64 protein-coding genes (1 of these 64 only partly in view) are annotated in these 57,333 nt (G+C 46.5%); 61 read left to right on the top strand and 3 right to left on the bottom strand.

Translation table 11 applies throughout. The annotated features are described in order from the left end of the window. The 12 genes from CYJ37_RS13065 to CYJ37_RS13010 all read left to right on the top strand — a co-directional run. On the top strand, positions 1-195 hold the 3' portion of the coding sequence (locus tag CYJ37_RS13065) for a helix-turn-helix domain-containing protein (RefSeq protein ID WP_009794806.1). 870 nt of this gene lie to the left of the window's left edge; only the last 195 of its 1,065 coding nucleotides appear in the window; its start codon lies beyond the left edge, outside the window; the stop codon is at positions 193-195. After that, positions 173-1,672 (top strand): RecQ family ATP-dependent DNA helicase, encoded by a 1,500-nt coding sequence (locus tag CYJ37_RS13060; RefSeq protein ID WP_101550202.1) that lies wholly within the window; start codon positions 173-175, stop codon positions 1,670-1,672. The genes CYJ37_RS13065 and CYJ37_RS13060 overlap by 23 nt, the downstream gene beginning before the upstream one ends. Before the next feature lie 9 nt (positions 1,673-1,681). Further along, a complete protein-coding gene (locus CYJ37_RS13055) occupies positions 1,682-2,308 on the top strand; it encodes a CPBP family intramembrane glutamic endopeptidase (protein ID WP_009794808.1) in 627 nt (208 codons plus the stop codon). Further along, positions 2,286-3,008, top strand: a complete 723-nt coding sequence (locus tag CYJ37_RS13050) for a LysM peptidoglycan-binding domain-containing protein (RefSeq protein ID WP_101550200.1) — start codon at positions 2,286-2,288, stop codon at positions 3,006-3,008. The genes CYJ37_RS13055 and CYJ37_RS13050 overlap by 23 nt, the downstream gene beginning before the upstream one ends. Positions 3,009-3,537: 529 nt before the next feature. Next, positions 3,538-3,996 (top strand): YpbF family protein, encoded by a 459-nt coding sequence (locus CYJ37_RS13045; protein WP_094767139.1) that lies wholly within the window; start codon positions 3,538-3,540, stop codon positions 3,994-3,996. 122 nt (positions 3,997-4,118) lie between these two features. Further along, entirely contained in the window at positions 4,119-4,751 is a 633-nt protein-coding gene (locus CYJ37_RS13040) for a CBS domain-containing protein (RefSeq protein ID WP_022544146.1), read from the top strand. Between the two features lie 57 nt (positions 4,752-4,808). Continuing rightward, entirely contained in the window at positions 4,809-5,186 is a 378-nt protein-coding gene (locus CYJ37_RS13035; RefSeq protein ID WP_022544145.1) for a hypothetical protein, read from the top strand. Between the two features lie 27 nt (positions 5,187-5,213). Further along, positions 5,214-5,996 carry a metallophosphoesterase gene (locus tag CYJ37_RS13030; protein ID WP_009794814.1) on the top strand — a complete coding sequence of 261 codons (783 nt, stop codon included), beginning with the start codon at positions 5,214-5,216 and terminating at the stop codon, positions 5,994-5,996. 100 nt (positions 5,997-6,096) lie between these two features. Beyond that, a complete protein-coding gene (locus CYJ37_RS13025) occupies positions 6,097-7,002 on the top strand; it encodes a MerR family transcriptional regulator (protein ID WP_022544144.1) in 906 nt (301 codons plus the stop codon). 137 nt (positions 7,003-7,139) lie between these two features. Next, on the top strand, positions 7,140-7,727 hold the full coding sequence (locus tag CYJ37_RS13020) for a genetic competence negative regulator (RefSeq protein WP_022544143.1): 588 nt from the start codon (positions 7,140-7,142) through the stop codon (positions 7,725-7,727). Positions 7,728-8,096: 369 nt separating this feature from the next. Beyond that, positions 8,097-9,374 carry a Glu/Leu/Phe/Val family dehydrogenase gene (locus CYJ37_RS13015; RefSeq protein WP_009794817.1) on the top strand — a complete coding sequence of 426 codons (1,278 nt, stop codon included), beginning with the start codon at positions 8,097-8,099 and terminating at the stop codon, positions 9,372-9,374. A 150-nt stretch (positions 9,375-9,524) separates the two neighbouring features. Continuing rightward, positions 9,525-10,496, top strand: a complete 972-nt coding sequence (locus CYJ37_RS13010; protein ID WP_009794818.1) for a YpdA family putative bacillithiol disulfide reductase — start codon at positions 9,525-9,527, stop codon at positions 10,494-10,496. A 36-nt stretch (positions 10,497-10,532) separates the two neighbouring features. Here CYJ37_RS13010 and CYJ37_RS13005 read toward each other — a convergent pair whose 3' ends face one another. Beyond that, the gene (locus CYJ37_RS13005) at positions 10,533-11,510 is read right to left on the bottom strand and encodes an asparaginase (protein ID WP_101550587.1); all 978 of its coding nucleotides are present in this window, start codon (positions 11,508-11,510) and stop codon (positions 10,533-10,535) included. A 171-nt stretch (positions 11,511-11,681) separates the two neighbouring features. Here CYJ37_RS13005 and prsW point away from each other — a divergent pair, with 171 nt between their 5' ends. From prsW to fni, 9 genes are all read left to right on the top strand, one after another. Next, entirely contained in the window at positions 11,682-12,371 is a 690-nt protein-coding gene (gene prsW, locus CYJ37_RS13000) for a glutamic-type intramembrane protease PrsW (protein WP_022544141.1), read from the top strand. Between the two features lie 240 nt (positions 12,372-12,611). After that, positions 12,612-13,469 carry a spore cortex-lytic enzyme gene (gene sleB / locus CYJ37_RS12995; RefSeq protein WP_101550198.1) on the top strand — a complete coding sequence of 286 codons (858 nt, stop codon included), beginning with the start codon at positions 12,612-12,614 and terminating at the stop codon, positions 13,467-13,469. A gap of 14 nt (positions 13,470-13,483) precedes the next feature. After that, complete coding sequence (gene ypeB / locus CYJ37_RS12990; RefSeq protein WP_009794822.1) at positions 13,484-14,833, top strand: germination protein YpeB; 1,350 nt, start codon at positions 13,484-13,486, stop codon at positions 14,831-14,833. 183 nt (positions 14,834-15,016) lie between these two features. Further along, positions 15,017-15,676, top strand: a complete 660-nt coding sequence (locus CYJ37_RS12985; protein WP_009794823.1) for a flagellar brake protein — start codon at positions 15,017-15,019, stop codon at positions 15,674-15,676. A gap of 62 nt (positions 15,677-15,738) precedes the next feature. After that, positions 15,739-15,918, top strand: coding sequence for a YpfB family protein (locus tag CYJ37_RS12980; protein WP_101550197.1), 180 nt, complete (start codon positions 15,739-15,741; stop codon positions 15,916-15,918). A 152-nt stretch (positions 15,919-16,070) separates the two neighbouring features. Continuing rightward, entirely contained in the window at positions 16,071-16,751 is a 681-nt protein-coding gene (gene cmk, locus CYJ37_RS12975; RefSeq protein WP_009794825.1) for a (d)CMP kinase, read from the top strand. Continuing rightward, the gene (locus tag CYJ37_RS12970) at positions 16,748-17,329 is read left to right on the top strand and encodes a lysophospholipid acyltransferase family protein (RefSeq protein ID WP_009794826.1); all 582 of its coding nucleotides are present in this window, start codon (positions 16,748-16,750) and stop codon (positions 17,327-17,329) included. Before cmk ends, CYJ37_RS12970 begins: the two co-directional genes overlap by 4 nt. Before the next feature lie 161 nt (positions 17,330-17,490). After that, positions 17,491-18,648: a 30S ribosomal protein S1 gene (gene rpsA / locus CYJ37_RS12965; RefSeq protein ID WP_170939398.1), complete on the top strand. Its 1,158-nt coding sequence runs from the start codon at positions 17,491-17,493 to the stop codon at positions 18,646-18,648. A 12-nt stretch (positions 18,649-18,660) separates the two neighbouring features. Further along, a complete protein-coding gene (gene fni / locus CYJ37_RS12960; protein WP_101550195.1) occupies positions 18,661-19,716 on the top strand; it encodes a type 2 isopentenyl-diphosphate Delta-isomerase in 1,056 nt (351 codons plus the stop codon). A 993-nt stretch (positions 19,717-20,709) separates the two neighbouring features. On the opposite strand, the gene CYJ37_RS12955 is transcribed toward fni, so the two are convergent. Next, on the bottom strand, positions 20,710-20,853 hold the full coding sequence (locus tag CYJ37_RS12955) for a YpzI family protein (protein ID WP_009794829.1): 144 nt from the start codon (positions 20,851-20,853) through the stop codon (positions 20,710-20,712). Positions 20,854-20,959: 106 nt separating this feature from the next. Between CYJ37_RS12955 and CYJ37_RS12950 the strand changes: the two genes are divergently transcribed. The 32 genes from CYJ37_RS12950 (at position 20,960) to CYJ37_RS12795 (ending at position 49,951) form a co-directional block, all read left to right on the top strand. After that, positions 20,960-21,568: a YphA family membrane protein gene (locus tag CYJ37_RS12950; RefSeq protein ID WP_101550193.1), complete on the top strand. Its 609-nt coding sequence runs from the start codon at positions 20,960-20,962 to the stop codon at positions 21,566-21,568. Further along, positions 21,565-22,455: a YIEGIA family protein gene (locus CYJ37_RS12945; RefSeq protein ID WP_009794831.1), complete on the top strand. Its 891-nt coding sequence runs from the start codon at positions 21,565-21,567 to the stop codon at positions 22,453-22,455. The genes CYJ37_RS12950 and CYJ37_RS12945 overlap by 4 nt, the downstream gene beginning before the upstream one ends. Further along, complete coding sequence (locus CYJ37_RS12940) at positions 22,445-22,630, top strand: capping complex subunit for YIEGIA (protein WP_009794832.1); 186 nt, start codon at positions 22,445-22,447, stop codon at positions 22,628-22,630. Before CYJ37_RS12945 ends, CYJ37_RS12940 begins: the two co-directional genes overlap by 11 nt. Positions 22,631-22,821: 191 nt before the next feature. Next, complete coding sequence (gene der / locus CYJ37_RS12935; RefSeq protein WP_009794834.1) at positions 22,822-24,132, top strand: ribosome biogenesis GTPase Der; 1,311 nt, start codon at positions 22,822-22,824, stop codon at positions 24,130-24,132. A gap of 15 nt (positions 24,133-24,147) precedes the next feature. Further along, positions 24,148-25,200, top strand: a complete 1,053-nt coding sequence (locus CYJ37_RS12930; RefSeq protein WP_094767145.1) for an NAD(P)H-dependent glycerol-3-phosphate dehydrogenase — start codon at positions 24,148-24,150, stop codon at positions 25,198-25,200. Between the two features lie 304 nt (positions 25,201-25,504). After that, the gene (locus CYJ37_RS12925; protein ID WP_009794837.1) at positions 25,505-25,708 is read left to right on the top strand and encodes a DUF2768 domain-containing protein; all 204 of its coding nucleotides are present in this window, start codon (positions 25,505-25,507) and stop codon (positions 25,706-25,708) included. Between the two features lie 30 nt (positions 25,709-25,738). Beyond that, entirely contained in the window at positions 25,739-26,452 is a 714-nt protein-coding gene (locus CYJ37_RS12920; protein WP_094767146.1) for a hypothetical protein, read from the top strand. 230 nt (positions 26,453-26,682) lie between these two features. After that, entirely contained in the window at positions 26,683-28,161 is a 1,479-nt protein-coding gene (gene spoIVA, locus CYJ37_RS12915) for a stage IV sporulation protein A (RefSeq protein WP_009794839.1), read from the top strand. A 1,010-nt stretch (positions 28,162-29,171) separates the two neighbouring features. After that, complete coding sequence (locus CYJ37_RS12910) at positions 29,172-29,444, top strand: HU family DNA-binding protein (protein ID WP_009794840.1); 273 nt, start codon at positions 29,172-29,174, stop codon at positions 29,442-29,444. Positions 29,445-29,683: 239 nt separating this feature from the next. Further along, positions 29,684-30,250: a GTP cyclohydrolase I FolE gene (gene folE / locus CYJ37_RS12905; protein WP_009794841.1), complete on the top strand. Its 567-nt coding sequence runs from the start codon at positions 29,684-29,686 to the stop codon at positions 30,248-30,250. A 73-nt stretch (positions 30,251-30,323) separates the two neighbouring features. Then, entirely contained in the window at positions 30,324-30,560 is a 237-nt protein-coding gene (gene mtrB / locus CYJ37_RS12900; RefSeq protein WP_022544139.1) for a trp RNA-binding attenuation protein MtrB, read from the top strand. A 252-nt stretch (positions 30,561-30,812) separates the two neighbouring features. Further along, the gene (locus tag CYJ37_RS12895) at positions 30,813-31,643 is read left to right on the top strand and encodes a heptaprenyl diphosphate synthase component 1 (RefSeq protein WP_035403033.1); all 831 of its coding nucleotides are present in this window, start codon (positions 30,813-30,815) and stop codon (positions 31,641-31,643) included. 5 nt (positions 31,644-31,648) lie between these two features. Continuing rightward, positions 31,649-32,353, top strand: coding sequence for a demethylmenaquinone methyltransferase (locus tag CYJ37_RS12890; protein ID WP_094767147.1), 705 nt, complete (start codon positions 31,649-31,651; stop codon positions 32,351-32,353). 128 nt (positions 32,354-32,481) lie between these two features. After that, entirely contained in the window at positions 32,482-33,444 is a 963-nt protein-coding gene (gene hepT, locus CYJ37_RS12885; RefSeq protein ID WP_094767148.1) for a heptaprenyl diphosphate synthase component II, read from the top strand. 92 nt (positions 33,445-33,536) lie between these two features. Then, on the top strand, positions 33,537-33,983 hold the full coding sequence (gene ndk / locus CYJ37_RS12880) for a nucleoside-diphosphate kinase (protein WP_094767149.1): 447 nt from the start codon (positions 33,537-33,539) through the stop codon (positions 33,981-33,983). A 138-nt stretch (positions 33,984-34,121) separates the two neighbouring features. Continuing rightward, on the top strand, positions 34,122-34,895 hold the full coding sequence (locus tag CYJ37_RS12875; RefSeq protein ID WP_101550191.1) for a CheR family methyltransferase: 774 nt from the start codon (positions 34,122-34,124) through the stop codon (positions 34,893-34,895). A gap of 259 nt (positions 34,896-35,154) precedes the next feature. Further along, positions 35,155-36,327, top strand: coding sequence for a chorismate synthase (gene aroC, locus CYJ37_RS12870; protein WP_101550190.1), 1,173 nt, complete (start codon positions 35,155-35,157; stop codon positions 36,325-36,327). Next, positions 36,327-37,418 carry a 3-dehydroquinate synthase gene (aroB, locus tag CYJ37_RS12865; RefSeq protein WP_101550188.1) on the top strand — a complete coding sequence of 364 codons (1,092 nt, stop codon included), beginning with the start codon at positions 36,327-36,329 and terminating at the stop codon, positions 37,416-37,418. Before aroC ends, aroB begins: the two co-directional genes overlap by 1 nt. Further along, a complete protein-coding gene (aroH, locus tag CYJ37_RS12860; RefSeq protein WP_101550186.1) occupies positions 37,415-37,780 on the top strand; it encodes a chorismate mutase in 366 nt (121 codons plus the stop codon). The genes aroB and aroH overlap by 4 nt, the downstream gene beginning before the upstream one ends. 102 nt (positions 37,781-37,882) lie before the next feature. Further along, positions 37,883-38,983: a histidinol-phosphate transaminase gene (gene hisC / locus CYJ37_RS12855; RefSeq protein WP_009794851.1), complete on the top strand. Its 1,101-nt coding sequence runs from the start codon at positions 37,883-37,885 to the stop codon at positions 38,981-38,983. Between the two features lie 67 nt (positions 38,984-39,050). Beyond that, on the top strand, positions 39,051-40,157 hold the full coding sequence (locus CYJ37_RS12850; RefSeq protein ID WP_101550185.1) for a prephenate dehydrogenase: 1,107 nt from the start codon (positions 39,051-39,053) through the stop codon (positions 40,155-40,157). Positions 40,158-40,184: 27 nt separating this feature from the next. After that, positions 40,185-41,474, top strand: a complete 1,290-nt coding sequence (gene aroA, locus CYJ37_RS12845; RefSeq protein WP_101550181.1) for a 3-phosphoshikimate 1-carboxyvinyltransferase — start codon at positions 40,185-40,187, stop codon at positions 41,472-41,474. Positions 41,475-41,711: 237 nt separating this feature from the next. Beyond that, positions 41,712-42,611 carry a hypothetical protein gene (locus CYJ37_RS12840; protein WP_101550180.1) on the top strand — a complete coding sequence of 300 codons (900 nt, stop codon included), beginning with the start codon at positions 41,712-41,714 and terminating at the stop codon, positions 42,609-42,611. Between the two features lie 125 nt (positions 42,612-42,736). Then, a complete protein-coding gene (locus tag CYJ37_RS12835) occupies positions 42,737-44,002 on the top strand; it encodes a tetratricopeptide repeat protein (RefSeq protein ID WP_022544137.1) in 1,266 nt (421 codons plus the stop codon). Between the two features lie 49 nt (positions 44,003-44,051). Next, on the top strand, positions 44,052-44,600 hold the full coding sequence (locus CYJ37_RS12830) for a ReoY family proteolytic degradation factor (RefSeq protein WP_035401136.1): 549 nt from the start codon (positions 44,052-44,054) through the stop codon (positions 44,598-44,600). A gap of 120 nt (positions 44,601-44,720) precedes the next feature. Then, the gene (locus tag CYJ37_RS12825; RefSeq protein ID WP_009791282.1) at positions 44,721-45,188 is read left to right on the top strand and encodes a YpiF family protein; all 468 of its coding nucleotides are present in this window, start codon (positions 44,721-44,723) and stop codon (positions 45,186-45,188) included. Positions 45,189-45,335: 147 nt separating this feature from the next. Further along, entirely contained in the window at positions 45,336-45,842 is a 507-nt protein-coding gene (locus tag CYJ37_RS12820) for a ubiquinol-cytochrome c reductase iron-sulfur subunit (RefSeq protein ID WP_022544136.1), read from the top strand. Between the two features lie 3 nt (positions 45,843-45,845). Further along, a complete protein-coding gene (qcrB, locus tag CYJ37_RS12815) occupies positions 45,846-46,520 on the top strand; it encodes a menaquinol-cytochrome c reductase cytochrome b subunit (RefSeq protein ID WP_009791280.1) in 675 nt (224 codons plus the stop codon). 44 nt (positions 46,521-46,564) lie between these two features. Then, a complete protein-coding gene (locus tag CYJ37_RS12810) occupies positions 46,565-47,332 on the top strand; it encodes a menaquinol-cytochrome c reductase cytochrome b/c subunit (RefSeq protein ID WP_009791279.1) in 768 nt (255 codons plus the stop codon). A gap of 244 nt (positions 47,333-47,576) precedes the next feature. Beyond that, on the top strand, positions 47,577-48,170 hold the full coding sequence (locus tag CYJ37_RS12805) for a DUF1405 domain-containing protein (RefSeq protein WP_009791278.1): 594 nt from the start codon (positions 47,577-47,579) through the stop codon (positions 48,168-48,170). 237 nt (positions 48,171-48,407) lie between these two features. Continuing rightward, positions 48,408-49,211 (top strand): sporulation protein YpjB, encoded by an 804-nt coding sequence (ypjB, locus tag CYJ37_RS12800; protein WP_022544135.1) that lies wholly within the window; start codon positions 48,408-48,410, stop codon positions 49,209-49,211. A gap of 62 nt (positions 49,212-49,273) precedes the next feature. Next, positions 49,274-49,951 (top strand): zinc metallopeptidase, encoded by a 678-nt coding sequence (locus tag CYJ37_RS12795; protein ID WP_094767156.1) that lies wholly within the window; start codon positions 49,274-49,276, stop codon positions 49,949-49,951. A 70-nt stretch (positions 49,952-50,021) separates the two neighbouring features. Here the strand turns inward: CYJ37_RS12795 and CYJ37_RS12790 are convergent, their stop codons facing one another. Further along, positions 50,022-50,927, bottom strand: a complete 906-nt coding sequence (locus tag CYJ37_RS12790; protein ID WP_009791274.1) for a YitT family protein — start codon at positions 50,925-50,927, stop codon at positions 50,022-50,024. 201 nt (positions 50,928-51,128) lie between these two features. Between CYJ37_RS12790 and CYJ37_RS12785 the strand changes: the two genes are divergently transcribed. The 8 genes from CYJ37_RS12785 to CYJ37_RS12745 all read left to right on the top strand — a co-directional run. Continuing rightward, a complete protein-coding gene (locus CYJ37_RS12785) occupies positions 51,129-51,464 on the top strand; it encodes a nucleotide pyrophosphohydrolase (RefSeq protein WP_022544132.1) in 336 nt (111 codons plus the stop codon). 11 nt (positions 51,465-51,475) lie between these two features. Beyond that, positions 51,476-52,276: a 4-hydroxy-tetrahydrodipicolinate reductase gene (gene dapB / locus CYJ37_RS12780; protein WP_101550178.1), complete on the top strand. Its 801-nt coding sequence runs from the start codon at positions 51,476-51,478 to the stop codon at positions 52,274-52,276. A gap of 14 nt (positions 52,277-52,290) precedes the next feature. Next, entirely contained in the window at positions 52,291-52,707 is a 417-nt protein-coding gene (gene mgsA / locus CYJ37_RS12775; protein WP_022544131.1) for a methylglyoxal synthase, read from the top strand. After that, entirely contained in the window at positions 52,704-53,420 is a 717-nt protein-coding gene (bshB1, locus tag CYJ37_RS12770; RefSeq protein WP_101550176.1) for a bacillithiol biosynthesis deacetylase BshB1, read from the top strand. Before mgsA ends, bshB1 begins: the two co-directional genes overlap by 4 nt. Continuing rightward, positions 53,417-54,553 (top strand): N-acetyl-alpha-D-glucosaminyl L-malate synthase BshA, encoded by a 1,137-nt coding sequence (gene bshA, locus CYJ37_RS12765; RefSeq protein WP_094767159.1) that lies wholly within the window; start codon positions 53,417-53,419, stop codon positions 54,551-54,553. The genes bshB1 and bshA overlap by 4 nt, the downstream gene beginning before the upstream one ends. Position 54,554: 1 nt before the next feature. Next, a complete protein-coding gene (locus tag CYJ37_RS12760; RefSeq protein WP_101550174.1) occupies positions 54,555-55,745 on the top strand; it encodes a CCA tRNA nucleotidyltransferase in 1,191 nt (396 codons plus the stop codon). Next, positions 55,730-56,713: a biotin--[acetyl-CoA-carboxylase] ligase gene (locus CYJ37_RS12755; protein ID WP_009791267.1), complete on the top strand. Its 984-nt coding sequence runs from the start codon at positions 55,730-55,732 to the stop codon at positions 56,711-56,713. Before CYJ37_RS12760 ends, CYJ37_RS12755 begins: the two co-directional genes overlap by 16 nt. Positions 56,714-56,995: 282 nt before the next feature. Beyond that, positions 56,996-57,333 (top strand): 3-methyl-2-oxobutanoate hydroxymethyltransferase (locus CYJ37_RS12745; protein ID WP_180827366.1); only part of this gene is annotated, 338 nt, incomplete at its 3' end.

Below are 57,333 nucleotides of genomic sequence, written 5' to 3'. Positions count from 1 at the left end.
GTAGAGCTGGCTCTGAATGTAGAGGGGTTCAGCATCGATCCCTATGTACAGGCCGAAAAGCAGGAACTTATCAGGAGTGCAGCCATGAATGCCGAGTCACGGCAGCTTAAGCATATCAGGCGGCTGGCAGGCGGTGCGGAGTATTTTGAAATAAGGCTGGTGATGGCCAAGTATGGCGACGGAAATGATGCTTGAAAAAGAGCTCCATAGATATTTCGGCTTCTCATCTTTTAGAAAAGGGCAAAGGGAGGCCATTTCCTCCATCCTGGATGGACGGCATACACTGGCAATGCTTCCGACCGGCACAGGGAAATCCATCTGCTACCAGCTGCCGGGCTATTTGCTTGAGGGCACTGTTCTCATCGTTTCGCCGCTCCTTTCCTTGATGCAGGACCAGGTAGAACAGATGAAGATGAACGGTGAAAAAAGGGTCGTTGCACTCAATTCATTTTTAAGCTTTGAGGAAAAGCGCTGGGCTTTTGACAGCCTTCAGAGCTTTAAATTCATCTTTATTTCTCCTGAAATGCTTAATACAGCTTCTGTGCTCAATATGATCAAGAAGCTGAGGATTGCATTATTTGTAGTAGATGAAGCCCATTGCATTTCACAGTGGGGCTATGATTTCAGGCCGGATTATCTTCGCCTTGGCGAAACTAGAAAACAGCTTGGCAGTCCGCTGACACTGGCACTGACAGCTACCGCGACACCCGAGACAGTAAATGATATCATTTCAAGGCTTGAGGTGGAAAGCTGTGAGCAGGTCATTTCTTCTGTGGACAGGCCCAATATCAGCCTGACTGTCGAGAAGCACAGCGGCTACCAGGCAAAGGCATCAAGGCTGCAGGAACTTGTTCAGCTGTTCAGCGGACCGGGGATTATATATTTTTCCAGCAAGAAAATGGCCGAACAGGCAGCTCTGTCTCTAAAAGAGAAATGCTCAAAAAAGGTGATGGCCTACCATGGCGGGATGGATCAGGAAAGCCGTATCCTGATCCAGCAGCAATTTGTAAACGGCCAGATTGACATTGTTTGTGCCACAAGTGCTTTCGGCATGGGGATCAACAAAAGCGATATCCGTTTTGTTGTCCACTTCCATATGCCTCTCCAGCTGGAGTCCTACCTGCAGGAAATCGGGCGGGCCGGAAGGGATGGCAAAGCAAGCGCCGCCGTCCTTCTTTGGGCGCCGGGTGATGAGCAGCTGCCCCTGCAGCTTGCTGAAGCTGAGCTTCCTTCTGAACACCAGGTTGATTACGTTTTCTCCTTGCTTAAAACGCAGGGGCTTGGCGCTTCAGAGCTGTCAGAGAATGAAAAAGAATTCCGCCTGCCTGCAGGGCTGACCGACATTCAGTGGCGGGTGCTGACCGAGCTTTCTGACAGGCTGCGGGATGAGGGAGCGGACAATCTTCCTGGCAGGATCAATGAGTTTCTCCGCAGAAGGGTCCTTATAAAAAACGGGCAAATTGCGGAAGTGGGCCGCTGGATCCATTCGAAATCATGCCGTAGGGAAAAAATCGCAGAATATTTTCAGGAAGGCAAAAAGCCTGAAAATCTTTCCTGCTGCGATATTTGCGGTCTGGATCTGGAAAAATATTTTGGACAGGCAGAGGAATCTTCCGGACTGGCCAGTGCTGGCTGGAAAGAACTCCTTGCCGGAATGCTAATCAATAAGTGAGCGATCATAATGAAAAAAAAGCATATGGAAATAATCAAGGAATTATCCGATAAAGACCTCTTGTTCCACTTGTATGCAACACAGCTGCTGCTTCTTGCGATATCCGCGATTCTTGGCTTTATATTATTTAATGATTTTTCTTCCTTTTTCGACTTGTTTTTTTGGGAAGATTTAAATATTTTATATATAGGGGCAGGTGCCGGAATTGCGGTTGTTCTGGCAGACCTGCTGTTGATGAAAATCGTTCCTGCTTCATACTATGATGATGGCGGCCTCAATGAACGGATATTCCGGAACCGGAACCCTTTGCATATTGCTGTCATTGCAGCTATTGTCGCTTTTTGTGAAGAGCTGCTGTTCAGGGGGGTCATTCAGACTCACTTCGGGCTGCTGGTTTCAAGCATTATCTTTGCAGCTGTCCATTATCGCTATTTATTTAATTGGTTCCTGTTTGTCAATATTATTGTATTGAGCTTTTTAATCGGGATCATTTATTTAAAGACAGGCAATCTAGCTGTCACGATCGTAATGCATTTTCTGATTGATTTTTTACTGGGCATCTCCATCAGATATCGGAAGCAGGACAATATAGAGGAAACAGGAAGGGATTTGGATGAACAGAGAGGATCCTTATAGAGACCAGGCCGAACGCCTGCGAAAGAAAATAGACGGCGGTACAGAACAAAAGGACAGAAAGAAAGAAGCGCTCCCCCCGAGGAGCAGCCTTCACCATCAAAAGAAGAAAAAGACTAAATGGAAGCTGAAATATCCGGTCATGAGCCTGCTGGCCATCTTCTTTATTCTGCTGCCCATTGCAATATTCAGCATATACACCTCCATGGACAATGAGCCTGGCGGAGAGGCTGCAGAAGCAAGCAAGACGAGCTACGAGACGGTGGACTTTGGCGAGACTGCCGATGAGCCGGCGGCAGCAGGGGAGCAAACGGCGGAAGAGGAGAAACAAGCTGCAGCTGGCGAAGAGCAGGCAAAAGATTTAAATAAAGATACCGCCCAAGAAGAAAAACAGGATTCAAGCACTTCAGAGCTGGAGAAATCATCTGATGCAGCGGCTGTTGAAACTGGTGCGAAAGAACCGGAAAATACAGCAGATAAAGAAAAAGCTGCCGGTGAGGTCCAGGCCAAGCCCGCACCTGAACAGAAGGAAACCTCTGGAGGGTTCGTTACACACACAGTACAGCCGGGCGAAACGATGTTCAGAATTTCAATGAAATACTTCAAGTCACAGGACGGGATAGAAATCATCAGGCAGGCAAACGGTCTGTCCGGCAATGAAATCCACGTGGGACAAGTATTGAAAATACCGCAAAACCAGTAATGCCGGTACCTTGAAGGGCCGGTTTTTTTGTTGTTTGCAGCGAATTGGAACCTTCTGTGCGGACAAAAGGAGTCAGAGGGTTTTAGTGAAGCGGACTAAGACCCTCTGTGCGGGAAAAAGAGAAACAGAGGGTCTTAGTGAAGCGGACTAACACCCTCTGTAAGGAAAAAAGAGAAACAGAAGGTCTTAGTGAAAGGGACTAGCACCCTCTATGCGGGAAAAAAGGGAACCAGAAGGTCTTAGTGAAGCGGACTAGCACCCTCTATGCGGGAAAAAGAGAAACAGAGGGTCTTAGTGAAGGGGACTGGCACCCTCTGTGCGGGAAAAAGGGAACCAGAAGGTCTTAGTGAAGCGGACTAGCACCCTCTGTAAGGAAAAAAGAGAAACAGAGGGTCTTAGTGAAGGAGACTGGCACCCTCAGTTATTTACAATGCGTCTTATGCTTGCCGGGGCTGACCAAGCGCCATCCGCCTTTCGATAGAATATCCCCCCGGACAAACTCATATAATGGCAGGGGAGGGGGGATTGTATGGAAACAACAATTCAAATGCTGGATGAGCGGACAGATCAGGCTGCAAGGCAGATGCTGCAGAAGGTAGTAGAGCGGAAACGCAAGTTTGACAAATACAAAGCCAGACATCTTGCAGTCATGTGGGCAGGGGTTTTTGTGTCCTTTTTTTATCTGATTTATTTATATTATACGGTTATGGAACCCTATTCGTATTCGTTTGCTAGCATGTTTTCCGCCTTCGCATCGAACAGCGCCAATCTTTATTTGCTCTTTTTAGCAGGAGGTCTTTACGGGACAATGAATCTTTTTAAGGAGAAAAAGGACAAGGCTGAAAAGGAATATCATGCACTGCGATGCGAAATCGTGGACAGAAGCAAGGATCTCTGGAAAAAGGAAGAGGAATGGAAAAACCGTCATATCGTATTCGAAATGATGAAAAAAAACTATGATATTAATCTTTACCATGAAAATAAATAGCTGGGAAAAGATCAGCATCACAGAATTGCCTTTAATTAAAAATAAGACACCCTAAAATAAAGGAATCTGGCAGAAAACAGGGAATATATATGGATGTCAGTTACTTTTTTGGGGGGATGGCCATGTTTGTCAAAAGCGTTATGATTCCTAAACACTCGTGCTATACGATAGGCTCCGATGAGACGCTGCAAAGTGCTCTTGAGCAGCTTGAAAAGCATCAGATCGACGGCCTGCCGGTGCTGGATGGAGAGAAATATGCCGGCATCATCACAAGGTACGGAATTTATGAAAGCTATTTTAATTCCAATCAGGAAAAAGAGACATATTTAGAAGGGACAAAGGTCAGGGACATTGCGGATCATAGGGAAGTGGTCCTCCGCGGCAATGAGATTTTTGAAAGGCTTCTCCTTGACCTTAAAGACTTCCCGCTGCTTGCGGTTGTGGATGCATCAGGCAAATTCCTCGGCGTTGTGACCCGCTTCGATGTTATGGTCCAGTTTCAATCGGCATTTGGAACCAACCGTCCCGGGGTAAGGATTGCTTTTACATCGGTCGAAACAGAGGGAAGGATTGCCAGGCTTTCCGAAATTGCCAGGCATTTCCATGAACATATCATTTCTCTAGTTACATTTGACGAAACAGATAAGCTGGTCCGCAGGATCGTCATGAAAATAGAAAAGAAAGATAATATTGATAAATTCATCAAGAAACTGGAGGAATCCGGATTCAGGGTGTTGGATATTCATGAAGATTAGATAAGTAAAGCACAAACACTGCCCTCTTTCATACATTGGTGTGGGAGGGATTTTTTTGTGCTTTTCTTTATGATCAGGCTGCTGTCGGGTTTTTTCAGCGGCTTTCTATTTATGATTTGGCTGCCTGTTTCACTTCCGGCTAAGCCTGGTGCGGCACTGGCACAGCTGCTTTTAAGCCCCGGGGAATTCCTGGCAGCTGCATTTGCCTTCAGCATCAGCTTTATGAGTTTTGCCTCATGCCTGAAAGCGGGACTTGAAACCGGAAGGCGGCTGGATGGCAGGGCAGCGTCAGGGTTTGTGGCCGCAGCCGGCATCACAGCTTTGCTGGTCTGCTTTCTGGGATTATTTTTTATGGGGTTTTGGAAGGCATTCCTGCTTTTCATTTTTTCCTTTTTATATGGTATTATTTCTATAGACTTTTACCGGAAGCGGTAAAAACAGATTGTTACTTTGGGAGCGGGTATGGACATTTATATTTTTGCAATCATCATAATCCTCGTGTTAATTGGAACCTGCCTCCTTGGCTATATGGCAAAAGAAGCCTTTCAGGACAGGGTCATACATAATGAACTGGAGTTTGAAGATTTCCCGGCAGGGTTCGGAAGCGTCACAATTTTCTTCATTTCCGATATCCACCGCCGCAAAGTTTCAGATAAGCTGCTGGAACAGGTCAAAGGGAAAGCAGACTTGGTTATAATAGGCGGAGATCTGGCTGAAAAAGGAGTGCCCTTCTCCTTAGTGAAGGAGAATATTGAAAAACTAAAAACAGTCGGTCCGGCTTACTTTGTCTGGGGCAATAACGACTATGAGCTTGATCATAGGGAGCTGGATGCGCTCCTGCTGGAAAGCGGTGTTAAAATACTGGATAACACAGCTGTTTCTTTCGAAGCAGAAAATGGGGATACCATGATCCTCATGGGTGTGGACGATGTCGGGAAAGGGAGGGACCGGCTGGATCTGGCTCTTCAGGATGCCGGGCCATCAGGCTTCAGGATCCTCGCCTGCCATAATCCTTCCATCATAGGGAAGATTGAGAAAAGACATGAAATCCGGCTGGTATTAAGCGGTCACACCCATGGAGGACAAATACACATTCTAGGTTACAGCCCTTATGAAAAAGGGAAAGTAAAAACAATGGACAGAGCAACTCTGCTCATCAGCAATGGATATGGAACTACTGCGCTTCCTTTGAGGCTCGGTGCCAGGGCGGAAACCCACTTAGTCCGTCTTGGCCGTAAAGGCTGATTTAACAAAGGGTATCCATAGCCTATACAAAGTTTACACACATCCTAAGGGTACCTATAATGGATGTATGGAACTGTACGCTGTAAACGGAGGATAATAAATGGCCAATCAAGAAGGAAAATATAACATCAAAGCTGTCTCTAAGATGCTCGGCATCCAGCCGGGCACCTTAAGAGCCTGGGAAAGGCGCTATCAGATGGTCGCACCTAAGCGGAACGAATCCGGCCATCGCCTTTATACAGAAGAACATGTCAAGACGCTGAGATGGCTGCTCAGTAAAATCGATCAGGGATTTACAATCAGCCAGGCAGTATCCCTGCTGGAAAATAATGTACTTGAATCAGACCCTGAAGCTCCAGCGGATGGAGGGAATCATGCTGAAATCCTGGGGGACAGGCTCCTTGATGCATTGCTTCAATTCGATGAATCCAAAGCACATGATCTGATTAATCAGGCATTCAGTTTATATACGATTGATAAGGTTCTGGTTGATATACTGGGCTCTTTATTGGTCAAGATAGGAGACTTATGGGAAAGAGGCGAGATTACCACTGCCCATGAGCATTTTGCTTCTTCTATCCTGCGGTCAAGGATCGGCATCATCCTCCACTCTTTTCCCCATAATTCAATCCTGCCAAAGGCAGTGGCTGTGTGCGGGCCAAACGAGTGGCATGAATTGGGCTTGCTCATTTTCACGCTGTTCCTGAGGAGGAAGGGATTTGAAGTTGTGTATCTTGGTGCCAGCATTGCCGAAAAAGACATTGATGTGGTCATTGAAACAGTGAACCCCAAATTTCTGTTCTTTTCTTGCACTATGAAGGAGAACCTTCAAGGAACGCTTGAATTAGCTGAGAAACTGTATTCGGAGCATTCAGGACTGAGCATCGGGCTCGGAGGTTTTGCAGTGGAGCGGATGCCGCGGGAAAAGAAAGACAAATATGCCTCCTATATTTTAGGGAATAGTAAAGATGAATGGGAACGCTGGGTAAAGGAACAAATGTCCTGAACAAAATACGAATCGGCCTGATCAGTCAGGTCATGCATCTTCGGCTGAAACCGGCTGAATAAATAGTAAGACGACTCACCATCTTTTATAACCTTCATACACTAAACTAAGAGTTGGTCACGGCAGGGGGCATTGTCATGCGCTTGGAAAGGTTAAACTACAATAAAATCAAGATTTTCCTGACTTTAGATGACTTAACAGAACGGGGCCTGACAAAGGAAGATATTTGGAAGGACTCCCTTAAATGGCATCAGCTTTTTCATGAGATGCTCGAAGAAGCCAGTGATGAATTTGGTGTAGACATTCAGGGTTCTGTCGCGGTGGAGATATTCTCCATGCAGGCCCAGGGCATGGTAATGATTGTGACCATGCAGGAGCAGGAGGATGAAGAAGAAGAAGACTTTCTTCTTTCTGAAGGCTTTATTGACATGCAGGTTGTAATTGATGACAACGAAGATCTCCTTTTTGTTTTTAATGATGTGGAGGATGTCATCCAGCTTTCCACAAGGCTGGCCGGTATGGGATTGAGTGGCGGAAATCTCTATCATATGGAGGGTCGCTATTACTTATTGTTCGATGATATCCTGGCAGAAGATGCTGAAAAGCTCGCCAGTATGCTTGCTGAATATGGAAGCACATCCCTTATCACCCGCTGGAGGCTTCTGGAGTATGGCAAGGAAGTCATTGCGGACAGCGCAATTGAAACTCTGAGCCGCTATTTCTGAGAATACAAAGGCTGGAAGATGCTCTTTGTTTGAATGGAACCATTTTCCCGGGAGAATACAATAGAAGAAGACAGGTTGGGATTTTATGATGACAGCCTGTCTTTTTGTGCGTCCATAAACTTTTTTGCTATAGCTTTGAGCCCATTTTTCAGATATCGTAAATATGGCGTTTTTTTTACGCGAATAAGGGAAAAGTGTTAATGTTGAAATAACTGAAAATTCCCATTATATCAGCGTTGACAGCGTTTTCAACAAGTAATCAAAAAATGCCGAAAAGTGCATTTTTCTTCTTGCATAAATCAAACAAAGGTGTATACTATGTCATGAATACGGACAAAATGCAAAGTGATTTTTTTAGGAGGTTTACAAATGGTAGCCGAGAACGGTACTGGAAACACAAATAAAGAAGACAAACATGACGTTTTAAAGTCAACTCAAACTGTTATTCATAAGGCTCTCGAAAAGCTTGGATATCCTGAAGAGGTATATGAACTGCTGAAAGAGCCGATCCGCATGATGACAGTTAAAATACCTGTCAGAATGGATGATGGGTCTGTTAAAGTCTTTACTGGCTACCGGGCACAGCATAATGATGCTGTTGGGCCGACTAAGGGCGGCATCCGCTTCCATCCGGGAGTAACGGAAAAAGAGGTGAAAGCCCTTTCCATTTGGATGAGTCTTAAGTGCGGCATCGTCGATTTGCCTTATGGCGGCGGAAAAGGCGGGATTGTATGTGATCCCAGAGATATGTCCTTCCGTGAGCTGGAAAGGCTCAGCCGAGGCTATGTCCGTGCAATAAGCCAGATTGTGGGTCCTACCAAAGATATTCCGGCTCCAGATGTATTTACCAACTCTCAAATCATGGCTTGGATGATGGACGAATACAGCAGAATAGATGAATTTAACTCTCCTGGCTTTATTACAGGAAAACCGCTTGTACTAGGGGGCTCTCATGGAAGGGAATCAGCAACTGCGAAAGGCGTCACCATCTGCATCAGGGAAGCTGCCAGGAAGAAAGGCATCAACCTGCAGGGAGCGCGCGTCGTTGTACAGGGCTTCGGAAATGCCGGAAGCTTTCTTTCCAAATTCATGCATGATGCCGGTGCGAAGGTTGTGGGCATATCTGATGCCTACGGCGGCCTGCATGATCCCGAGGGGCTTGACATTGACTATCTGCTTGACCGCCGTGACAGTTTTGGGACGGTAACCAAGCTTTTCAATAATACAATTACCAACAAAGAGCTATTGGAACTGGATTGCGATATCCTTGTTCCTGCTGCCATCGAAAATCAAATTACCGAAGAAAATGCCCATAATATCAGGGCAAGCATCGTAGTCGAGGCTGCTAACGGGCCTACTACCCTCGAAGCAACCCAGATACTGACAGAAAGGGGCATCCTGCTCGTGCCGGATGTTCTGGCCTCTGCAGGGGGAGTGACCGTATCTTACTTTGAATGGGTTCAGAATAACCAGGGCTATTACTGGTCTGAAGAAGAAGTGGAAGAAAAACTTGAGAAGATCATGTGCAAATCATTCAATAATATTTACGATACGGCACAGACAAGAAGAGTGGACATGAGGCTTGCTGCATATATGGTTGGCGTCCGCAAAACAGCTGAAGCCTCCAGATTCCGCGGCTGGGTGTAAGAAGAAGCTCATATCATTGAATGTTTCAATAAAATCTCCTATCATAAATTGATGGGAGATTTTTTTTCCGATGTGAAGGATAAATATAAAGGAGTCCCTGCCTGTCAGACGGGGAAAAAAAGAGAATGCTTAAGTAAGGAGCGCTGACATATGAAATCGGAAGATGCGATTATTATAGGAGGAGGCCCCTGCGGACTTGCAGCAGCCATTGCGTTAAAGGAAGCGGGAAAGGAACCCCTTGTGATTGAAAAAGGAAACATTGTCAATGCCATCTATCATTATCCGACCCATCAGACTTTTTTCAGTACGGCTGAAAAACTTGAAATCGGAGGGGTGGCTTTTGTTACAGAAAATTATAAGCCGCAGAGGAACCAGGCCCTTGTGTACTACAGGGAAGTGGCAAAGAGGAAGCAGCTTAATATCCGTGCGTATGAAAAGGTCCTTGGAGTCACGAAGGACCAGGAAGGCTTTGTCGTCCAGACGGATAAAGGACAATATACTGCTCCGTATGTAATTATTGCGACAGGCTATTATGACAACCCGAATTATCTTGATATACCAGGGGAAGACCTTCCCAAGGTTTTTCACTATTTCAAGGAAGCCCACCCTTATTTCAATAAAGATGTAGTGGTGATTGGCGGAAAGAACTCAAGTGTGGATGCAGCCATCGAGCTTAACAAAGCGGGTGCGAGAGTAACAGTTTTGTACAGGGGAAGCCAATACTCCCAAAGCATCAAACCGTGGATTTTGCCGGAATTTGAATCACTTGCACGGTCAGGCCAAGTGAAAATGGAATTTGATGCAGAAGTGAGAGCAATCACCGAGACCCAAGTCATTTATGAAAAAGAGGGCAGGCAGGAAGCGGTAAAAAATGATTTTGTTTTTGCTATGACAGGCTACCATCCTGATCACACCTTCCTTAAAAAGATGGGGATTGTCATTGACCCCGCATCAGGACGGCCGCATTACAGTGAAGAAACGATGGAAACAAATATTGAAGGAATCTTTATAGCGGGCGTGATTGCAGCGGGCAATAATGCAAATGAAATATTCATTGAAAATGGCCGCTTCCATGGCGGGATCATTGCGGAAGCTATAAAGAAGCGTGAATCGGACAGCTGAATATGAAAGGGGCACCGCAACCGGTGCCCCTTTTCATTATACTTGGAAAAGCCTTTCAATATGCTCCATTTCATCAGTGAGGGTCAGCGCGATCAGCAGTTTCAGGCGTGCTTTCTGACCGTTCAGGCCGTTTGAAAAAATGACTCCAAGCTCTTTCAGCTGCTTGCCGCCGCCCTCATAGCCATATACATCCTGGGCAATCCCATTGAAGCATCTGGATACAAGGACAACGGGTATATTGGCTTCTATCAGGCTTTGAACCCCAAAAGCTGCTGCAGGCGGAAGATTGCCCTGTCCAAGCGCTTCAATGACCACGCCATCCATCTGCAGGTCTTTAATTGCCATCAGCAATAAGGAATCCATTCCGGCATGCGCTTTTACGAGCACGACCTTTTTGGAAACATCGGATATCTGGTAGCTTTCTTTGGTGAGTGGCGAGTGGTGAAAGAGCACCCCCCTCTTAGTGACAATCCCGATCGGTCCATATTGGGGACTTTGGAAAGTTGAGACATTGCTGGTATGGGTTTTAGTGCAATTCTCCGCTGTGTGGATCTCATCATTCAGAACAACCAGTACCCCTTTATTCATAGCCTCGCTGCTTACAGCCACCCTCAGTGAGGCTATCAGATTATACAGGCCGTCCGATCCTATTTCATTGCTTGACCGCATGGCACCGGTAACAATCACAGGGATTGGCGCCTGGAGGGTAAGATCAAGAAAATAAGCTGTTTCCTCGAGCGTATCCGTTCCATGGGTGATGACTGTTCCGTCTATTTTCCCAGTCTGGTAGTGCTTGTCTATTAAATCCCTTAGTACAAGCATTTCTACTGGTGTAATATGCGGTGAAGGCAGATGAAAAGGCTCTTCAACTATGATATCGGCCAGTTCAAACAGCTCATTCGTTTTATCTGTCATAGGATTCTTTTCTGTAGGTACGACGGCACCGGTTGAAGCATCTTCACTCATTGAAATCGTGCCGCCTGTATGGATGATGAGTATTTTTTTCTTTGTCATTTCTATAGCCTCCAGGATGATTTGCAGAAAATGCTGCGGAAGGGAGGAATTCATGGGAATCCTGTACCGCTGCCTTTTCCCCATAAAATAAGCTTGATCTATGATTAATCCATTTTCATTATCATAATATCATGATACGATTAAGAAAACAGATTGAAAAGAGGACAGCTCATGCTGGGAATATTATCTGCCGGAATAGCTCCTGGTCTGGCTTTGCTTAGCTACTTTTATTTAAAGGACGAATACGATTCCGAGCCAGTTTCAATGGTGTTCAGGACTTTTCTTTTTGGTGCCCTGCTGGTGTTCCCGATCATGTTCATCCAGTATGTCCTTGAGACCGAGCAGATTGTCCAATCTGATATTGTCAGTGCATTCTTTTCCGCAAGTATGCTCGAAGAATTTTTCAAATGGTTTATTTTATTCTATACCGTTTATCAGCATATAAGCTTTGATGAACCGTATGATGGCATTGTTTATGGTGCAAGCGTATCCCTTGGCTTTGCCACTGCGGAAAATATCCTGTATCTTATTGCCAATGGGCTGGAATATGCGATTGGCCGTGCCCTGCTGCCGGTTTCTAGCCATGCATTATTCGGTGTCATAATGGGCTACTATATCGGAAAAGGCAAGTTTACGGCTGAATCAAGGAAGAAATGGATCAGCCTCTCACTCTTTTTGCCTTTTATCCTCCATGGAACCTATGACTTTATTCTCGTATCCCAGGAACATTGGAAGTTTATCATGGTTCCCTTCATGATTTTCCTCTGGTGGTATGGCCTCAGAAAGGTCAAGATGGCCAGGGCAATGAGCATGAAACAGATCGAGGAGAGCTTTGATTATCAGAAAACCCTTTACCCCTAGGTGAAGGGTTTTTTTAGTTAAGGAAGCCAAACCTCCCTAAAAGGCAAAGAACGCCTTTCCGGGAAGTTCGGCTTATGCCTGTCGGGGGATGATCAAGGCGCTTGCGCTTTTGTTCCGGGGGCATAAGTATTGCCTTCCATATATTTACTACCGTCAAATTACTCTCATTTGCATAAAAACCCAGCCTCTGAAAAAAATAGGGTTAATGTTAATTAGATTATCATCTGGGGGTTGCTATCCATGAAAAACAAATTATTGGTGATTAAGCTGGCTCTGCTCATTCCGCTTTTTGCAGCCGCACTCCCGCTGCTGGGGCCATCTGAAAAAGCAGATGCTTTTTCAGCTCAGGTCATCCAGCATGGTGCTGTGGGCGATGATGTTATTGAACTTCAGTCAAGGCTTCAGTACCTCGGGTTTTATAACGGTAAAATCGACGGGGTATTTGGATGGGGAACTTACTGGGCGCTGCGTAATTTCCAATACGAATTCGGTCTGCCGATTGATGGGCTGGCAGGCCAGGAAACAAAGGCCAAGCTTGCAAAAGCTTCCAAGTACAACGAACAGTTTGTAAAAGAACAAGTCAACAAAGGCAATAAATTCACCCATTATGGCGGTGTTGACCTGGACAAGCAGAAAAAGCCTTCAGGCGGTGCTGGACAGGGCGGAGGCGGAGGCGGTGGCCAGAGCGCCCCGGCAAAACCTGAAGCCAAACAGCCTTCTGCTGCCAATATCCCATCAGGATTTTCGCAGAATGACATACAGCTGATGGCAAACGCAGTTTATGGAGAAGCAAGGGGAGAGCCTTATACAGGCCAGGTGGCTGTGGCAGCTGTCATCTTGAACCGGGTGCAAAGCGCTACCTTCCCCAACACAGTTTCAGGCGTGATTTTTGAGCCGCGCGCTTTTACGGCTGTGGCAGACGGCCAGATATGGCTGACACCGAATGAAACTGCCAAAGAAGCAGTGATGGACGCTATGAACGGCTGGGATCCAACCGGCGATGCGCTCTATTATTTCAATCCTGATACGGCGACCAGCGGATGGATTTGGACGCGGCCGCAAATCAAAAAGATCGGAAAACATATTTTCTGTGAATAGAGAGGTGGTTTACAGTGATTAGAGGGATACTTATTGCCGTACTCGCCCTTGGAGCAGCTGGTGCCGGCTTTTGGGGATACCAGGAGCACAGGGAAAAGAATGCGATTCTTATTAATGCAGAAAACAGCTATCAAAGGGCCTTTCATGACCTGACATACCAGACCGACCTGCTTCATGACAAAATTGGGACTACATTAGCCATGAATTCCAGGGAATCCCTTTCACCGGCGCTTGCTGATGTCTGGAAAATAACATCCACGGCCCATAGTGATGTTGGCCAGCTGCCGCTTACACTTATGCCATTCAATAAGACAGAGGATTTTCTCGCGAAGATCGGGGATTTCAGCTACCGCACAGCAGTCAGGGATCTGGACAAAGAACCTTTGTCAGATAAAGAGTATAAGGCGCTTCAGGGGCTTTATAAAGAATCAGCCGATATCCAGCAGGAGCTCCGCAAAGTCCAGCATATGGTCCTGAAGAATAATCTCAGATGGATGGACGTTGAAATGGCGCTTGCCTCCAATAAACAGCCCATGGACAATACAATCATCGACGGGTTCAAAACCGTGGAAAAGACGGTTGAGAGTTATGGGGAGACCGATTTTGGCCCCGCCATGGTCAATATGCAGAAAGATGATTCAAATTATAAATATTTAGAGGGAGAGGCTATTTCAAAAAATAAAGCCCGCTCCATTGCTGAGAAATATGCAGGAATGGGGAAAAAGGCGGCTGTAAAAGTAACGGAAAACGGAAAAGGCTCTGACTTCGGCTTCTACAGTGTCTCTGTCCAGGATCCGAAAACCGGCAGGGAAGCCAATATGGATATAACAAAAAAAGGCGGATATCCGATCTGGTTTATCCTAAGCAGAGATGTAAACGACCAGGCTGTCAGTTTGAATGAAGCCGGGAATAAAGCCATTAAATTCCTCAGTGACAATGGATTTAAGGATTTGGACCTGTTTGAAAGTACACAATACGATAATGTCGGAGTATTTACTTTCGTATCCAAACAAGATGATATCAGAGTCTATCCTGATTCGATAAAAGTAAAGGTGGCCCTTGATAACGGGCAAATGATTGGCTTTTCAGCAGAGGATTATCTTAAGTCACACCACATAAGGGAACTGCCTGAAGCGGGCTTAAGCCAGGAAGAGGCAAGGGACAAGATCAATCCTAATCTGAAGATACAGGAAACGAGACTTGCGGTAATCATTAATGACCTTAACCAGGAAGTATTATGCCATGAATTCCTGGGTACAATGGGCGATGACACATATCGGATTTATATCAATGCTGATTCAGGCATTGAAGAAAAAGTGGATAAGCTGCAGAATGCAGAGCCCATTTACGAAGATGTGGTTTAAAAGGAATGTACTACAGGGCCCGGGGATATTCCCGGGCTTTTTAATATCACAAAAACAGGTCTTTGGAACTATATAAGGTCTTGATTCACCCATGGGTCCCGTGTCATAATTAAATGACAGGATTATCCTTTTGTCTGATTGAAAAGCGTGTATTTAAGAGAGAGCAAGAGAGAGTGGGTCAGCATGATAAAAATTGGAGATTCAATAACACTTGAAACAGTGAATGGACATAAAGAAGAAATATATAGATGCAAGCTGGCCGAAAAGAATGACAATGCCCTTTTCATTGATTACCCGGTCAATGTAAAATCAGGAAAAACAGCCTTCCTGCTTGACGGTACACAGCTTAAAGCTACATTCGTCTCAGATGACGGATCCGTTTTCTTATTTACTACAGAAGTAAAAGGAAGGGTTAAGCAGAATATCCCGTTAATGGTCTTATCCTATCCGGGCCCGAAGCAGCTTATCAAAATCCAGAGGCGGCAGTACGTGAGGATCGAAGCAGCCATCGATGCTGCTGTACAGCCGATTGGCCGCGAATTTTCCCCGTTTAAGGCTGTAACGGAAGACATCAGTGCCGGCGGGGCAAGTCTGCTTGTGGATAAAGACAGCCCGCTCGATGCAGGCATATTTATAAAAGTACTGCTGGTGCTGGCCCTTCAGAATGGGGACTATCATTATCTGAAAGCAGATGCAAAAATTGTGAGAATCATAGAGCATAATGAACTGAAAAATAAGGCATCGATTGAATTTGCAGATCTGGGCCCATCCGGCAGGCAGCTTCTTCTCCGCTTCTGTTTTGACAGGCAGCTTGCCCTTAAGAAAAAAGGCCTGGAAGCTTAACGAATAATTGCCTGCCTGGATGCCAATAATGATAATAAGATTGTCAACAGGCGGGGATGGAAATGAAGATGCTCGAACGGCTGATTGTGAAAGCAGTCATTATCCAGCTGCTCTTTTTGCTCGCAGCCCAGGTACTGCTCCATAAATATGATGTCATGCCTGAGCTGAAGCAGCTTGCCCAGTACGAAGGTGTGTCAAAGAATAGCTTTGAGGAGCTGCTGGAGACTTTCGGCGGAAAATGAGCGGGCATAAGCGGCCTGCTTTTTTTGTATGCTTAAACCCCTTCAGAGGCAGGTCAAAGGACAAAATATTGATAAAAAACCAGCGGATAATATGTTAAAATGGTTCTTGTAAGTTTTAGAGAAACCCAACTGGAAGCGTAACAGGAGGAAATATGATCAAAAAAATCTCAATTGCCATCGATGGCCCTGCAGCAGCAGGAAAAAGCACTGTGGCAAAAATTGCAGCTGAAAAGCTATCATATATTTATATAGACACAGGGGCCATGTACAGGGCACTCACATATAAAGCCATTGAGGCAGGCGCTGACCTGGAAAATGAAGATAAGCTGATGGATATTCTCACAGGCATCCAGATTGACTTGCTTCCAGGTGAACAGGGGCAAATTATCCTTGTGGACGGTGAAAATGTTACTGAAGTGATAAGAACAGCCGCTGTTACCAACTCTGTATCGATTGCTGCGAAGCACCGCAAGGTCCGGGAAGAGATGGTCAGAAGGCAAAAAGCATTCTCCATCGGCGGCGGGGTAGTTATGGACGGCCGTGATATCGGTACCCATGTCCTTCCCCATGCAGAGGTAAAAGTATTCCTGCTTGCATCAGTTGATGAGAGGGCCATGCGGAGACATCAGGAGAATATAAAGAAAGGCTACCCGTCAGATCTTGAACAGCTGAAAACCGATATTGCATACCGGGACAAGCTGGATTCTGAAAGGGAAGTAGCGCCGCTTAAAAAAGCTGATGATGCAGTGGTAATTGACACTACCTCGCTTGCTATTCCGGAAGTTGTAGAGAAGATCATGCTGCTTGCTGAAGAAAGGATCGGATTGACTTGACATTCTATTCTTTTGTAAGATCAGCCGTTTACGGGGCGCTGAAACCGATATACCGTTTTGAGGTGATCGGGAAGGAGAACTTTCCGGCTGAGGGTGGCGTGCTGCTGTGCAGCAACCATATCGACAATCTGGATCCGCCCGTTGTAGGGATTACTGCTCCGAGGCCGGTTCACTTCATGGCCAAGGAAGAACTTTTTAACCTGCCGGTACTAGGGACAATAGTCAGGAATTTGAACGCCTTTCCGGTTAAGAGGGGCATGAGCGACAGGGAAGCTCTAAGGAAAGGGATTGGCCTTTTGAAGGAAGGAAATGTTTTAGGGCTCTTTCCTGAGGGTACAAGAAGTAAAACAGGGGAGTTGGGAAAAGGCCTTGCAGGGGCAGGCTTCTTTGCCTTGAGGGCACCGGCCCATGTAGTACCCTGTGCAATCATTGGCCCATACAAGCCGTTTAAAAGATTGAAGGTAGTGTACGGGAAGCCTCTGGATATGGAAGAAGCACGGAAAAACAGAGCGTCCGCTGACGAAGTGACGGAGATGATCATGCAGGAAATCCGCCAGCTTATTGAGCAGCACAGATAAGTCTTCTTGCTTGACAAATAAAGCTATTTGTAAGAAGTTAGAGGAAAGGCATCTTTTTAGAATATTCTATGTCTTTAATTTAGGACCTTGTTTTCCGCTGTGAAAATATCACATCTACTATAAAAGATTGCAAGCAGTCATTGGATTAAGGAGGATTACATATGTCAGAAGAGATGAATCAATCAGAAGAAATGAATTCAATTGAAGTAAAAAACTTTGAGGTGGGCGACCGCGTAACTGCGAAAGTCACCAAAGTGGAAGAAAAGCAGGTTGTTGTGGATATCCAGGACAGCAAGCTTGACGGGATCATCCCCATCAGCGAGCTCTCAAGCCTTCACATTGAAAAAGCGGAAGATGCTGTGGCTGAAGGTGATGAGCTTGACCTGGAAGTACTCAAAGTGGAGGAAGAGGCACTTATCCTTTCAAAGCGCAAAGTGGATGCAGTAAAGGCATGGGACACACTTGAAGAGAAATTCAACAGCGGCGAAGTTTTTGACGCTGAAATTAAAGATGTGGTCAAAGGCGGCCTGGTAGTGGACCTTGGCGTCCGCGGCTTTGTACCGGCTTCGCTTGTTGAAGCACATTTTGTGGAAGACTTCTCAGATTACAAAGGCAGGACCCTTTCTTTCAAAATCGTGGAGCTGGATAAGGAGAAAAACCGCCTGATCCTTTCACACAGAGCTGTTGTGGAGGAAGAAAAGGGCAGGCAGAAGCAGGATATCCTTGCTAACCTCCAGGCAGACCAGGTTCTGGATGGTACTGTCCAGCGCATCACTGACTTCGGCGCATTTGTCGATATCGGCGGAATTGACGGACTTGTCCATATTTCCCAGCTTTCATACGAGCATGTTGAAAAGCCTTCCGATGTAGTGGAAGAAGGCCAGAAGGTACAGGTAAAAGTGCTGAGCGTAGACAGGGATAATGAGCGCATTTCCCTATCCATCAAGGAAACATTGCCTGGGCCATGGTCTGATATCGCAGAAAAGGCCCCGAAAGGAAGCACTCTTGACGGAGTTGTGAGACGCCTTGTATCTTATGGAGCGTTTGTTGAGGTATTCCCGGGAGTAGAGGGTCTTGTTCACATCTCCCAGATTTCCCACAAGCATATTGGTACGCCGCATGAGGTGCTTGAAGAAGGCCAGCAGGTACAAGTAAAGGTACTGGATGTAAATGAAAACGATCAGCGTCTGTCTCTAAGCATCAAGGATCTTGAAGAAAAAGAAGCTGAGTATGATACAAGTTATGAGATGCCTGAAGAAACAAAAGGCTTCCAGCTTGGTGAAATGATCGGTGATCAGTTAAAGAATCTGAAAAAATAATGGTGATATAATTTGTCAAGATCTAAACGGAAATGGGATCATATAGAATTTGCCCTTTCAACAGGTCAAAAGCGCATTGCCGGATTTGACGATATTGATTTTATTCATCAAAGCTTGCCTGATTCTGCTGTGGATCAAGTAAAAATAGAAACTGAGATTGGCGGACTTACTCTAAGTTCGCCAATTTTAATAAACGCGATGACAGGCGGCGGCGGTGAAAAAACGCTTAAAATCAATCAGGAGCTTGCCATGGCTGCGGCCGAAACAGGCCTCGCCATGGCAGTGGGCTCGCAAATGGCAGCTTTGAAGGATCCTGCCGAACGGGAGTCATACAAAATTGTGCGGCAGGAAAATCCGAAAGGTATTGTAATCGGCAACCTGGGAAGTGAAGCAGATGCCGAACAGGCTAAGAGGGCAATCGAGATGATTGAAGCAAATGCCCTGCAGATACATCTGAATGTGGTCCAGGAACTGACGATGCCAGAAGGAGACCGGGACTTCAGGGATGCCTTGAGAAGGATCGAGTCTATTTGTAAAAACGTCCATGTGCCTGTGATTGTAAAAGAGGTTGGATTCGGGACCAGCAGAGAAAGTGCTGCAAAGCTTGCAGCTGCCGGTGTTTCAGCGATCGATGTCGGGGGATTTGGCGGCACAAACTTTGCCAGGATTGAGAATGAAAGAAGAGAACGGCTCCTTTCGTTTTTCAATGGCTGGGGGATACCTACTGCCACCTCAATCCTTGAGGTAAAAGCAGAAGAAACGGGAGTCAGTATCATCGGTTCCGGCGGCATCCAGACAGCTTTCGATGCAGCGAAAGCCATTGCCTGCGGCGCAGATGCTGCTGCAATGGCCGGATACCTCCTGAAGATTCTTATGAGCGAAGGTCATGTACAGCTTATAAAGGAAATACATACCCTCCATGAGGAGCTCGCTTTTATTATGGCTGCGCTCGGGGCTGAAACAATAAAGGACCTCCAAAGAGCCCCATTCATCATATCAGGCAAAACCCATCATTGGCTGTCTGAACGGGGGATAAACACAAAGGTTTTTAGTCAGAGGAATATATAGGAATTGGCTCCTGCTTAATTAGCGGGAGTTTTTTTGTATTGCTCATAGGATAACCGTAGAGGACTACTTTTGTGGAAGAGCGGAGCTAGGACCACTATCGTGGCAAAAAGAAAGAATAGTGGTTCCAGCCACCGAAGCTGGGACCACTATTGTGACGAAAAGAAAGAATAGTGGTTCCAGCCACCGAAGCTGGGACCACTATTGTGGCGAAAAGAAAGAAATAGTGGTTCCAGCCACCGAAGCTGGGACCACTAATGTGGCAAAAAGAAAGAATAGTGGTTCCAGCCACCGAAGCTGGGACCACTATTGTGATGAAAAGAAAGAATAGTGGTCCCAGCCAACAGAGCTAAAACCACTATTGTGGCAAAAAAGAAAGAATAGTGGTTCCAGCCAACAAAGCTGGGACCACTATTCTGTTAGAAGCGAAAATAATGGTTCCAGCCATAAAAGAGTGATCTATTAAATTCCCTAGATTGTAGAGGACAAAGGCCCTTTTAAGAAGCTGCCACAGAACGCGGCACCCTTAGCCTGCGTTCCTCGTTGGAACAGTCGCTCCGCTTTTCTGTTGTCCATCTCCAGGAGCTAGCCCCTCGAGTCATAAGCCACCCAAGAATTAAAGGCAAAGAACGCCTTTTATTCTTGTGCGTCTTATGCTTGTCGGGGCTGAGCAAGGCGCCCTCCGCTTTTCTATTGTCCAGCTCCAAAGCCACCCCTCGTGTCAAAAGACACTCCTGAATTAAAGGCAAAGAGCACCTTTTATCCAGGAGTCTTGTGCTTGAGGCCCACAGGATGCAGGTGATGGAGGCGTTGCCACAGGACGTGGCGCCCTCAGCCTGCGCTCGGCGATAGAACAGTCGCCTCCGCTTTTCTATTTGTCCAGCTTCGGCTCCTAGGTGCTCGAGTCATAAGCCACTCCTGGATTAAAGGCAAAGAACGCTTTTTATCCAGGAGCGTCTTATGCTTGTCGGGGCTGAGCAAGCGCCCTCCGCTTTTCTAGCTATACTTAGAGTCATTCATGCCCCTGGCTTCTTCCGGGCTTTGAAGCTTGGTCGCCCCTGGATAGTGAAGGGCCTGGTCGCGGTCAGATTCGACTCTTCCGCCTGCTTTTAATTTTTTCTCCTGTCTGTCTTTTCCCATGATTAACACCCCCTGCTATTTAAGATGAAACAAGGACAAAAGTTTATGTAATAAAGATTAAAGTACATAACTATTACCCATAATGGAAATGATAGGTGGTGGTAGTGTGGAAGGCTTTTTCTTTTATATGGGCGCCTGGTGCTGCTGGATTGCAGCGGCATTTTTTATGAAAAGACAGCAGAACGGAAGGACGGCTTTGTCGGCTTGCCTTTTGATTGCCATTATTGTTTCGCCTTATACAATTTCCTTGGGCAGTCTCCATATTTCAGCAGCAGGAGCTTTCATTTTGATTTGCTGCTATGCCGAGGCTGCCCGCATAACAAGGCTTAAAGCAATTTATTTTTTTGTTTCTGTTTTTATGATCATGCTTGCGTATACAAGTTTTCAGCTTTTTGCTCTTTTTGATCCTGTTTGGGTGGTTTTAAAAAAAGAATGGATGCTGGCAGCCATCATGTTTGCTATGTCTGCCGTACTTTTTACCGACTGCAGGAAAAGAATTGCAGCCATGCTGACAGGTGCCATTCAGGGGGATTTCCTCTTTTCAATGGTACTGGAGAAATTGTCCCTGGCCTATGAGGCCTGGTCTTTTTCTTTTCTTGATATGGCAGCTATATCATCATGTGCATTGCTTCTGTGGGACGGATTTGTCAAACTCGCAGCATATTTAGAGCGGCAGGCAGCCAATCTGGAAAAGGAGAAACAAAAGATATTATGAGTGATTATACATACCCGATTGTTTTTGGCCTGATTATTGGAACGGCCACAAGGATGTACATGCTGCGGACGGATTACCGGCAGTACCCGACATATCTGCATGGTAAAATCATACACCTTGCCCTTGGGTTCATTGCTGCGGCTCTCGGGACGGTTGCTGTCCCTTCTATTCTGGAACAGGATTTTACAGCGGTGACTTTTTTGACTCTTGCGGCAAGCCAGTTCCGGGAGGTCAGGAACATGGAAAGAAATACATTGGCAGAACTGGATTCCTATGAATTGGTATCCAGGGGCAAAACCTATATTGAGGGAATTGCCGTTGCTTTTGAAAGCCGGAATTATCTTGTGATATTCACTTCCTTGATCAGCACCCTTTGTTATATTGTGATTAACATCTGGGTCGGCATCATAGCGGCCATACTGTCTGTGCTGATATCAAAGAAGCTCATGGCAGGCGGAAAGCTCAGGGATATTGTGGAAATTGAATATATGGAACCGCGCTTTGATGGGGCTGGCCTTTATGTAGACAATATTTATATCATGAATATCGGGCTGCCTGCAAGGCAGGAGGAAGTGCTGAGATATGGAATGGGATTCATTTTAAAGCCGAAATCTTTTGACGCGCGTTCAACCATCGCCAATCTTGGCCAAAGGCAGGCGATCCTCCACGATGTCTCGATCGCGATGGGGGTTTACAGGGATTCCGGGACACCTGCGCTCGTCCCTCTCGCCAAGCGGGATTTGGATGATGGAAGAGTCGGGGTTTTTCTTCTGCCCCAGGAGAAGGACATTGAAAGGGCCATTAAAGTGATCGGCAGTGTGCCGACGCTTGAAAATGCCATAAGGATGCCGTCTGAACGGGAAAGGAAGAGCGGAAATGGTCATTGAGAAATTTATTTTGGCAGTGATTACGACGAACCCAAAGAAGGCACCTTCAGGGGCAGCTGTATTTCATTGTGACGACAAAAAAGAGATGGAGCATGTGGCTGCCAACCTTGAAGCCATTTTAGACGGAATTGCCCACGCTCTGACAGATGAAATGTATGTAATTGTCAAGCATTGATGGTTCTTCCAATGTTTTCGTTGCGGGGAATCTGCCTCTTTGATAAAATGATTAGGTTAGGCCCTTCTGCAAACAGGAAGGGTTTATTTTATACACGGGCCATCCTGAAAAAAACAGGATGATGTTGAAAGCAATTCATTTGACTCTTTCGAGCAGTGTTTAAAGTATATAAAAGTGAAAGGGTGATGTTCATGGCTAAACCGGTTATCGCCATTGTAGGACGTCCAAACGTCGGAAAATCCACGATTTTCAACAGAATAGTAGGAGAAAGGATCTCCATTGTCGAAGACATACCTGGTGTGACCAGAGATAGAATCTACAGTTCAGCTGAATGGCTGAATCTTGATTTCAATATTATCGATACCGGCGGGATTGATATAGGAGACGAGCCTTTCCTTGAGCAGATCAGGCAGCAGGCTGAAATCGCCATCGAAGAAGCTGATGTGATCCTGTTCTTGACTAATGGACGGGAGGGCGTTACATCAGCTGACGAAGCTGTCGCTAAAATACTGTATAAATCAAAGAAACCTGTCGTGCTTGGGGTCAATAAAATTGACAACCCTGATATGCGCGACCAGATCTATGATTTCTATGCCCTCGGGTTTGGTGAGCCAATCCCGATCTCGGGTTCTCACGGGCTGGGGCTTGGGGACCTGCTTGATGAAGCTGCAAAGCATTTTCCTGATACAAAGGACAAGGACTATGGCGATGATGTCATCAAGTTCTCCCTGATTGGGCGCCCTAATGTCGGGAAATCTTCCCTCGTCAATGCTATTCTCGGGGAAGAAAGGGTCATTGTTTCCAATATTGCCGGCACGACGCGAGATGCTGTCGATTCCCTGCTCACTTACAATGGGGATCAGTATGTGATCATTGATACAGCTGGAATGCGGAAAAAAGGCAAGGTGTACGAAAGCACTGAAAAATACAGTGTCCTGAGAGCATTAAGAGCCATTGAGCGCTCAGATGTCGTCCTTGTTGTCATCGATGCTGATGAAGGCATCCTGGAGCAGGATAAAAAGATTGCGGGCTATGCGCATGAAGCCGGCCGGGCTGTCGTGATTGTCGTCAATAAATGGGATGCTGTCGAGAAGGATGAAAAAACGATGAAGGCGTTTGAAACAAATATCAGGGAGCATTTCCAATTCCTTGACTATGCGCCGATCGTCTTCTTGTCTGCCTTAACAAAGAAACGGATCCATACATTGATTCCGCAGATCAACCAGGCAAGCGAGAACCATAGCATGCGTGTGGAAACGAGTGTCCTGAATGATGTTGTCATGGATGCGGTGGCGATGAATCCAACACCTACCGATAAAGGAAAGCGCCTGCGGATTTACTATACGACTCAAGTGGCTGTCAAGCCGCCTGTCTTTGTGGTATTTGTCAATGATCCTGAACTTATGCATTTCTCCTATGAGCGTTTCCTTGAAAACCGCATAAGAGATGCTTTTGGATTTGAAGGTACTCCAATTAAGATATTTGCAAGGGAAAGAAAATAAAAAGGGTGTGATTGTATGCTGGATCAATCGAGCAAGATAACCGTTGCCGGTGCAGGCAGCTGGGGCACGGCACTCGCCATGGTGCTGGCTGACAATGGCCGCCAGGTCAGGCTCTGGGGGCATAACCCTGTACAGATCAAGGAAATCAATGAACAGCACACCAATCAAAAATATTTGCCTGATATCAAATTGCCTTCAGGCATTCAAGGCTTCAGCTCACTGGAAGAAGCCCTTGATGGTGTTGATACGCTGATTTTGGCGGTGCCGACAAAAGCCATCAGGGAAGTTGCCGGTAAGATTAATGAATTTCAGCGTGTGCCTCTAACTATCGTACATGTCAGCAAAGGGATCGAACCGGATACATTGCTGAGGATATCAGAAATGATCGAGGAAGAATTCACAAGTGAAGCCCTCGGGAGCGTTGTGGTCCTTTCCGGTCCAAGCCATGCAGAGGAAGTGAGCCTCCGCCATCCGACTACAGTCACTGTTTCCTCAAAGAACATTGAGGCGGCAGAGCATGTACAGGATCTTTTTATAAACCATAACTTCAGGGTATACACAAATCCTGATATCATTGGCGTGGAAATCGGCGGAGCGCTGAAGAATATCATAGCCTTGGCGGCAGGGATCACCGATGGCCTCGGCTATGGAGATAATGCCAAAGCGGCCCTTATCACAAGGGGGCTAGCCGAGATTGCCAGGCTTGGCACCAAAATGGGTGCAAGTCCGCTGACTTTCTCGGGATTAACCGGAATCGGCGATCTGATCGTCACTTGTACGAGCGTCCACTCCCGCAACTGGAGGGCAGGAAACCTTCTTGGGAAAGGTCATAGCCTGCAGGAAGTCCTGGATAATATGGGAATGGTTGTTGAAGGCGTCAGAACCACGAAAGCTGCATACCAGCTCGCTGAAAAATACAATGTGAAAATGCCTATTACTGAAGCGCTGTATGAAGTGCTGTTTAATGGAGCCGACCCGAAGGAATCTGTCGACAAGCTGATGGCAAGAGGGAAAACGCATGAAATGGAAGACCTTGCAAATGTACTTGAAGACAGGATTGACAAGTGAATGATATGTTTTGCTGCAAGAGAAGATATTTATTTTAGCCTGAGCATCAAAATTTAGGCATTCGAGGATGCGGGAAAGGAACTTCCTGCATACAATGCAACGAAGCAAACTGGTGATATGAACAGGGTGCATGGGTTATTTAGTCGCATAAGGCCAAAGCAGAGATTGCCCCATCTTTGCTTTGGCTCTTTTTTTGTGAAAGTACATCGAAATATCCATGCTGGCGCCAGCATTTTAAGCGAAATGCTTTTGATTCATTTTCAGCCTGTATGATATAATACATTTCGGAAAAGGGAGTGAGACAATGTCGCCTGCTTTAATGAAGATGTGGGTATCTTTAGCTTCAATGGGGTTCATGTTCATATCAATATTAATGATTTATCTGAGCCGGTATAAATTAAACAATAAACCGCTTAAATTCATATCTGCCCTTGTTGCGTATCTGTTAATGATTGTTTCCGGGTTAATCATTCTGTTTGTCGTTTTGAGCGGACCTACCAATGAATAACAAATTTAAAAACCTGAAGGATTGGAATCTATGAAAAAGAAGCTAGCCATGCTGTCAATGACAGCGGTTTTATCCTTTCTGCTTGCCGGATGCATGTATCCGGAGGACAAGCTTTCGCAGAATCAGACACCATATCAGGATCAGGTCAATTCTGTCCAGAGTGCTGTTGATCAGTTTCAGGAAGACAATGGAGGCATCCTTCCTATAAAGACGAGGGAGGAAGATACACCTATTTACCAGAAATATCCGATAGATTTCAAGAAAATCTCGCCAAAATATATGGCCGAGCCGCCAGGGAACAGCTTTGAATCCGGAGGCATCTTCCAGTACGTAATCATGGATGCGGAAGAAGATCCAAAAGTCAAGCTCTTCGACCTCAGGATGGCTGAGGCGATCAGGGATATCAAAGTACGCATCAAGCTGCAGGGATATCCGCCATATAAAGAGAAAATCGCCGATAATGTCTATACACTCGATTATGCAGCCCTTGGCTTTAAAGAGGAACCGCTGGCAGTGAGTCCGTACACCAGCCGCGATCTCCACTTTGTTGTCTCAGGAAATGGAGACGTTTACGTAGACTATCTGCCGGATCTCTATGAGGCGGTGGAAAATAACAAAGAGCATGGATATAAGGAAGGCGATGATATACGCTCGCTCCTTGGGAAAGATTCCCTCTTTGTCCCTGCCTATTCGCTTCCTTATACAATTAATGCCAAAGGAGAACCAATCTTTTTGGCGAAATAGTCATAACCCTTCTTCTGCAAAATATATTGTAGGAGAAGGGTTTTTCTTTTTTAAAAGCAATTTTCCAGCGTATAGAGAGAGTGTGCTTTTTCAAAGCGGGAGAGTAAGGGGATAAAAATAAAAAAACTGTCATAAAGAAATAGGACAACGTCATAAATATATAATGTCCAAAAATAATTGAATGATAGGATAATATTATCCCACTAACTCAAGATTCAGGAGGGGATCACTTGGAAAAGGTAGATATTTTTAAAGATATTGCCGAAAGAACAGGCGGCGATATTTATTTCGGAGTAGTTGGTGCCGTCCGCACTGGTAAATCCACGTTTATCAAAAAGTTCATGGAGCTGGTGGTGCTTCCGAATATGAGCAATGAGGCAGACCGGGCGCGCACACAGGACGAACTCCCGCAAAGTGCGGCAGGAAAAACCATCATGACGACAGAGCCCAAATTCGTCCCTAATCAGGCAGCTGCCGTCCAGGTGGCAGAGGGGCTGGATGTCAACATCAGGCTCGTCGACTGTGTCGGCTATACAGTGCCTGGAGCCAAAGGCTATGAAGATGAAAATGGTCCAAGAATGATTACTACACCTTGGTATGAAGAACCGATCCCCTTCCATGAAGCAGCGGAGATCGGGACAAGAAAAGTCATCCAGGAGCATTCAACGATTGGTGTTGTCATCACAACAGACGGTACAATCGGGGAAATACCGCGCACGAATTATCTCGAGGCTGAGGAAAGAGTCATTGAGGAGCTGAAAGAGGTCGGCAAGCCTTTCATTATGGTCGTCAACAGCGTCCAGCCTCACCACCCGAACACTGAAGCGCTGAGAGTCCAGCTGTCTGAGAAGTATGACATTCCAGTGCTGGCCATGAGCGTGGAAAGCATGAGGGAAACAGACGTATTGAGCGTAATGCGTGAAGCATTGTACGAATTCCCGGTACTCGAAGTAAATGTCAACCTGCCAAGCTGGGTGATGGTCCTGCGGGAGAATCACTGGCTCCGCGAGAGCTACCAGGAAGCTGTGAAGGAAACCGTCAAGGATATCAAACGGCTGAGAGATGTAGACCGTGTTGTCCACCTTTTCAGCGACTATGAATTCATAGACAGGGCAGGCCTCGCCGGAATAGAAATGGGCCAGGGGGTTGCAGAGATCGACCTCTTTGCCCCGGATGACCTATATGATGAGATTTTGAAAGAAATTGTGGGGGTTGAAATCCGCGGCAAGGATCATCTTCTTGAACTGATGCAGGACTTTGCCCATGCGAAAGCTGAGTATGACCAGATTTCGGATGCGCTGAAAATGGTGAAGCAGACCGGCTACGGCATAGCAGCACCGTCGCTTGCTGATATGAGCCTTGATGAGCCGGAAATCATCCGTCAGGGAGCACGTTTCGGGGTACGCCTCAAAGCGGTGGCGCCTTCCATCCATATGATCAAGGTGGATGTCGAATCCGAGTTTGCCCCGATCATAGGCACTGAGAAGCAAAGCGAGGAGCTTGTCCGCTATCTGATGCAGGATTTTGAAGACGATCCTCTATCCATCTGGAATTCTGATATATTTGGCCGCTCCCTCAGCTCCATCGTAAGAGAAGGAATTCAGGCAAAGCTTTCTCTCATGCCTGAAAACGCCAGATACAAGCTGAAGGAAACGCTGGAAAGAATCATCAATGAAGGATCCGGCGGCCTGATTGCCATCATCCTATAATGAAAATCTGAAGGGCAGCGGAAGCTGCCCTTTTTAGCGCTTCTTTTTTAGCGTGGTATACTGGGGACCGTTTTGGAACTTTATCAAGGGCTCTTACCGTAAAGATTGTTGCTTTTAATGATTATAAAGAATGATTTACATTTTTCGGTATCGCGTGAAGAAAGGTTTTTTGGGCTAACAGGGCAGGAGTGATTTTAAAAAACAGGAAGTCTTATTCTTATTTGAGTGACCAGCAAGCCTTAAAATAAGGGGAGAATTTCCGGTTAAGCTGCTGAATATGGTCTGGGTGATTGTAAATAAGCGGAAAATTTCCGGTTATGTGGAGCGAAAATGCCCATTTTCCTGTTTTTTGAGTCGATAGACGGAATTTCTCCGTCTATTTGAGCTGTTTTTAGAGTTTTTTCAAACTTAGGGGGAAATTCTCCGCTTATTTTTCAGCATGTCGCTATGGCAAGCACTAGCAGCATTTGCCTCCTGAAGGTGTAATTTATCACCTCTTACAAGGAAGGCAAAATAGCAACAATCTATGAGAAAAGAGCCTTATCAATTGGCTGTGTTAAACATTGCTGTTAATCTGTACTCAGTCGTATGAAACTTAGCTTGATTCCTTAGAGCAGTGCTGAATGCCAGACTGAAAGCTTCCGTTATCAACAAGGAGCCCTAGGTAAGCCAATTGATAAAATAGGATATATGTTTTGAAAAATAGTGATTTGGGTAACAAAAAAGGGTGTCTTATTACAAGTTTGTTTCAAATAAGAAAAGATTACCATTAATTAATGAATATTTCTTGATATGCCCAGATGATTATGATAATCTTTTAACAGAATTACCGTCGTGGCCGCGAAAACCCTTATATATTAAGGTTTTTTAGCAAAAAAGATTGAAATCTTCATGCCGTTCATTTAATATAAGGTATGCCAATCATCACGACGTATAGAATTCCGTAAATTTGTTTACAAATGATGATAAGATCCTTATCAGGGCAAGATTTTTGGGAGGAGGTGAAAGGCATGAACAAGACAGAACTAATTAACGCAGTTGCTGAAGCTGGCGAGCTTTCTAAAAAGGACGCTACTAAAGCAGTTGACGCTGTATTTGATACTATTCTTAACGCACTTAAAAATGGTGATAAAGTACAATTGATCGGTTTCGGAAACTTTGAAGTCCGCGAGCGCGCTGCACGTAAGGGCCGCAACCCGCAGACTGGTGATGAAATCGAAATCGCTGCAAGCAAAGTTCCTGCTTTTAAACCAGGTAAAGCGCTTAAAGACGCTGTTAAATAAGTACATACCGTGCTTTAAGCTTATGCTTGAGCAAAAGGCCGCGAAATTCTTCGCGGCCTTTTATTTTTGCTTGGGAATATATAAATGGTAAGTTGCAGGCCATGAGCAATTCTTGATCATCATCCAGCAGCTGCACCGAGGTCACAAGCCTCACACCTTGTATTTTGCCTGTTTGGAAATGGATGTGCTAATATGTAGGGGTAAAGGCACTAGAGAGATATGGTTTAGGAGGATGAATCATGGCAAATGTCAACCGCGCCCAAATCGAAGAAGCGGTGCGTTCTATATTAGAAGCAATCGGAGAAGACCCTAACCGCGAAGGCCTGCTCGATACACCAAAGCGTGTGGCCAAGATGTATGAAGAGGTTTTTATGGGGATCGGACAGGATCCTGAAGAATACTTTGAAACTATTTTTGGAGAAGAGCATGAGGAGCTTGTTCTTGTAAAGGACATCCCATTCTACAGTATGTGTGAGCACCATCTGGTACCTTTCTTTGGGAAGGCTCATGTTGCCTATATCCCCCGGAATGGAAGGGTGACCGGGCTCAGCAAGCTTGCAAGGGCCGTCGAGGCCGTGGCAAAAAGACCGCAGCTGCAGGAGCGGATTACCTCAACTGTAGCGAATGCTATCATGAAAAAATTGGAGCCCCACGGTGTAATGGTCATCGTAGAGGCTGAGCATATGTGCATGACGATGAGAGGCGTTAAAAAGCCTGGTTCCAAAACTGTCACTTCTGCTGTAAGAGGTGTTTTGGCAGAGGATGCCAGGGCCAGGGCTGAAGTCCTTTCATTAATTAAAGATTAATCTGTCCCGGAGGCTGAAAGTACTGCTTTTAGCCTTTTATCTTGGCCGATTGCGGCTTGAAGGAGTGAAGGATATGGAAACAAGAAATAATCCGGCAGGAGACTATGTGGTAATTAAAGCAAAAGAAGACGGCGTGAATGTAATCGGGCTGACCAGAGGCTCAGACACGCGCTTTCACCATTCTGAAAAACTTGATAAAGGGGAAGTCATGATCGCTCAATTCACCGAGCATACTTCCGCAATAAAAATCAGGGGCAATGCTTCCATCATGACATGCTATGGAGAAGTGGAAAGCGAAGCGAAAAAATAGGGGCAGAGCATCCGAAATTTCCAGAGTGCTCTTTAAGCCTGGCATTTTTGCTTCTGGCGGAACATAAGTTTCAATATAATCTGCCACGGCAACCCCTTTTATGATATAATTGTCTCTGTTTCATTGTGGACAATATTAAAATGGCCCCTAATGGCGAATGCTATATGGGTAGCGCCCAGACCAGCACCGCTTTATATAAAACGAATGCACGAGCATCATAGGAAATACATAAATGACCTTCGGGGAACAAGGGTGATCAGATTGCAGGATATTAAAATAAATATGGAATATGTCCGGAAGCAGATTGAGGGAAAGGTTCTCCACCCCTACCTGCTTAAATATATTGATGAGCCGGTTATCGATCAGGATAAGCTGCTCCTTCTTGTCTCCATGCTCAATGAAGCTGAATTGACTCAGAAGCAGAAGAATGACTACTCAGTGACAGCCATGCTTATACAAGTCGCCCTTGATACCCATGAACAGGTCAGCAATACACAAATTGCCGGCGAAATGCAAAAAAACAGGCAGCTTACGGTCCTCGCCGGCATTTACTACAGCAGCTTATATTATAAGATTCTCTCGGAATCAAAGGATATTGGAATGATCCGGCTGCTGTCGGACGGCATCAAAGAAGTGAACGAGCATAAAATCTCTGTATACCAGCATGAAACGGAAAATGTCGAAGGACTGATGGAAAGCGTCAGGCTGATAGAGTCCTCACTGTTCTCAAAAATTGCAGAATGCTTTAACAAACCGGCATGGACCGAACTGTCATCCCACCTTCTGCTGATGAAGAGACTCATGGAAGAAAGGGGACGCTATCTGGATCAGGGGACATCGTTTCTGTTTGAACGACTTAAACGCCTCGTATTCCCTAAAAAGGAACAAGAGCTTGCCGACCTGTCTGCTGAGCAGAAAAGATATCTTCTTCTGATAGCCAACCGCTATATCGATCATTCTAAAGATATGATTGACAAAGGCATGAAAGCTGTCCCTTTCCTTAATAGCCTGCTGGAGGAGCGGATCCATTCCATTCTTGACCAGCATCAACCCATGACAAAATCAATTGCAGAAGAAGGGTGACCCTTATGGAACAACAATCCAAAGCAGAGCGCGTACACGGCGTATTCGAGAAAATATACGGAAACTATGACCAGATGAATTCTGTCATCAGCTTCCAGCAGCATAAGCGATGGCGCAGGGATACCATGAAAAAGATGAATGTCCAAAAAGGGCAGAAAGCACTGGATCTATGCTGCGGGACTGCAGACTGGACCATTGCGCTTGCAGAAGCTGTCGGTACTGAAGGTGAAGTCAAAGGGCTGGATTTCAGTAAAAATATGCTGAAGATCGGCGAGGAAAAGGTGAAAAGCAGGAATTTGTCCCAGGTGGAGCTCATTCACGGCAATGCGATGGAGCTGCCGTTTGAAGACAATTCTTTTGATTATGTCACCATTGGCTTTGGCCTGAGGAATGTCCCGGATTATATGCAGGTCCTGAAGGAAATGAACCGGGTCCTTAAGCCGGGCGGGATGGCAGTATGCCTGGAAACCTCCCAGCCGACCATGTTCGGCTACAAGCAGCTCTATTATGCTTATTTCCGCTACATCATGCCGCTGTTTGGAAGGGTGTTTGCGAAAAGCTATAAGGAATATTCCTGGCTTCAGGAGTCGGCAAGAGATTTTCCAGGCATGAAGGAGCTTGCTGCGATGTTTGAGAGCGCTGGCTTCAGTAATGTATCCTTCAAGCCGTACAGCGGTGGAGTTGCTGCTGTCCATACAGGCTTGAAGTAAGTTCTGCATCTGTTTGCAGCCGGAGAAAGATGGGGCTTTCCGAGACTGGCAGGCCCCGAGAAAATAAGTACTTGTTGCTCGTCGATTTAACAGGCTTGCAAACATGATTAAAGCTGGGTGGATACAAGATGAAATTAAAGATGATGTATTCATTTTTAGATTCTGACATTAATATTATTGAACAGTCATTAGAGGAGACCGTGCAGGCAGAGTCTCCTTTATTGCGAAATGCATCCATGCATTTGCTGCAGGCAGGAGGAAAAAGAATCCGTCCTGTTTTTGTTTTGCTGTCTGCAAAATTCGGTTCCTATGATATCAGCGAGATAAAAAAAGTGGCTGTAGCACTGGAACTCATCCATATGGCTTCCCTGGTGCATGATGATGTAATTGATGATGCAGAGCTGCGCAGGGGCAAACCCACCATCAAAGCGAAATGGGACAACCGGACGGCTATGTATACAGGCGATTATATTTTTGCCAAGTCCCTCGAAGTGATGACGGAAATAGAGCGGCCGGAAGCCCATGAAATCCTGGCAAAGACCATTGTGGAGGTTTGTGTGGGGGAAATTGAGCAGATCAAGGACAAATACCGATTTGACCAGAACCTCAGGGACTACCTCTTGAGGATCAAAAGAAAGACGGCACTGCTGATTGCGGCAAGCTGCCAGCTTGGGGCGGTTGCTGCCGGAGTAGATGAAAGCATCCACAAGAAGCTGTACAAATTCGGCTACTATGTTGGGATGTCCTTTCAGATTACCGATGATATCCTTGATTTCACGGGAACGGAGAAGGAACTTGGAAAGCCTGCAGGGGGAGACCTGCTCCAGGGGAATATTACGCTGCCTGTCCTATTTGCCATGGAGGACGAAGACATTCGCCGGGAAATCGTTAAAGTGAATGAAACGATGGATAGCAAAGAAATTGAAAAAGTGATCTCCCTGATTAAAAATTCCGGCGCAATTGAGCGTTCGTTTACTGTCAGCAACCAATATTTGTCCAAGGCGCTTGCAGTCCTTGATACCCTTCCGCAAAACAGGGCCAAAAAATCGCTCCGGGATATTGCTAAATTTATTGGCAAGAGAAAGTTTTAAGCGGTTGCAGAATTGTCGAAAAAATGATACTATTCTCCATGGATGTCTCTATTATAGAGCTGTTCATACATAAGATTTTAGGAGTGGAGACAATGGAGAAAACATTTTTAATGGTCAAGCCTGACGGCGTCCAGCGCAACCTTGTCGGTGAAATTGTCAGCCGTTTTGAGAAAAAAGGCTTTCAGCTTGCCGGCGGTAAATTGATGGTTATTTCAAAGGAACTGGCTGAGCAGCATTACGGAGAGCATAAAGAGCGCCCATTCTTTGGTGAACTTGTTGATTTCATTACTTCCGGACCGGTATTTGCAATGGTTTGGGAAGGTGAAAATGTTATTGCGACAGCCCGCCAGATGATGGGATCCACAAATCCTAAGGATGCTGCCCCAGGGACAATCCGCGGAGATTTTGCCGTAACTGTAGGCAAGAATATCATTCACGGCTCAGACTCTCCTGAGAGTGCAGAACGTGAAATCGGCCTTTTCTTCAACGAATCCGAGCTTGCCGGCTATTCCAAACTGATTAATGACTGGGTTAACTAATCCATTAAAGACACTTGCCTGCAAGTGTCTTTTTTTGTAACCGCATACACATTTTTTGGCGAAATATAGAAAAAAAACACTCTCCTTTCTCTTTTTTCAGCTATACTAGTTTTAAATAAGCAATAAGGGAGAACAGAAATGCCGGGGGAATATCAGGAGTTCATCAGACAGATTAAAACAAAGACAGGAATCGATCTTTCACTTTATAAAGAGGCGCAGATGAAAAGGCGCCTTATCTCTCTTTATGAAAAAAAAGGGTACCATTCTTTTTCGGATTTCTACCAGGGGTTAAGCAGGAATAAAGAATTGCTGGATGAGTTCCTTGATCGCATGACCATTAATGTATCTGAGTTTTACCGGAATGCGAAACGGTGGGACATACTTGAAACTCAGCTGCTGCCTGCTATGTCTGCCAGAGGAGGCAGGCTGAAGGTATGGAGCGCAGCCTGCTCCACAGGAGAGGAGCCTTATACGATTGCCATGATTCTGGCAAAATTCATGCCTCTCTCTCAAATCCAGGTGCTTGCTACAGATATTGACGAAAAAGTGCTGGCAAGAGCGCAGGCAGGCATTTACCAGGAGAGATCTCTGAATGAGATGCCTCTTGAGATGAAAAAGAAGTACTTTACACAAGAAGGAAGCCTTTACAAAATATCAGACGACATAAAAAAGACTGTTGTCTTTAAAAAACAGAATCTGCTGTCTGATCCCTTCGGAGGTCCGTATGATTTAATCGTATGTCGGAATGTCCTTATTTATTTTACAGAAGAAGCAAAGGATGGGCTCTACCACAAGTTCAGCGGAGCCTTGAAGCCCGGAGGACTGTTCTTTGTAGGCAGTACAGAGCAGATCTTCAATCCCGGCCTGTATGGGCTGGCAACGGAGGACACGTTTTTTTACAGGAAAAAATAGAGGGAAGTAAAAACTGTGAAGAGGTCTTCATGGTTTTTTTCTATTATAAGAAGGATTGCTTATTGCACTTGTTTTTGTAGTGCCGCTGGAGGCATGCTAAAATGGCATCATCGGCAAACAGGAGGGGAACTTGCCGGGAGAGGCTGAATGAGTTTTTTTCGCCAGATGTCTGAAAAATTCTTAATTTTTGCTATGCTAATGATAGTGTGTGTGATATATTGGTACATAATCCTTTAATGAGTTGAAGGGGGAAAGAGTTTTGAGATACTTAACAGCAGGTGAATCACACGGTCCTCAGCTGACCGTTATTATTGAAGGGATGCCGGCAGGAATGCCGCTGCTCGAAGAAGATATTAATGCCGAACTGGCCAGAAGGCAGAAAGGCCATGGCCGCGGAAGGCGGATGCAGATTGAAAAGGATACCGTGCAAATTGCCGGCGGAATCCGCCATGGCTACACTTTAGGTTCACCGGTCGCACTTGAAGTAGAGAATAACGACTGGAAGCACTGGACAAAAGTTATGGGCCAGGAGCCGGTTTCTCCTGAAGAAGAAAGCGAAATAAAGAGGAAAATCTCACGGCCGCGCCCAGGGCATGCAGATTTGAACGGTGCCATCAAGTACGGGCACCGCGACATGCGCAATGTATTGGAGCGTTCATCTGCCAGGGAAACGACAGTCAGGGTGGCAGCCGGAGCTGCAGCTAAGAAGCTGCTCAGTCTGCTGGGAATTGAAGTCGCCTCACATGTAGTTGAAATCGGCGGGATCCAATCTGCCGCTGCTTCGTATGAAAGCCTGGCCGAAGTAAAGGAAAGGACGGAAAACTCTCCGGTCCGCTGCCTTGATCCGGAAGCAGAGCCAAGGATGATGCAGGCCATTGACGATGCAAAGGCCAATGGCGATTCAATCGGCGGGATTGTCGAAGTAATTGTTGAAGGTATGCCTGCAGGCGTTGGATCATATGTCCATTATGACAGGAAGCTGGATGCAAAGCTGGCTGCTGCCATCGTTAGCATCAATGCATTCAAAGGAGTCGAATTCGGACTGGGGTTTGAGGCTGCTCGCAAGCCTGGAAGCGAGGTCCATGACGAGATTGCCTGGAATAGTGAAGATGGCTATACCAGGAAAACTAATCGCCTTGGAGGATTTGAAGGCGGTATGACTACAGGGATGCCGATTGTAGTAAGAGGTGTTATGAAGCCGATTCCTACCCTGTATAAGCCGCTGCAGAGTGTAGACATCGAAACGAAAGAGCCATTCACTGCAAGCATTGAGCGGTCTGACAGCTGCGCTGTCCCTGCTGCTGCCGTTGTTGCAGAAAATGTCGTTGCCTGGGAACTGGCCTCCGCTATATGCGGCCAGTTTTATGCAGACAGAATGGATGCTCTGATTGATAGTGTAAATGCACAGCGGAAATATGCGAGGGAATTTTAATGGAGACCATCACCATTAAAACCCCTTCAAAAGAATATCCGGTCCTGATCGGCGCCGGTGCTGTGAGAGAACTGGGCGGCTTGCTTAGCGAGAAGCTTCCCGGCCTGACCAGCCTGCTGATTATAACGGATGAGACAGTAGCATCCCTGCATCTTGACAGGGTGAAAGAAGCCCTTGCTGAATTTAATCCTTCTATACATATTGTTCCAAGCGGGGAAAAAGCAAAAACGTTTGACGTTTATTATGCAGCTTTGACTTTTGCTCTTGAAAAGAAACTTGATAGGAAATCGGCTGTCATCGCCCTGGGGGGAGGAGCAGTGGGAGATCTCGCAGGCTTTGCTGCCGCCACCTTCATGAGGGGCATCCCGTTCATCCAGGTTCCGACAACCATACTTGCGCATGACAGCGCAGTGGGAGGCAAGGTAGGCATCAACCATCCTGAAGGCAAAAATATGATTGGTGCATTCCATCAGCCTGAAGCTGTTGTTTATGACCTGGATTTTTTAAAGTCGCTGCCCGATAGGGAGATAAGGTCAGGGCTTGGTGAAGCAGTCAAGCACGCACTCATTAAGGACCATTCTTTTTACAGCTGGCTGCTGGATAATGTCCACTCGCTTAAGGACATGAAAGATGAGGAATGGCTGTTCATTCTTTCGAAAGGCATACAGGTTAAAAATGCTTTTGTTTCCGAGGATGAAAAGGAAGCAGGGGTCAGGGCCTTCTTGAATTTTGGCCACACACTCGGACATGCAATTGAAGCGGAATCCGGATATGGAAAAATGACACACGGCGAAGCGGTGGTCATCGGGATGCTGTATGCCCTGGAACTAAGCATCGAAAAATGCGGACTCGATTTCGATACCGGGCAATTCCGGGACTGGCTGATGGGCCTGGGCTATTCCATTTCATTGCCGGAGGGCCTTCATCCTGCAGAACTTCTGTCCAGGATGAAGAAGGATAAAAAGGCAATCGGGCAAGCAGTGAACTTTGTTCTTCTTGATAGTATCGGCCATCCGGTTCTCTCAGAAATCCCTGACGGGGAGCTTAAGGAAGCGCTGGAGATGTTTGCCGTAAAGGGGGCTGAAAAATGATCAGAGGTGTCAGGGGAGCAATTACAGTGCAATCGAACACAGAAAAAGAGATTGCAGCAGCAGCAGAACTCCTGTTAAAGAAAATGATAAATGAAAACAGCATAGCCCCGGAAGAGGTTGCTTCTGTATTCATCTCCGCGACTGATGATATTGACCAGGGTTTCCCTGCCAAAGCCATGCGGACGCTTGATGGCTGGAAGCATGTACCGGTAATGTGCATGCGTGAAATGTCGGTACAGGACGCTCTGCCGCTTTGCATCCGGGTTATGATCCATTTAAATACAGAAAAGAGCCAGCAGGAGATCAGCCATGTTTATCTTGGGGGAGCGGTTGTCCTCAGGCCTGATTTGGAAAAGAAATGATTCTGCCTCTCACCAGACAGGCGCGCTTATGATAAAATAAAAGCAGTTCTTTATTACTTTAATTAGGTAGCGGAAAGAAGAGTTGGAGGGGCGGTTTATATTATGAAGTGGAAAAAACAATTGCTGGATTTAACACCATACCAGCCAGGCAAATCTATTGAAGACGTAAAAAAACAATATGGGCTTGAAAAGATTGTGAAGCTTGCATCAAATGAGAATCCTTTCGGATGCTCGGAAGAAGCAGCAAAAGCCCTTCAAAAAAGCTCGGGCATTTTTGCAAAATATCCAGATGGATATGCCGGCGAACTGAGAAGCATATTGGCTTCCCATCTTGGAACTGAACCAGGACAGCTTATATTCGGCAATGGTTCGGATGAAGTGATCCAGATCATCTCGCGCGCCCTGCTGGGGCCTGGAAGGAATACAATCATGGCTGCACCGACATTCCCCCAGTATAAGCACAATGCAGTGATTGAAGGTGCTGAAGTGAAGGAGATTCCCCTGCTTGACGGTGCCCATGATCTGGAGGGGATGCTTGAAGCCATTGATGAAAATACATCTGTTGTATGGCTCTGCAGCCCGAATAATCCGACTGGGATCTATATAAATGAGAGCAAGCTTGTTTCATTCCTGGAAAAGGTGCCGGAAGACATACTTGTGGTACTCGACGAGGCCTATTGCGAGTATGCAGTTGCTGATGATTACTACCATGCAGTGAGCCTGCTGGAGAAGTTCAGCAATCTGATTGTGCTCAGGACCTTCTCAAAAATCTACGGTCTTGCCAGCCTCAGGATCGGGTATGGCATCGCCGGGGAGGACGTAGTCAGGGCGCTGGAGCCTGCGAGGGAGCCGTTCAATGTGAATACTTTTGCACAGATGGCTGCTGCGGAAGCGGTTAAGGATCAGAAATATGTGGAAGAATGCCGGAACAGGAACAGAGAAGGGCTGGAACAGTTCTACTCATTCTGCGACCAGGCAGGCCTTAGTTATTATCCGTCCCAGGGCAATTTCATCCTGATTGATTTTAAGCGCGATGCTAATGAAGTTTTTCAATATCTGCTGGAAAAAGGCTATATCGTACGGTCTGGCGCAGGTCTTGGCTGCCCGCAGTCCATAAGGGTCACGATTGGCTCAAAAGAGCAGAATGAAGAAATTATGGAACTGATCGGCCAATTTTTGGAGGAAACAGCAGCGGCCCTATAAGGACCAGCATCCACGTGGGTCAGTCCGGATAAGCAAAAGAGCAGCATGGCAAAGGCGGTGATTTTTTATGGAAGGCCGCGTATTCATTATCGGCCTCGGGCTGATAGGCGGTTCACTGGCTCTCGGCATAAAGCGGCAGCATAAAGAAGCATCCATAGCCGGTTTTGATATTAATGCGGAGCAATGCAGGCTCGCAAGGATGCTGGGAGTGATTGATGAGGCTGAGGATAGCATTGAAGAAGGAGCGGCAAAGGCTGATTTAATCCTGCTGGCCGCGCCTGTGAAGGTAACTGCCGATATACTTGCCAGACTGGGCAGAATGCAGCTGAAAAAAGGCGTCATTATTTCTGATGCAGGAAGTACAAAGGCAGAGGTCGTCAAAAGTGCTGCAGGCCTTAAAGAAAAGGGAATCATATTCATCGGAGGCCATCCTATGGCAGGCTCCCATAAAAGCGGTGTGATCGCAGCGAAGGAAATTTTATTCGAGAACGCATTCTATCTGCTTACTCCAGAGCCACATGTTAAGGAGAAGGACATTATGGCGCTAAAGGAATGGCTTGCAGGGACAAAAGCAAAATTCATCCAGGTGTCACCGGAAGAGCATGATTATCTGACAGGCATCATCAGCCATTTCCCCCATATCATAGCGGCCTCGCTCGTTCACCAGGCTGAAAAGGAAAGCCGCTCCCATGAGCTGGTCCCCCGGCTTGCTGCAGGGGGATTCCGTGATATTACAAGAATCGCCTCAAGCAGCCCCGAAATGTGGAGAGATATCCTTCTTGCTAACAAGGAAGTACTCCTGAAGCTTCTGGGAAGCTGGCAGGCGGAAATGGAGCGGGTGGCAGTGATGCTGGCAAATCAAAGTTCAGAGGATATCCAGCAGTATTTTGCGGGCGCCAAGCAATTCAGGGATGACCTGCCCCAGAAGCAGAAGGGTGCCATTCCTGCGTTCTATGATTTATTCGTTGATGTTCCCGACTATCCCGGGGTCATTTCTGAAATCACCGGCTATCTGGCCAAAGCGGAGATCAGCATAACCAATATCAGAATCCTTGAGACAAGGGAAGAAATATACGGGGTGCTTGTGATCAGTTTTCAGACGGAAGAGGACAGGGACCGGGCGGCAGCATGCATTCATCATTATACCGCCTATGAAACCTCAGCCGGGCCATAATATGCTATCGAAGAAAGGTGATGAAGAATGGAATCAGTTATTTTGAAAACAAATACAGGCAGCCTCAGGGGCGAGATTGATATTCCTGGTGATAAATCTGTTTCCCACCGTTCCATCATGTTTGGAGCTATTGCAGAAGGCAGGACGGAAGTAACCAACTTCCTGATGGGGGAAGATTGCTTAAGCACTGTATCCTGCTTCCGCAAGCTTGGTGTTTCGATCACAAACGAGGGAGACAAAATGATCATCGATGGAAGGGGCTTTGAAGGGCTGAATGAGCCTAATGAAGTCCTGGATGTCGGGAACTCCGGCACTACAATAAGGCTTTTGCTGGGCATTCTTGCAGGTCTCCCGTTCCATGCCGTTTTGGCGGGCGACGAGTCAATTGCCAAGAGGCCGATGACACGTGTTTCTGTTCCCTTATCAGAAATGGGTGCACAAATAAGAGGAAGAAAAGGCGGGGAATTTACCCCTCTTTCCATACAGGGAGGCGAGGTTAAGGGCATCAGGTATGAGTTGCCGGTTGCCAGCGCCCAGGTGAAATCTTCCCTCTTGTTTGCCGGTCTTCAGGCAAGCGGGGAAACCGTCCTTATTGAACCTGCAAAGACGCGCGATCATACTGAGAGGATGATCCGCCAATTCGGCGGAGAGATTGTGTCAGAGGGGACAAAAGTCCGTTTGCAGGGCGGGCAGAAGCTGAAAGCGGCAAAGGTTCATGTTCCCGGGGATATTTCTTCTGCAGCCTTTTTCCTGTCTGCTGGCGCAATCATTCCCGGCAGTGAAATAGTCCTCCGAAATGTCGGCTTGAATCCGACAAGGACAGGCATCCTGGAAGTTCTTCAGCGTATGGGAGCTGACATGACCATTCTTCCGTACAATAATGAGAGTGCAGAACCTGCAGGAGATATCACCATACGATTCTCGCAATTAAAGGGAACCGTCATTGAAGGAGATATCATTCCAAGACTGATCGACGAAATTCCGATTATTGCGCTTCTGGCAACCCAGGCGGAAGGGGAAACGGTCATTAAAGATGCTGAAGAATTGAAAGTCAAGGAAACCAATCGCATAGATACAGTCGTCAACGAGCTGAAAAAGCTTGGAGCGGATATTGAAGCAACAGCTGACGGGATGGTCATCAATGGACGGACTCCGCTGAAAGGCGGGAATGTTTCAAGCCATGGCGACCACAGGATCGGCATGATGCTCGCCATCGGGGCTGCCATCTGCACCGGGGAAGTATCTCTCTCTGGCGCTGAAGCCATTTCAGTTTCCTATCCGGCATTTTTTGAGCATCTGGAGTCACTGATCGGCTAAGGGGAGGAAGTTTCATACATGTGGGGTTCGGGATGGCCGGGCCCTTTTTTTGTGAATAACTCCTTGCTTTTGATGTATTCCACAACCATTTCTGCTCCGTTTCGCTGACTGAGTTTTTCCGCAGTCCAGCTCAACAGAACATTCTTCTCAATAAACCATCTCTGGCTTAAAAACTTTCAAACATAAATCTAAGATTATTTCATAGCTTGTCATAAGACCATTTAAAAGGGTGGTATTATGGCATATATTATTGAGAATGCCAATATTCTCAAGCAGCAGACATTTCAGAAGGCTTCACTGCTGGTGGAAAAAGGGAAAATAACTGGCATCCGGGACTCTTTCCCCCGCTATTCGTTCATGAAAATGAATGCAGAAGATTATATTATGGCGCCTGCTCAGGTCATGTATGATCCTGCACCTCCGCTGGACAGACCCTTTTCAGAGCAGAAAAGCTATTTTATTAACGAAATGCTTATGAAAGGGATGACTTCTTTTTTAACTTTTGCAGAAGTGCAGCAGGAATCCCGGCTGTTTTCCCGAATAAAAACCGTAAAGTCAAGTTTGATCAGCTCTCCGGCCGATTATGTGATTGCTGTCAAAGTTCCTGCCAGGCTCTTGTCACCTTCTTTCATCAGGAAATGCCGGACAGAAAAAATACCGGCCGTCTTTGTGGAAGCTGGAAGCAAAGAAGAGCTGTCGGCGGTTCCCTGGGGATGGATAAGGGAAGCTGTTTTTCCATACAATTGCCCGCTTGTGCCTATTTTCAAAACAGCGGATGAAAAAGAAAAGAAAGCGCTTCAGCATTTTTGGAAGCAGCTGATGCTAAAAGAAAAACTGGCACACATCGGGGAAGAACTGCAGGAAAGAGAGCCGGTCGCCAGAGAGCACCTGGCCATGATGGGCATCTGGCCCCATAAAGGAGACATCAGGCAAGGAGGGGAAGCAAGCTATAATTTATATGTTAAGGATGGCGGAGACAGAAACATTGAAGAATCGGAGCTCTTTCATTATTATAGTCATAGACTTGCCATAACGGCCCACAAAGGAACGATCATCAGGGCAGGCGGATATTTCAGATTCTGTCCGGGCTATGGAGAGCGTGTTATAATAAAGATTCCGGCTTTTTTTACAGTATAACGGACTGGGTCAGCCTGTCAGCCGGGCTGCAGGATTATGATAACAAGCGGGATCGGCCGCGATTTGAACCCAGCCCGTTTTTAAATGATATCTGCAACCATCTTTAGTCATGAAAGGATATAACAATGGACAAAGTTAATAAAATCATATCGCTATTAGAAAATGGACAGCATGAAGAAGCACTGAGGGACTATGCACAGATCCTGGACAAGGGTTCACATGAGGAGAGATTTGTGCTGGCGGAGGAATTGTTCCAGCTGGGATTGCTTGAGGAATCCAAGGCTTTGATTGAAAGGCTGCTGGAATCTTACCCGGATGAAGGCGAACTGCTTGTCCTCCTGGCTGAGCTTCATATTGATCTGGCCAATGAAGAGGAAGCGATGCTGGTTCTCGAGAGGATTTCAGAGAAGGATCCAAGCTATCCGCAGGCACTGCTCCTTTTAGCGGATCTGTACCAGATGGAAGGCTTGTATGAGGTGAGCGAGCAGAAGCTTTTAAAAGCTAAGTCCATTCTGGACGAAGAGGTCATCATTGATTTTGCCCTTGGTGAATTATATTTGGAGCAAGGGAAATTTATAGAAGCAATCAAGTCTTATGAAAAGGTTCTTGAAACGAGCCAGGAAATCGCCGGAACAAATGTGAATCAGAGGATGGCCGAGGCACTCAGTGCCGGCGGGGCATTTGAGGAAGCGATCCCATTCTATGAAAAGGCACTCGAAGCCCGTCTTGAGATCAATACCCTTTTCAGCTACGCATTCACTGCCCTTCAGGCTGGGATCAACAGGACTGCTATTGAAAAGTTCAAAGAAGTGAAGGAGCTTGATCCTGAATACCATTCCCTGTATCTGCATCTCGCACGCGCCTATGAGCGTGAAGAAGAGCTCGAAAACAGCTTTGAGGCTGTCCAGGAAGGAATCAAGCATGATGAGTTCAATAAGGATCTGTTTTTCTATGGCGGAAGGCTTGCTTTAAAGCTTGCACGCGAAAACGAGGCAGAGGACATGCTGCGTATGGCACTCGTGCTGGACCCTGAGTTCACCGAGGCGGCTTTGACACTGAACAAGCTTTTCATCAAGCAGGAACGGTACCGTGATGTCCTTGACATTGTGGATACGATGGAAGCGCAGGAGGAAGAAGAGCCCCAATTCCTTTGGGATGCGGCTTCTGCCCTTCAGGAGCTAGAAGAATATTCCCTGGCATTAAACAAATACCAGCAAGCATATACTTATTTTAAAGAACAGTCAGACTTTCTGTCAGACTATGGATATTTTCTGATGGAGGAAGGAAAATGGGCAGAGGCTGCCGAAATTTTTAAGAAACTGCTTGGGCAGGATCCGAGCAACGAAGAATATCTCGATATCGTCCAGAGGCTTAGCGGCGATCTGATGTAAGAAAAGGCACTAACAAAAATTCAGTTGCAAGCAGAGGAGGGAACAAATGGTGGCGACCCCTGTATCTGTCAGCGAGAAAAAAGATTTTATCCGCTGGTTCTTAAACCATTATCAATTGAAACGGCGCGAATGCGTTTGGATTTTAAATTATTTGATGAGCCATGACCAGCTTATGGAACGGGTGCATTTTGTGGAGCAAGCACAATATTGCCCAAGAGGCCTCGTGATGTCAACTCATTGCGTTGATGAAGTTCCTTTCCGTTTTTACAAAGAGAATGTCATGACAACTGATGCCGAGAAATCATTCCATGATATAAGGCTGAACAGGGAAGAAGATATCTTCATCCAGCTTAATTTCCATGCCTCCAATAAGGCCCATCAGTATGCAGCCGTCCTGGAGGAAAATCCGTTCATGCCGAAGACCCTTCAGGTAAGCGAGAAGGACCGGCTGATCGCAGAACGCTTCCTTTCCGAAAGCCTGGCTAAATTCCAGAGGGAAAAATTGATGCAGATGATTGATGAATCACTGGATAAAGGCGATAAAGAAACATTTAAGCAGCTCACTGAAAAGCTGAAAATGATTATGGTGAAAGCATAAATAGAATAGCTGGACTGGTGAAGGGGCATCCGGGCGGATGCCCCTTCAGCATTGCTTTCGGCAGCAGCAGGAAGTTATGGTAAAATAATGAGGCAAGCTATACGATTTGGAGTGGTGATAATGAAGTGGATTCCGCAGGATATTGAAATGTATTTAAAATCAAAAGAATATGTCGACACAGCTGTCATCCCCCTTTTGCCCGTCACATTCACAGGGGATATGAAGCAGGCTGCCTCAATGGCTGAATTTGTCACATTGCTTTCTTATCAGATGGAAAGGCAGTTCAAAGGAAGGCTTTTGATGCTGCCGGGCTTTTCCTACCTTAAATCTGACACAGCCCATGATGAGCATCTCGAAGAGCTGAAGAAATGGGAGTCCGCTATCCTGGAAAGCGGCTTCAGGCATGTGTTCTATCTGACCTCGGACAGCGGGTGGAAAATGGCTGAAGGGGAGCTTGGGGGATCATTGCTCTGGCTGCCATCCCTGCCGTTGGAGCATATGGACGAAACGTACAGAAACTCTGTTTTGGAGGACCAGGTCAAGCAGCTGCTGAATTTATTTGTACAAAAATGGCAGGCTGGTGAATAATTCCTGAAAAACCGCTTTGAACAGCCGGTTTGCCTACAGATTTTATTGACCTTGCCTAAAGATTGATATATCATTGTTATGTCCTAGTTTTATATTGTGTTGAATTTTGTCCGTTGGACTTGATTTCATGATAGAGGGGGGAAATGTATGAGCAAACATCGTGTTTCAAGACGTCAATTCCTGAACTATACACTTACTGGTGTAGGCGGTTTCATGGCGGCCGGCATGCTGATGCCGATGGTCCGTTTTGCCGTGGATCCTATACTGAAAGCCAGCGAGGGAGGAGACTTCATTCCGACACCGCAAAAAGTAAGCGAAATCACTGCTGAACCTACTCGGGTCGACTTTAAATTCGAACAGCAGGATGCCTGGTATACTTCAGAGGTATCGAACACCGCGTGGGTTTATAAGGATGAAAACGGGGAGATCGTTGCCTTATCTCCTATCTGTAAGCATTTAGGCTGCGTTGTTGACTGGAACAAAGACAAGGCGAATCCAGACCACTTCTACTGCCCATGCCATGGCGGGCTTTATACGAAGGATGGAACAAACGTGCCTGGAACACCTCCTGCTGCACCGCTGGATGTGTATCCTACAAAAGAAAAAGATGGTTTCCTATTATTAGGAAAAGCAGAACCGCGAAAGGGGGCGTAATAAGTGTTAAACAAAATTTATGACTGGGTCGACGAGCGTTTGGATATTACGCCTTTGTGGCGGGATATTGCAGACCATGAAGTACCTGAGCATGTAAACCCTGCCCATCACTTTTCGGCTTTCGTTTACTGCTTTGGCGGATTGACCTTCTTCATCACAGTGATCCAGATTTTATCCGGTATGTTCCTTACAATGTATTATGTGCCGGATATTAAGAATGCCTGGGAATCTGTCTATTATCTGCAAAATCAGGTTGCTTTCGGGCAGATTGTCCGCGGTATGCACCACTGGGGTGCGAGCCTGGTCATCGTAATGATGTTCCTACATACGTTACGTGTTTTCTTCCAAGGGGCCTACAAGAAGCCTCGCGAGCTGAACTGGGTTGTCGGAGTGCTTATTTTCTTCGTTATGCTGGCGCTCGGCCTGACAGGCTATCTTCTTCCTTGGGATATGAAAGCGTTATTTGCAACAAAAGTTACCATTCAAATTGTTGAATCAACACCGTTGATCGGTCAGCAGCTGAAAGCGCTGATGGCTGGAAGCACTGACATAGTCGGAGCCCAGACGATCACACGATTCTTTGCGATCCATGTATTCTTCCTGCCTGGAGCTCTCCTTGGACTGATGGGTGCCCACTTCCTGATGATCCGTAAGCAGGGTATTTCTGGACCGTTGTAAAATTCAACTTCACTACTGCTAACTGAAAAGGAGGGGAATGCTCAATGCATCGTGGAAAAGGTATGAAGTTTGTAGGCGACTCCCGTGTCCCTGTAAACCGTAAACCGAATATTCCGAAAGACTACTCGGAGTACCCTGGCAAAACGGAAGCATTCTGGCCCAACTTCCTATTGAAGGAATGGATGGTCGGCGCCGTTTTCCTGATCGGATATCTATGTTTGACCATCGCTCACCCGTCTCCGCTTGAAAAAATAGCAGATCCGAGCGATACAGCATATATTCCGCTTCCAGACTGGTATTTCTTGTTCTTATACCAACTATTAAAGTACACATATGCTTCAGGCCCATATAACGTCATCGGGGCGTTTATCATTCCCGGACTGGCTTTCGGAGCGCTGATGCTTGCTCCATTCATCGACCGCGGCCCTGAAAGGCGCCCATCTAAGCGCCCTCTCGCAACTGGTTTCATGCTGCTTGCGATTGCCGGCATCTTCTATCTAACTTGGGAATCTGTAGCCAACCACGACTGGGAAGCTGCAGAGCAGCAAGGTAAAATCGTAGCTGAAGCGGAGATTGATAAAGAAGCAGAAGGCTATAAAATTTATGAAGCGCAAGGCTGCATCAGCTGCCACGGCGGTGAATTGGCAGGAGGAGCTGGTGCTCCGGCCCTGATCGATACAGGACTTTCTCCTGAAGAAGTGGCGAAAATCGCTAAAGAAGGTCAAGGTGCCATGCCTGCCGGAATCTTTAAAGGAACTGACGAAGAGCTTCAAAAGCTTTCTGAATTCATTTCAAGCATTGAAAGTAAATAAAAGAAGAGAAGCCGGCGAATTGCCGGCTTCTTTTTTTGTGCAATATAACCAGTAATTTAGATAATAATAGCCTTTTTCCGTTAACCTGCAGTTTAGGGGGTATGCATCTTCCTGAACACTTTTCCTCGGGTATTAACCAAGGGCAATCTCCAAGCCAGCTCCAGCATATTATAGCGGAAAGTTCCCCCTTTAATTTCCTCTATGATAAAATATAGCCATAATGATAGAGAGAAGAGGGTATGGTATGAAGTGGATTTATCCTATTTTGGGGAACCGCTCGGTATTATGGCTGCTGCTTGTGGTCAATATTGCCGGAACGGTGTATGGGTATTACTGGTACGGGTGGCAGCTGAAGGATACGCCCCCGCACTTTCTGGCGTTTGTTCCTGATAGTCCGACGGCCAGCCTGTTTTTTTGTTTTGTCCTTGCTGCCTTCCTGATGCGGAGGAACTGGCCCCTTTTAGAGGCTCTGGCGGCCGTGACGCTTTTTAAATACGGTGTCTGGGCAGTCGTTATGAATCTGCTTGTTTATAAAGTGACAGGCGAACTTGATCCTATTGCGTTGATGCTGATCGGATCCCACGCTGCTATGGCAGTCCAGGGGATCTTATATTCACCCTTTTACCGGATCAAGTGGATTCATTTGCTCATTGCTGCTGTATGGACACTCCATAATGATGTAATCGATTATGTATTCTTCATGCTGCCGCGCTATCCTGTGCTGAACTTATATACACCGGAGATAGGCTATTTTACTTTTTGGCTGAGTATATTCTCCCTTTTCCTTGTGTACTGGTTCTCTATCAGGCCCGGCCGCACAAAGCTGGCGATTGAGTAGGCTTCCATATTGGAAGCCTTTTTTTCTTGGCAGTATCTCATGCTGATTTTTGGATCAGGGGGGGACTTAGTTTTATACTCCTTTCGGCTTGGATGAATATCCGGCTGAATGAGCCCAAAACCAACATTGATGTTAATACAGCTTATCTCTAAAATTGATCCCAGCCGAGCGAACTTTTGGTCTAACCTTGTCCAACCTCTCATACATTTTTAATAGTAATTGCAGGGGGGGACAATATTGAAAGCAAAAATTGCTGTATCCATGTTTTTGATCTATCTTTTAATGCCTTTTTCCATATATGCATATGCAGAGCAGCCTTCCTCTTCGATGGACAAACTTGATCTGCTCTCTGATGAAGCTCTTCAGATGGTCAAAATACAAAAATATGAAGAGGCAAAAAAGATTCTGGATTATTTTTCGGATCAGTTTCTTTCGGGGGATGTACAGGCAAGGCCGTTCAATATGGATGAGCTGAGAATCGTTTCCAATGCGCATGATGAAGCAGTGGAAGCAGCGGCCAGCATCGATATGAACCATAAAGAGCGGATGAACAGGGTAACAAGATTCAGGCTGGTTATTGATGCAATCACCTCCAGCAGGCAGCCTTTGTGGACGGAAATGGAGGATCCGATCATGGATGTGTTCGGGGGGATGAAGGAGGCTGCCCATGCAGGCGACAGTGAGGCTTTCCATTCAAGCCTGAATTCCTTTTTGACCTTATACAGCGTCATTTACCCTGCCCTTAAAGTGGACCTCAAGGCAGACAGGCTTCAGCAGCTGGATACCAGGGTCAATTTCATAGACCATTACAGGCCTCAGGTGGTGAGCCAGACCTCGAGCCAGCAGGAATTGGATGCCCTCGAGGCAGATTTATCCTCGCTTTTTGATGAAATGACTGACGATGAGGCCGATCCTTCGCTTTGGTGGGTCATTATTTCTACAGGAAGCATCATCATCCTTACATTATCTTATGTCGGCTGGAGAAAATATAAGGGAGATCAGGACAAAGAGAAGAGCAGAAAAAGAGAGCTGAAAAATTGACACCATTCACCAGAAAAAATACAATAGATTAAATTACAGCAAAGATGAATGGGAGGAATAACATGGATTTCCTGATATACTTTGCGATCATCATCCTCGTGCCGATCTGGGCGCAATTTAAGGTGAAAGGCACCTATAACAAATATTCCAGGGTACCAGCCTCTTCACATATGAGAGGTGCCGAGGTTGCCAGAAGGATCCTGGATTCCAACGGATTGTACAATGTCAATGTTGAGGAAACGAGGGGGCATCTGACAGACCATTATGATCCCCGTTCAAAAACGGTAAGGCTGTCCTCGCAGAATTTCCATGGCCATTCCGTCGCTGCAGCAGCAATAGCTGCCCATGAGGTCGGCCATGCCATGCAGGATCAGCAGGATTATGCATTCCTCCGGGTCCGACATTCGCTGGTGCCGATCGCGAGCATTGGTTCTAATTTTTCCTGGGTGCTGATCATGGTAGGGATTTTTGCTGAGCTGAGCGGCCTTCTCCTTTTGGGAATCATTTTCATGGCCGTGGCCGTCCTCTTCCAGGTGGTTACCCTCCCGGTCGAGTTCAATGCTTCAAACAGAGCAATGGATCAGGTCGTCTCACTTGGTGTTATCCGCAATGATGAGGAAAGGGAAACGAAGAAAGTCCTTAACGCTGCTGCCCTGACCTATGTAGCTGCCGCAGCTGTTGCGGTTCTGGAGCTATTGCGCCTGATCATGATCTTCACAGGCATGCAGAGGCAGGATTAAGAAATGAAGAAACCAGCCATTTGGGCTGGTTTTCTTTATTTCTTATAGTGAACAAGCGCCATTTGCATTTCTAGTGCTCAATCGGCTTCTTATTTTCATCCAGGGTGAATCCTTCGCCGAGCACATCGTGAACGACACTGACTGTGACAAAGGCATGCGGATCGACGGAGGTGATGACGCTTTTCAGCCGCACGATTTCATTTTTGCCGACTACGCAGTAAAGGACTTCCCGATCCTGTTTGGTGAAGGAGCCGTGCCCTTTCAGCACCGTCACCCCGCGGTCCATTTCCTTCAGAATCCTGCCGGCGATGGCTTCGTTCTGGTCGGAAATGATCATCGCACCTCTTGCGGCGTAGGCGCCTTCCTGCATAAAATCGATCACCCGGGCACCTACGAACACGGCAACAAGGGTGTACATGGCTTCCTGGTAGGTCAGATAGAAAATGAGCGATAATGTAATGACACAGGCATCGAAAAGGAACATTGTTTTTCCCATGCTCCAGCCGATATATTTATGGGCCAGCCTCGCTATGATATCGACTCCGCCGGTTGTTCCGCCGAAACGGAAAATGATGCCGAGGCCAATGCCGATGAAAACACCTGCAAAAAGAGCTGCAAGAGTAAGGTCTTCCTTCAGCGGCATGTCAATCTGATAGCGCTGAAAAATCCACAGGAACAGGGAAACACTGAAGGTGCCGATCATGGTGTAATAAAAGGAATTCCTGCCGAGCAATTTCCAGCCTATAAAGAATAATGGTATATTTAACAATAAGTTCGTATAGGAGGGATCCCATTTAAATAGGAAAAAAAGGAGCAGGGTGATGCCGGTGAAACCGCCTTCGGCCAAGTTATTCTGCATATTGAAATGAACAATTCCAAAAGAAAAGATTGCTGAACCGAGCAGGATGAACAATATATTCTTGAATTTTAATCCGTTTTGCACGTTTTTTCCCTCTTTTCCTGTTTTTATCACCATAAGATTATATAAAATAAAAGATGACAGAGCAATAATGAGCCGGACAGAATAGCAGCTGCCGGGCGGTTAAAAATATTTGTAAAAAGCTGTTCCGTTAGGCTAACATGATATAGAAAAAGCATCTATTCTCTATAAGATAAGCCTAATTTGCTGCTTTATGCAAAAGGCTCAGGAAGGCGGAAGTTGAGGTGGCTAATCGAGATGGAATCCAATCATAAAACGATGAAAGACCTCCAGGCTGAGGTTGATCAATACATAAGCCAATTTAAAGAAGGATATTTCAGCCCTCTTGCCATGCTGGCACGGATGACGGAAGAGCTGGGTGAACTGTCCAGGGAAGTAAATCACCATTACGGGGAAAAGCCAAAGAAATCGACCGAAGAAGAGAATACCATTGAAAATGAGCTGGGGGATATGCTTTTTGTGCTTATCTGCTTTGCCAACTCACTGAATATTGACTTGCAGGAAGCCCATGACAGGGTAATGGATAAATTTAATACGCGGGATAAAGACCGCTGGACAAGAATTGAAGAGTAGGAGAGATTCTGATGGATAAGATAAAGATTGTTATTGCGGGGCCGCGCGGCCGAATGGGCAGGGAAGCGGTTCAGCTTGTGCTGAATACCGGCCATTTTGCCCTTCAGGCGGTTGTAGACCATAAATTCGAAGGGAAAATGCTCAGCGACCTTGATGGATTTACAGGGGCAGATGTGCCGATATATACAGACCTGGCCAATTGTCTTGAGCAGACAGAAGCTGATGTTCTGATCGATCTTACGACACCGGAGGCAGGCATGCATCATGCACGGACTGCCCTTTCATATGGAGTAAGGCCGGTAGTCGGGACAACCGGCTTTAGCAAAGAGGACCTGAAAGAGCTGGAAGTAACATGCCGGGAAAAAGAATTGGGATGCATCATCGCCCCAAACTTCGCCCTTGGTGCTGTCCTTATGATGAAGTTTTCACAGATGGCAGCCCGCTATTTCAGTGATGTGGAGATCATCGAGCTGCATCATGACCAGAAGCTTGATGCTCCGTCAGGCACAGCTGTGAAAACAGCAGAAATGATGGCTGAAGCAAGAGAAGCCAAAGAGCAGGGGCATCCAGACGAAAAAGAAACTCTGGCAGGGGCCAGGGGTGCTGACTACGAAGGGATGCGCATCCATTCAGTCCGCCTTCCCGGCCTGATTGCCCATCAGCAGGTGATGTTCGGCTCAGATGGCCAGACTCTGTCAATCCGGCATGACTCTTATAACCGGGCCTCATTCATGTCCGGTGTGAAGCTGGCTGTAGAGACAGTAATGAAAGCAGACCTGTTTGTCTACGGACTTGAAAATATTATGGAATAAAGGGAGGGGAAATGATGAACATCGCTTTGATAGCCCACGATAAAAAGAAAGACGACATCATCCGCTTTGCAACAGCCTATAAAGATATTCTGGCGGGACACTCCCTTTTTGCGACAGGGACGACCGGCTCAAGGATCATGGAATCAACAGGCCTTACAATCACCCGCTTTCAATCAGGACCGCTCGGCGGGGACCAGGAAATCGGGGCACTGATTGCCAATAAGAAAATGGACCTCGTCTTCTTTTTCAGGGATCCGCTGACTGTGCAGCCGCATGAGCCGGATGTATCCGCTTTGGTCCGCCTGTGCGATGTATATTCAATTCCGCTGGCCACCAATATGGGCACTGCTGAGCTGCTTGTAAAGGGCCTGGAAAGAGGCGACCTCGACTGGAGGAAAATAGTGAAGAGCGAAGACGGTGAGGTTCTATGATAGGAGAAAAATTGGATATCCTGGCCTTTGGCGCCCATTCCGATGATGTTGAAATCGGGATGGGAGGTACGCTTGCCAAGTATGCAGCTGAAGGAAAAAAGATTGGCATCTGCGACCTTACTGGTGCGGAGCTTTCCTCCAACGGAACTGTAGAAACAAGGAAAAAAGAGGCAGAGAGGGCAGCAGGTATCCTGGGTGTTTCAGTCAGGGAAAACCTTGGACTGCCTGACCGGGGGCTGCTGCTGAATGAACAGGCTATTACCGCTGTCGCGAGGATGATCAGGACATACAGGCCATCAGTCATCTTTGCGCCATATTTTGAAGACAGGCATCCGGATCACGGCAACTGTGCAAAAATTGTAGAAGAAGCCGCATTTTCAGCAGGCATCCGCAGGGCGGACCCTGAAAGCGGATTAGCCCCGCACAAAGTAAACGGGCTTCATTTCTATATGATCAACGGCTTCCATCAGCCTGATTTTATCATTGATGTGTCAGATTATATGGACAAAAAGCTTGCGGGCCTGAGGGCGTATGAGAGCCAGTTTGTCAGGACGGAGGATTCAGCAGACACTCCGCTTGTAAATGGCTATATCGAAAATGTAGAAGCAAGGGAAAGGCTTTATGGGAGAGAAGCGGGAGTCAAATACGCTGAAGGCTTCATGTCTAAAAAGCCGGTACTAATACATAAAGATTTATTGGGTGGAGAAGCATGACAAGAAAACTAAAAATCGGGATCACCTGTTATCCGACAGTCGGTGGATCAGGGGTCGTCGCTACAGAGCTTGGAAAGCTCCTCGCCGAAAGAGGGCACGAAATACATTTTATTTCTTCCAGCCTCCCTTTCAGGCTGAATCGGATGTATCATAATATATTTTATCACCAGGTGGAAGTGAGCCAGTATTCTGTTTTCCAGTATCCGCCTTATGATATTGCCCTCGCCAGCAAAATGGCTGAGGTGATTAACAGAGAAAAGCTTGATCTCATGCATGTACACTATGCTGTTCCCCATGCCGTATGTGCAATCCTTGCCAAGCAGATGAGCGGGCGCGATGTGAAGATTGCCACTACCCTTCATGGAACAGATATCACCGTCCTTGGTTATGAGCCGTCATTGAAAGACAGCATCCGCTTTGGAATCGAGAAGTCTGACAGGGTGACAGCTGTTTCCAAATCTCTTATATCACAAACAAATGAATTGATACACCCTGAAAAAGAAATTCAGGCGGTCTATAATTTCATAGACCATAGAGTATATCAGAAAACTGGCTCTGATCATCTGAAAAAAGAATATGGGATCGCCGAGGATGAAAAAACGGTCATCCATGTTTCCAATTTCCGTGCGGTCAAAAGGGTGCAGGATGTTGTAAAGGTGTTTGCCAGGATAGAGTCGGAGATGCCTGCAAAGCTTCTCCTCGTCGGCGACGGCCCGGAAATGTCCAATGTATGCAAGCTGGTCAAAGAGCTCGGGCTGAAGGAGAAGGTACTGTTTCTGGGGAAGCAGGATAAAGTGGAAGAGCTTTATTCCATCAGCGACCTGATGCTCCTCCTTTCTGAAAAAGAAAGCTTTGGCCTGGTGGCGCTTGAGGCCATGGCGTGCGGTGTTCCCTGCATAGGGACCAATATCGGCGGGATTCCGGAAGTGATTTCTGACGGCGAGACAGGATATATCTGCAAGCTTGGGGATATAGGGAGCATGGCGGAAAAAGCGGCAGGCCTGCTGGCTGATGCTGATAAGCACACAAGCTTCTCACATCGTGCAGTACAGACTGCGAGAGAAAAGTTCAGCGCCGAACAAATAGTCAGCGAGTATGAGAGGCTTTATTTTGATATGTTAAATGAGGGATAATATGAATCCGGTTTTTTTAAAAGCGGCACCTGTATTGGAAAAGATCGAAACTGCCGGGTATGAGGCTTACTTTGTAGGCGGATCTGTCAGGGATTATCTGCTCGGCAAGGATATTTCCGACGTGGACATAGCCACTTCGGCCACCCCGATGGAAATCAAAGGCATTTTTCCCAGAACAGCGGATGTCGGTATAGAGCATGGTACGGTCATAGTTCTTTATGATGGGGATAGCTATGAAGTCACCACTTTCCGGTCTGAGTCGGATTATGAAGATTTCCGCAGGCCGTCTAAAGTGGACTTTATCCGTTCCCTCGATGAGGATCTTAAACGCAGGGACTTCAGAATGAACAGCATGGCGATGTCAAAGGACGGCCGCATCATTGATCCTTTCGGGGGACAGGAGGATATCCGCAGCAAAAGGATTGCCACCGTTGGAAATCCGCTGGAGCGATTTTACGAAGATGCTTTAAGGATGATGAGAGCCGTGCGTTTTGCCAGCCAGCTTTCATTCCAAATAGATGGAGAGACTTATGAGGCGCTGGTTTCTGAAGCTTATCTTCTTGAGAAGATTGCGGTTGAAAGAAAGCTGGCAGAATTTGAAAAGCTGCTTGCGGGCGAAAACAGCTTTATGGCGCTGAAAATAATGGCAGACACTGGCCTCTCACAGCATCTCCCAGGCCTGGCAGGGAAAAAGCAGGAGTTGATATCATTTGCCGGAAGGCTGGGAAGCGGGCTTTTATCCGAGGAAAGATGGGCTCTGCTGTCAGCAGGTCTTGGCCATGACTTTAAGACCGCGGAATCCTTTTTGAGAAGCTGGAAAATGCCTGTCAAAAAGATTAGGCAAATTGGCAAAATCCTTTATTGGCTTCAATACCGCTCAGTACAGAACTGGACACTTGAATCGGTTTATAAGGCGGGGGCAGAGGCTGCCCGGAATGCAGAGAGAGTTCTGGCGGCCACCGGGGATGACAGTGCGGATGAGGAAGTTCCTGTCCGTTTATATGCTTCACTTCCGATACGGAGTACAAAGGAGCTGGATGTTACCGGGAATGACTTGATCCAATGGTTCAATAAGCCGGGCGGACCCTGGGTGAAGGAATTGCTGGGCCAGGTTGAAAACAGCATTATCTCCGGTCATCTGGCAAATAAAAAAGAGGAAATAAGGGGGTGGCTGGAGTGCAATCAGAGCTGAGGAAAAAATTGCTTGCCGCCTTTACGGAGAGCAATGGGGAATATTTGTCCGGCCAATATCTGGCAGACCTGATCGGCTGCTCCAGGACGGCCGTCTGGAAGCATATCGAAGAGTTGAGGCGCGATGGATTTGAGCTTGAAGCCGTAAGAAGGAAAGGCTACCGGATTGTGAAGACAACAGAGAAGGTGACTGCCGATGAAATCCGCCTTGGTCTGAAAACCAGCTTGCTCGGTACCGAAATCCATTATGAAGAAAGTGTGGATTCGACACAGAAAATCGCCCACAGGCTCGCCTATGATGACGCACCCGAGGGCACGATCGTAGTGGCGGAAGAACAGCTTAACGGCAGGGGAAGGATGGACAGGAAATGGCATTCCCCGAAATATACAGGAATATGGATGAGTGTCATCCTCCGGCCGGAAATCCCGCTCCCGCGAGCTCCGCAGCTGACTCTACTTGCAGCAGTTGCCGTCGTCCAGTCCATTGAGGAATGCACGGCCCTTTCCCCGCAGATCAAATGGCCCAATGATATTCTCATTGGAGGCAAGAAGGTCACTGGCATCCTGACAGAATTGCAGGCGGAAGCCGACCGCATTTTTTCGATCATTATCGGGATCGGCATCAATGTGAACCAGCAGCTTGAGGATTATCCGGAGGAGCTGAGGGGCACAGCCACTTCCCTGGCGATAGAAAAGGGCGGGAACCTCTCGAGGGCAGAGCTGGTCAGGGTTGTCCTGCAGAAATTGGAGAATTTGTACAAGCTTTATATGGAAAAAGGCTTCTACCCGATCCGCCTCCTTTGGGAAAGCTATGCTGTCAGCATTGGGAAGCAGATCACTGCCAGGACGATATCAGGCAGCATCAGCGGGAAAGCACTGGGCATCACCGAGGAAGGCGTGCTGAGAATAGAAGATGAGGCAGGAGAGATACACCATGTCTACTCTGCTGATATTGAACTGGACTCATGATTTTATTAGCCAATATTTTTTATTTTTGATATAATTCAACTGGGCAGTATCATAATGAACTGCACCTTTCTATCTTTTTATATTGAATAGTTTCTGCCTAGATCCAGCATATGGACCGGGACAGAGGGATGAAACGAATAATGAAGCCAAGACGCGACGGGATCCTTCTGCATTTTTTGAAGGATCCTTTTTTATATCCGGCTTTTTGTTCACTTGTTTTGTCTCCTCTGAGTCTTAAGGCAGGTCTTTTCAGGCCTGTACTTGCGAATGGGAGGAAGAAGGATGAAGCAAACTACAGATTTTTCAAAGATGAAGGAAAAGAATGAAAAAATCGCGATGCTGACTGCCTATGATTATCCGGCAGCCAGGCAGGCAGAAAAAGCCGGAATCGATATGATCCTTGTCGGAGATTCGCTTGGCATGACCGTATTGGGATATGAATCGACCATCCCGGTGACGATGGAAGATATGATTCACCATGGGAAAGCGGTAAAAAGAGGGGCGGCCAATACTTTTATTGTCATTGATATGCCCTTTATGAGCTATCATCTCCCTGAACGTGATACCCTCCTGAATGCAGCCAGGCTGATTCAGGAAACAGGAGCGATGGCAGTGAAGCT

The organism is Bacillus sp. UMB0728, assembly GCF_002858875.1.
In the GTDB taxonomy this organism is placed as follows: domain Bacteria; phylum Bacillota; class Bacilli; order Bacillales; family Cytobacillaceae; genus Bacillus_AB; species Bacillus_AB infantis.
This window is presented reverse-complemented; position numbering and strand designations above follow the sequence as displayed.

Coding starts and splice junctions, on each gene's coding strand:
- sleB (WP_101550198.1), top strand. CDS start 12,612: ATGAAAAACAAATTATTGGTGATTAAGCTGGCTCTGCTCATTCCGCTT.
- CYJ37_RS13055 (WP_009794808.1), top strand. CDS start 1,682: ATGAAAAAAAAGCATATGGAAATAATCAAGGAATTATCCGATAAAGAC.
- CYJ37_RS12825 (WP_009791282.1), top strand. CDS start 44,721: ATGAAGTGGATTCCGCAGGATATTGAAATGTATTTAAAATCAAAAGAA.
- bshA (WP_094767159.1), top strand. CDS start 53,417: ATGACAAGAAAACTAAAAATCGGGATCACCTGTTATCCGACAGTCGGT.
- CYJ37_RS12795 (WP_094767156.1), top strand. CDS start 49,274: ATGGATTTCCTGATATACTTTGCGATCATCATCCTCGTGCCGATCTGG.
- CYJ37_RS13005 (WP_101550587.1), bottom strand. CDS start 11,510: ATGACAAAGAAAAAAATACTCATCATCCATACAGGCGGCACGATTTCA.
- CYJ37_RS13015 (WP_009794817.1), top strand. CDS start 8,097: ATGGTAGCCGAGAACGGTACTGGAAACACAAATAAAGAAGACAAACAT.
- rpsA (WP_170939398.1), top strand. CDS start 17,491: ATGTCAGAAGAGATGAATCAATCAGAAGAAATGAATTCAATTGAAGTA.
- CYJ37_RS13060 (WP_101550202.1), top strand. CDS start 173: ATGGCGACGGAAATGATGCTTGAAAAAGAGCTCCATAGATATTTCGGC.
- CYJ37_RS13010 (WP_009794818.1), top strand. CDS start 9,525: ATGAAATCGGAAGATGCGATTATTATAGGAGGAGGCCCCTGCGGACTT.
- CYJ37_RS12920 (WP_094767146.1), top strand. CDS start 25,739: ATGAAAAAGAAGCTAGCCATGCTGTCAATGACAGCGGTTTTATCCTTT.
- CYJ37_RS13040 (WP_022544146.1), top strand. CDS start 4,119: ATGTTTGTCAAAAGCGTTATGATTCCTAAACACTCGTGCTATACGATA.
- bshB1 (WP_101550176.1), top strand. CDS start 52,704: ATGATAGGAGAAAAATTGGATATCCTGGCCTTTGGCGCCCATTCCGAT.
- CYJ37_RS13025 (WP_022544144.1), top strand. CDS start 6,097: ATGGCCAATCAAGAAGGAAAATATAACATCAAAGCTGTCTCTAAGATG.
- CYJ37_RS12910 (WP_009794840.1), top strand. CDS start 29,172: ATGAACAAGACAGAACTAATTAACGCAGTTGCTGAAGCTGGCGAGCTT.
- CYJ37_RS13045 (WP_094767139.1), top strand. CDS start 3,538: ATGGAAACAACAATTCAAATGCTGGATGAGCGGACAGATCAGGCTGCA.
- aroA (WP_101550181.1), top strand. CDS start 40,185: ATGGAATCAGTTATTTTGAAAACAAATACAGGCAGCCTCAGGGGCGAG.
- aroH (WP_101550186.1), top strand. CDS start 37,415: ATGATCAGAGGTGTCAGGGGAGCAATTACAGTGCAATCGAACACAGAA.
- der (WP_009794834.1), top strand. CDS start 22,822: ATGGCTAAACCGGTTATCGCCATTGTAGGACGTCCAAACGTCGGAAAA.
- CYJ37_RS13050 (WP_101550200.1), top strand. CDS start 2,286: ATGAACAGAGAGGATCCTTATAGAGACCAGGCCGAACGCCTGCGAAAG.
- CYJ37_RS12925 (WP_009794837.1), top strand. CDS start 25,505: ATGTCGCCTGCTTTAATGAAGATGTGGGTATCTTTAGCTTCAATGGGG.
- CYJ37_RS12805 (WP_009791278.1), top strand. CDS start 47,577: ATGAAGTGGATTTATCCTATTTTGGGGAACCGCTCGGTATTATGGCTG.
- hisC (WP_009794851.1), top strand. CDS start 37,883: ATGAAGTGGAAAAAACAATTGCTGGATTTAACACCATACCAGCCAGGC.
- CYJ37_RS13020 (WP_022544143.1), top strand. CDS start 7,140: ATGCGCTTGGAAAGGTTAAACTACAATAAAATCAAGATTTTCCTGACT.
- mtrB (WP_022544139.1), top strand. CDS start 30,324: ATGGAAACAAGAAATAATCCGGCAGGAGACTATGTGGTAATTAAAGCA.
- CYJ37_RS12890 (WP_094767147.1), top strand. CDS start 31,649: ATGGAACAACAATCCAAAGCAGAGCGCGTACACGGCGTATTCGAGAAA.
- CYJ37_RS12790 (WP_009791274.1), bottom strand. CDS start 50,927: ATGGTGATAAAAACAGGAAAAGAGGGAAAAAACGTGCAAAACGGATTA.
- CYJ37_RS12820 (WP_022544136.1), top strand. CDS start 45,336: ATGAGCAAACATCGTGTTTCAAGACGTCAATTCCTGAACTATACACTT.
- CYJ37_RS12955 (WP_009794829.1), bottom strand. CDS start 20,853: ATGGGAAAAGACAGACAGGAGAAAAAATTAAAAGCAGGCGGAAGAGTC.
- CYJ37_RS12835 (WP_022544137.1), top strand. CDS start 42,737: ATGGACAAAGTTAATAAAATCATATCGCTATTAGAAAATGGACAGCAT.
- CYJ37_RS12875 (WP_101550191.1), top strand. CDS start 34,122: ATGCCGGGGGAATATCAGGAGTTCATCAGACAGATTAAAACAAAGACA.
- CYJ37_RS12850 (WP_101550185.1), top strand. CDS start 39,051: ATGGAAGGCCGCGTATTCATTATCGGCCTCGGGCTGATAGGCGGTTCA.
- dapB (WP_101550178.1), top strand. CDS start 51,476: ATGGATAAGATAAAGATTGTTATTGCGGGGCCGCGCGGCCGAATGGGC.
- CYJ37_RS12760 (WP_101550174.1), top strand. CDS start 54,555: ATGAATCCGGTTTTTTTAAAAGCGGCACCTGTATTGGAAAAGATCGAA.
- mgsA (WP_022544131.1), top strand. CDS start 52,291: ATGAACATCGCTTTGATAGCCCACGATAAAAAGAAAGACGACATCATC.
- aroB (WP_101550188.1), top strand. CDS start 36,327: ATGGAGACCATCACCATTAAAACCCCTTCAAAAGAATATCCGGTCCTG.
- CYJ37_RS12930 (WP_094767145.1), top strand. CDS start 24,148: ATGCTGGATCAATCGAGCAAGATAACCGTTGCCGGTGCAGGCAGCTGG.
- CYJ37_RS12985 (WP_009794823.1), top strand. CDS start 15,017: ATGATAAAAATTGGAGATTCAATAACACTTGAAACAGTGAATGGACAT.
- ndk (WP_094767149.1), top strand. CDS start 33,537: ATGGAGAAAACATTTTTAATGGTCAAGCCTGACGGCGTCCAGCGCAAC.
- CYJ37_RS12945 (WP_009794831.1), top strand. CDS start 21,565: ATGAGTGATTATACATACCCGATTGTTTTTGGCCTGATTATTGGAACG.
- prsW (WP_022544141.1), top strand. CDS start 11,682: ATGCTGGGAATATTATCTGCCGGAATAGCTCCTGGTCTGGCTTTGCTT.
- cmk (WP_009794825.1), top strand. CDS start 16,071: ATGATCAAAAAAATCTCAATTGCCATCGATGGCCCTGCAGCAGCAGGA.
- CYJ37_RS12785 (WP_022544132.1), top strand. CDS start 51,129: ATGGAATCCAATCATAAAACGATGAAAGACCTCCAGGCTGAGGTTGAT.
- CYJ37_RS12840 (WP_101550180.1), top strand. CDS start 41,712: ATGGCATATATTATTGAGAATGCCAATATTCTCAAGCAGCAGACATTT.
- CYJ37_RS12810 (WP_009791279.1), top strand. CDS start 46,565: ATGCATCGTGGAAAAGGTATGAAGTTTGTAGGCGACTCCCGTGTCCCT.
- CYJ37_RS13030 (WP_009794814.1), top strand. CDS start 5,214: ATGGACATTTATATTTTTGCAATCATCATAATCCTCGTGTTAATTGGA.
- hepT (WP_094767148.1), top strand. CDS start 32,482: ATGAAATTAAAGATGATGTATTCATTTTTAGATTCTGACATTAATATT.
- CYJ37_RS12940 (WP_009794832.1), top strand. CDS start 22,445: ATGGTCATTGAGAAATTTATTTTGGCAGTGATTACGACGAACCCAAAG.
- folE (WP_009794841.1), top strand. CDS start 29,684: ATGGCAAATGTCAACCGCGCCCAAATCGAAGAAGCGGTGCGTTCTATA.
- CYJ37_RS12980 (WP_101550197.1), top strand. CDS start 15,739: ATGAAGATGCTCGAACGGCTGATTGTGAAAGCAGTCATTATCCAGCTG.